The sequence below is a fragment of the Streptomyces ureilyticus genome (genome assembly GCF_011045025.1).
In the GTDB taxonomy this organism is placed as follows: Bacteria; Actinomycetota; Actinomycetes; order Streptomycetales; family Streptomycetaceae; genus Streptomyces; species Streptomyces ureilyticus.
The window spans coordinates 1-57,671 of sequence record NZ_JAAKZX010000036.1 but is presented as its reverse complement, the minus strand read 5'-3'; the positions used below and the strand labels follow the sequence as shown (position 1 = coordinate 57,671).

47 protein-coding genes and 3 pseudogenes (1 of these 50 running past the window's edge) are annotated in these 57,671 nt (G+C 69.5%); 23 read left to right on the top strand and 27 right to left on the bottom strand.

Features of this window, described 5'->3' with window-relative positions:
- From gltX to G6048_RS14410, 3 genes are all read right to left on the bottom strand, one after another.
- Positions 1-69 carry the 5' end (the start) of a glutamate--tRNA ligase gene (gltX, locus tag G6048_RS14420; protein ID WP_165339915.1) on the bottom strand. It extends 1,431 nt beyond the left edge of the window, so only the first 69 of its 1,500 coding nucleotides appear in the window; its start codon is at positions 67-69; its stop codon lies beyond the left edge, outside the window.
- Positions 62-850: a fumarylacetoacetate hydrolase family protein gene (locus G6048_RS14415; protein ID WP_165339914.1), complete on the bottom strand. Its 789-nt coding sequence runs from the start codon at positions 848-850 to the stop codon at positions 62-64. Before G6048_RS14415 ends, gltX begins: the two co-directional genes overlap by 8 nt.
- Before the next feature lie 130 nt (positions 851-980).
- Positions 981-1,175 (bottom strand): hypothetical protein, encoded by a 195-nt coding sequence (locus G6048_RS14410; RefSeq protein ID WP_165339913.1) that lies wholly within the window; start codon positions 1,173-1,175, stop codon positions 981-983.
- Positions 1,176-1,767: 592 nt separating this feature from the next.
- On the opposite strand from G6048_RS14410, the gene G6048_RS14405 reads away from it, so the two are divergent.
- The 8 genes from G6048_RS14405 to G6048_RS14370 all read left to right on the top strand — a co-directional run bounded on the left by G6048_RS14405 (position 1,768) and on the right by G6048_RS14370 (position 12,405).
- Positions 1,768-5,604, top strand: a complete 3,837-nt coding sequence (locus tag G6048_RS14405; RefSeq protein ID WP_165339912.1) for a sensor histidine kinase — start codon at positions 1,768-1,770, stop codon at positions 5,602-5,604.
- Positions 5,605-5,613: 9 nt separating this feature from the next.
- A complete protein-coding gene (locus tag G6048_RS14400) occupies positions 5,614-6,027 on the top strand; it encodes a roadblock/LC7 domain-containing protein (protein WP_033321189.1) in 414 nt (137 codons plus the stop codon).
- A gap of 104 nt (positions 6,028-6,131) precedes the next feature.
- Complete coding sequence (locus tag G6048_RS14395; RefSeq protein WP_165339911.1) at positions 6,132-6,530, top strand: DUF742 domain-containing protein; 399 nt, start codon at positions 6,132-6,134, stop codon at positions 6,528-6,530.
- Entirely contained in the window at positions 6,511-7,086 is a 576-nt protein-coding gene (locus tag G6048_RS14390) for a GTP-binding protein (protein WP_033321071.1), read from the top strand. The genes G6048_RS14395 and G6048_RS14390 overlap by 20 nt, the downstream gene beginning before the upstream one ends.
- Before the next feature lie 353 nt (positions 7,087-7,439).
- Entirely contained in the window at positions 7,440-10,724 is a 3,285-nt protein-coding gene (locus G6048_RS14385) for a sensor histidine kinase (protein WP_165339910.1), read from the top strand.
- A 10-nt stretch (positions 10,725-10,734) separates the two neighbouring features.
- Positions 10,735-11,148: a roadblock/LC7 domain-containing protein gene (locus G6048_RS14380; protein WP_033321188.1), complete on the top strand. Its 414-nt coding sequence runs from the start codon at positions 10,735-10,737 to the stop codon at positions 11,146-11,148.
- A 95-nt stretch (positions 11,149-11,243) separates the two neighbouring features.
- Positions 11,244-11,843, top strand: a complete 600-nt coding sequence (locus G6048_RS14375) for a DUF742 domain-containing protein (protein WP_165339909.1) — start codon at positions 11,244-11,246, stop codon at positions 11,841-11,843.
- The gene (locus G6048_RS14370) at positions 11,824-12,405 is read left to right on the top strand and encodes a GTP-binding protein (protein ID WP_026248371.1); all 582 of its coding nucleotides are present in this window, start codon (positions 11,824-11,826) and stop codon (positions 12,403-12,405) included. Before G6048_RS14375 ends, G6048_RS14370 begins: the two co-directional genes overlap by 20 nt.
- A gap of 133 nt (positions 12,406-12,538) precedes the next feature.
- On the opposite strand, the gene G6048_RS14365 is transcribed toward G6048_RS14370, so the two are convergent.
- The 7 genes from G6048_RS14365 to G6048_RS14335 form a co-directional block, all read right to left on the bottom strand.
- Entirely contained in the window at positions 12,539-12,727 is a 189-nt protein-coding gene (locus tag G6048_RS14365; RefSeq protein WP_165339908.1) for an acyl-CoA carboxylase subunit epsilon, read from the bottom strand.
- Positions 12,728-12,773: 46 nt separating this feature from the next.
- Positions 12,774-14,378: an acyl-CoA carboxylase subunit beta gene (locus tag G6048_RS14360; protein ID WP_165339907.1), complete on the bottom strand. Its 1,605-nt coding sequence runs from the start codon at positions 14,376-14,378 to the stop codon at positions 12,774-12,776.
- A 155-nt stretch (positions 14,379-14,533) separates the two neighbouring features.
- Positions 14,534-15,835 (bottom strand): ABC transporter substrate-binding protein, encoded by a 1,302-nt coding sequence (locus G6048_RS14355; protein WP_165339906.1) that lies wholly within the window; start codon positions 15,833-15,835, stop codon positions 14,534-14,536.
- Complete coding sequence (locus G6048_RS14350) at positions 15,832-16,911, bottom strand: hypothetical protein (RefSeq protein ID WP_328825939.1); 1,080 nt, start codon at positions 16,909-16,911, stop codon at positions 15,832-15,834. The genes G6048_RS14355 and G6048_RS14350 overlap by 4 nt, the downstream gene beginning before the upstream one ends.
- Positions 16,908-18,317: a vWA domain-containing protein gene (locus G6048_RS14345; protein ID WP_165339905.1), complete on the bottom strand. Its 1,410-nt coding sequence runs from the start codon at positions 18,315-18,317 to the stop codon at positions 16,908-16,910. Before G6048_RS14345 ends, G6048_RS14350 begins: the two co-directional genes overlap by 4 nt.
- Positions 18,318-18,403: 86 nt before the next feature.
- Positions 18,404-20,710, bottom strand: coding sequence for a tetratricopeptide repeat protein (locus G6048_RS14340; protein ID WP_165339904.1), 2,307 nt, complete (start codon positions 20,708-20,710; stop codon positions 18,404-18,406).
- Positions 20,707-22,110, bottom strand: coding sequence for a S1 family peptidase (locus G6048_RS14335; RefSeq protein WP_165339903.1), 1,404 nt, complete (start codon positions 22,108-22,110; stop codon positions 20,707-20,709). Before G6048_RS14335 ends, G6048_RS14340 begins: the two co-directional genes overlap by 4 nt.
- 358 nt (positions 22,111-22,468) lie before the next feature.
- On the opposite strand from G6048_RS14335, the gene G6048_RS14330 reads away from it, so the two are divergent.
- Both G6048_RS14330 and G6048_RS14325 read left to right on the top strand, forming a co-directional pair.
- Positions 22,469-23,068 (top strand): YceI family protein, encoded by a 600-nt coding sequence (locus G6048_RS14330; RefSeq protein WP_165339902.1) that lies wholly within the window; start codon positions 22,469-22,471, stop codon positions 23,066-23,068.
- Positions 23,069-23,263: 195 nt separating this feature from the next.
- The gene (locus tag G6048_RS14325) at positions 23,264-23,980 is read left to right on the top strand and encodes a hypothetical protein (protein WP_235989794.1); all 717 of its coding nucleotides are present in this window, start codon (positions 23,264-23,266) and stop codon (positions 23,978-23,980) included.
- On the opposite strand, the gene G6048_RS14320 is transcribed toward G6048_RS14325, so the two are convergent.
- The 5 genes from G6048_RS14320 to G6048_RS14300 all read right to left on the bottom strand — a co-directional run bounded on the left by G6048_RS14320 (position 23,977) and on the right by G6048_RS14300 (position 28,274).
- A complete protein-coding gene (locus G6048_RS14320; protein ID WP_165339901.1) occupies positions 23,977-24,597 on the bottom strand; it encodes a YdeI/OmpD-associated family protein in 621 nt (206 codons plus the stop codon). The two genes, G6048_RS14325 and G6048_RS14320, sit on opposite strands and share 4 nt — an antisense overlap.
- A gap of 59 nt (positions 24,598-24,656) precedes the next feature.
- On the bottom strand, positions 24,657-26,141 hold the full coding sequence (locus G6048_RS14315) for an AAA family ATPase (RefSeq protein ID WP_235989793.1): 1,485 nt from the start codon (positions 26,139-26,141) through the stop codon (positions 24,657-24,659).
- A 103-nt stretch (positions 26,142-26,244) separates the two neighbouring features.
- Positions 26,245-26,814: a maleylpyruvate isomerase N-terminal domain-containing protein gene (locus G6048_RS14310; protein ID WP_165339900.1), complete on the bottom strand. Its 570-nt coding sequence runs from the start codon at positions 26,812-26,814 to the stop codon at positions 26,245-26,247.
- Between the two features lie 88 nt (positions 26,815-26,902).
- The gene (locus G6048_RS14305) at positions 26,903-27,778 is read right to left on the bottom strand and encodes an aminoglycoside phosphotransferase family protein (RefSeq protein WP_165339899.1); all 876 of its coding nucleotides are present in this window, start codon (positions 27,776-27,778) and stop codon (positions 26,903-26,905) included.
- Between the two features lie 46 nt (positions 27,779-27,824).
- Entirely contained in the window at positions 27,825-28,274 is a 450-nt protein-coding gene (locus tag G6048_RS14300; protein WP_165339898.1) for an ATP-binding protein, read from the bottom strand.
- Positions 28,275-28,386: 112 nt separating this feature from the next.
- Here G6048_RS14300 and G6048_RS14295 point away from each other — a divergent pair, with 112 nt between their 5' ends.
- The 6 genes and pseudogenes from G6048_RS14295 (at position 28,387) to G6048_RS14270 (ending at position 33,549) form a co-directional block, all read left to right on the top strand.
- Entirely contained in the window at positions 28,387-29,205 is an 819-nt protein-coding gene (locus tag G6048_RS14295; RefSeq protein ID WP_165339897.1) for a helix-turn-helix domain-containing protein, read from the top strand.
- Positions 29,205-29,477: a DUF397 domain-containing protein gene (locus tag G6048_RS14290; RefSeq protein ID WP_165339896.1), complete on the top strand. Its 273-nt coding sequence runs from the start codon at positions 29,205-29,207 to the stop codon at positions 29,475-29,477. Before G6048_RS14295 ends, G6048_RS14290 begins: the two co-directional genes overlap by 1 nt.
- Positions 29,478-29,689: 212 nt before the next feature.
- On the top strand, positions 29,690-30,859 hold the full coding sequence (locus G6048_RS14285; RefSeq protein ID WP_165339918.1) for a Cmx/CmrA family chloramphenicol efflux MFS transporter: 1,170 nt from the start codon (positions 29,690-29,692) through the stop codon (positions 30,857-30,859).
- Between the two features lie 143 nt (positions 30,860-31,002).
- A complete protein-coding gene (locus G6048_RS14280; protein ID WP_165339895.1) occupies positions 31,003-32,172 on the top strand; it encodes an RNA-guided endonuclease InsQ/TnpB family protein in 1,170 nt (389 codons plus the stop codon).
- Positions 32,173-32,286: 114 nt separating this feature from the next.
- Positions 32,287-32,493, top strand: a pseudogene (locus tag G6048_RS14275) (alpha/beta hydrolase); the annotation flags it as partial.
- A gap of 273 nt (positions 32,494-32,766) precedes the next feature.
- On the top strand, positions 32,767-33,549 hold the full coding sequence (locus G6048_RS14270; protein ID WP_165339894.1) for a S1 family peptidase: 783 nt from the start codon (positions 32,767-32,769) through the stop codon (positions 33,547-33,549).
- 186 nt (positions 33,550-33,735) lie between these two features.
- Here G6048_RS14270 and G6048_RS14265 read toward each other — a convergent pair whose 3' ends face one another.
- From G6048_RS14265 to G6048_RS14240, 6 genes and pseudogenes are all read right to left on the bottom strand, one after another.
- Positions 33,736-35,064, bottom strand: coding sequence for a hypothetical protein (locus G6048_RS14265; RefSeq protein ID WP_165339893.1), 1,329 nt, complete (start codon positions 35,062-35,064; stop codon positions 33,736-33,738).
- Positions 35,065-35,155: 91 nt separating this feature from the next.
- Positions 35,156-37,198, bottom strand: a pseudogene (locus G6048_RS14260) (glycoside hydrolase family 3 protein); the annotation flags it as partial.
- 290 nt (positions 37,199-37,488) lie between these two features.
- A complete protein-coding gene (cimA, locus tag G6048_RS14255; RefSeq protein WP_165339891.1) occupies positions 37,489-39,114 on the bottom strand; it encodes a citramalate synthase in 1,626 nt (541 codons plus the stop codon).
- Between the two features lie 301 nt (positions 39,115-39,415).
- Positions 39,416-40,687, bottom strand: a complete 1,272-nt coding sequence (locus G6048_RS14250; protein WP_165339890.1) for a TolB family protein — start codon at positions 40,685-40,687, stop codon at positions 39,416-39,418.
- 232 nt (positions 40,688-40,919) lie between these two features.
- Positions 40,920-42,008, bottom strand: coding sequence for a branched-chain amino acid aminotransferase (locus G6048_RS14245; protein ID WP_165339889.1), 1,089 nt, complete (start codon positions 42,006-42,008; stop codon positions 40,920-40,922).
- Positions 42,009-42,249: 241 nt separating this feature from the next.
- Positions 42,250-43,290, bottom strand: coding sequence for a 3-isopropylmalate dehydrogenase (locus tag G6048_RS14240; protein ID WP_165339888.1), 1,041 nt, complete (start codon positions 43,288-43,290; stop codon positions 42,250-42,252).
- Positions 43,291-43,477: 187 nt separating this feature from the next.
- On the opposite strand from G6048_RS14240, the gene G6048_RS14235 reads away from it, so the two are divergent.
- The gene (locus tag G6048_RS14235) at positions 43,478-45,079 is read left to right on the top strand and encodes a purple acid phosphatase family protein (RefSeq protein WP_165339887.1); all 1,602 of its coding nucleotides are present in this window, start codon (positions 43,478-43,480) and stop codon (positions 45,077-45,079) included.
- A gap of 75 nt (positions 45,080-45,154) precedes the next feature.
- On the opposite strand, the gene G6048_RS50925 is transcribed toward G6048_RS14235, so the two are convergent.
- Both G6048_RS50925 and G6048_RS14230 read right to left on the bottom strand, forming a co-directional pair.
- Complete coding sequence (locus G6048_RS50925; RefSeq protein ID WP_268978767.1) at positions 45,155-45,283, bottom strand: hypothetical protein; 129 nt, start codon at positions 45,281-45,283, stop codon at positions 45,155-45,157.
- A gap of 256 nt (positions 45,284-45,539) precedes the next feature.
- Positions 45,540-45,662 (bottom strand): annotated as a pseudogene (locus tag G6048_RS14230) (GNAT family N-acetyltransferase); the annotation flags it as partial.
- An 86-nt stretch (positions 45,663-45,748) separates the two neighbouring features.
- Here G6048_RS14230 and G6048_RS14225 point away from each other — a divergent pair.
- Both G6048_RS14225 and G6048_RS14220 read left to right on the top strand, forming a co-directional pair.
- Positions 45,749-45,997 (top strand): type II toxin-antitoxin system Phd/YefM family antitoxin, encoded by a 249-nt coding sequence (locus G6048_RS14225; RefSeq protein ID WP_165339886.1) that lies wholly within the window; start codon positions 45,749-45,751, stop codon positions 45,995-45,997.
- 183 nt (positions 45,998-46,180) lie between these two features.
- Positions 46,181-48,097, top strand: a complete 1,917-nt coding sequence (locus G6048_RS14220; protein ID WP_165339885.1) for a glycoside hydrolase family 97 catalytic domain-containing protein — start codon at positions 46,181-46,183, stop codon at positions 48,095-48,097.
- Between the two features lie 80 nt (positions 48,098-48,177).
- Here G6048_RS14220 and pruA read toward each other — a convergent pair whose 3' ends face one another.
- Together pruA and G6048_RS14210 are read right to left on the bottom strand one after the other, a co-directional pair.
- Positions 48,178-49,809, bottom strand: coding sequence for an L-glutamate gamma-semialdehyde dehydrogenase (pruA, locus tag G6048_RS14215; RefSeq protein ID WP_165339884.1), 1,632 nt, complete (start codon positions 49,807-49,809; stop codon positions 48,178-48,180).
- Between the two features lie 31 nt (positions 49,810-49,840).
- On the bottom strand, positions 49,841-50,767 hold the full coding sequence (locus G6048_RS14210; RefSeq protein ID WP_165339883.1) for a proline dehydrogenase family protein: 927 nt from the start codon (positions 50,765-50,767) through the stop codon (positions 49,841-49,843).
- Positions 50,768-50,946: 179 nt separating this feature from the next.
- Here G6048_RS14210 and G6048_RS14205 point away from each other — a divergent pair, with 179 nt between their 5' ends.
- Positions 50,947-52,329, top strand: a complete 1,383-nt coding sequence (locus G6048_RS14205; RefSeq protein WP_165339882.1) for a PucR family transcriptional regulator — start codon at positions 50,947-50,949, stop codon at positions 52,327-52,329.
- Between the two features lie 18 nt (positions 52,330-52,347).
- Here G6048_RS14205 and G6048_RS14200 read toward each other — a convergent pair whose 3' ends face one another.
- Both G6048_RS14200 and G6048_RS14195 read right to left on the bottom strand, forming a co-directional pair.
- Positions 52,348-52,848 carry an SRPBCC family protein gene (locus tag G6048_RS14200; RefSeq protein WP_235989791.1) on the bottom strand — a complete coding sequence of 167 codons (501 nt, stop codon included), beginning with the start codon at positions 52,846-52,848 and terminating at the stop codon, positions 52,348-52,350.
- The gene (locus G6048_RS14195) at positions 52,845-53,228 is read right to left on the bottom strand and encodes a metalloregulator ArsR/SmtB family transcription factor (RefSeq protein ID WP_165339881.1); all 384 of its coding nucleotides are present in this window, start codon (positions 53,226-53,228) and stop codon (positions 52,845-52,847) included. The genes G6048_RS14200 and G6048_RS14195 overlap by 4 nt, the downstream gene beginning before the upstream one ends.
- A gap of 188 nt (positions 53,229-53,416) precedes the next feature.
- On the opposite strand from G6048_RS14195, the gene G6048_RS14190 reads away from it, so the two are divergent.
- The 3 genes from G6048_RS14190 to G6048_RS14180 form a co-directional block, all read left to right on the top strand.
- Entirely contained in the window at positions 53,417-54,907 is a 1,491-nt protein-coding gene (locus G6048_RS14190; RefSeq protein WP_165339880.1) for an ABC transporter substrate-binding protein, read from the top strand.
- Positions 54,904-56,772 carry an ABC transporter permease subunit gene (locus G6048_RS14185; RefSeq protein WP_328825925.1) on the top strand — a complete coding sequence of 623 codons (1,869 nt, stop codon included), beginning with the start codon at positions 54,904-54,906 and terminating at the stop codon, positions 56,770-56,772. The genes G6048_RS14190 and G6048_RS14185 overlap by 4 nt, the downstream gene beginning before the upstream one ends.
- A partial coding sequence (locus G6048_RS14180; protein ID WP_165339879.1) for an ABC transporter ATP-binding protein occupies positions 56,769-57,671 on the top strand: 903 nt, incomplete at its 3' end. The genes G6048_RS14185 and G6048_RS14180, both read left to right, overlap by 4 nt.

The window sequence follows — 57,671 nt, the reverse complement described above, 5'->3', positions numbered from 1 at the left end:
GACCAGGCCCACATGGGGGTTGCCGGTCGGCGAGGGACAGAAACGTACGCGGACGTTCGCGTTAGCCACGCTTGATCACCTTGTTGGTGAGAGTGCCGATGCCTTCGATGGTGACGGCGACCTCGTCGCCGACGTTGAGGGGGCCGACCCCTGCGGGGGTGCCCGTGAGGATCACGTCGCCGGGGAGCAGCGTCATGGCCTCCGTGATGTTCACGATCAGATCCTCGATGGGGTGGATCATCTCGCTCGTACGGCCCAGTTGGCGCTGCCCGCCGTTGACCGTGCACTGGATCGTCAGGTCGGAGGGGTCGAGATCCGTCTCCACCCAGGGGCCGAGCGGGCAGGAGGAGTCGAAGCCCTTGGCCCTAGCCCATTGCTTCTCGCGCTTCTGGACGTCGCGTGCGGTGACGTCGTTGGCACAGGTGTAGCCGAGGATGACGTCCTTGACGCGCTCGCGCGGGACCTCGCGGCACATGCGGCCGATGACCACGGCCAGCTCGGCCTCGTGGTGCAACTCCTGGGAGAAGGAGGGGTACGCGATCTCGTCGCCGGGGCCGATCACCGAGGTGGACGGCTTGAAGAAGGCGAACGGGGCGTCGGGCACCTCGTTGCCGAGTTCCTTCGCGTGCTCCGCGTAGTTGCGGCCGAAGGCCACGACCTTGTTCGGGAGCACCGGCGGGAGCAGCCTGACCTTGCTCAGCGGCAGCTTCGTACCGGAGAGTTCGAAGTCCGTGAAGGGGATGCCCTTGATGATGTCGAGGACGAGCCCGTCGGTCGATCCAGGAGGGCTCTCGCCCTCGACCGCGCCGAACGCGACGTTTCCGTCGATGGAGAACCTGGCGATGCGCACGGGAACCTTGCGCCCCTCTACTGAGCCGGCCGGAGTATGACGCTCCAGGCTAACGCGGGGAAGGGGTGTCACCTCACGCGATTACGCGAGGCCCGTCGGGCTCGTCCTCGACTCTGAGTCCTGCCGCGGCCTACTGCTCGGCGCCCGCGCCCACCGGGACGTCCACCAGGATGGTGCGGCGCGGGTTGGCGGTCTGGGCGGGGAGCTCGACGGCGTGCTCCTGCTGTTCCCGCCAGTCCGGTGTCTGCAGTTCGTCGGCGTCTTCGAGATGCGCCAGCGTGGTGCGTCGCGGATTGGCTATGTTCTGGAACATCAGCGTCTTCATGTGCGGTGTTTGACCCCGTCGTACGGGCGCCTGCGCGGCCAACGGCCGTCGCACAAGCGCGTGTTGTCGGATTTGCTGTACCTGTAAAGCCTCAGGCTAAACGTCCGGTTCCCGGGGAAAGTTGTGAAGACCCCATGATCGCCGTGTGAGTTTCCTCACGAACCGCCCGTCAAAACGGTCAATTCGCGCCGACCTTGCACGCTGACAAAGCGGGCATTTCCCACCTGAAGCCATCATTCCGCTGCTGATCATGGCGACTGGGACACGCCTCGCGCACGCGCGGATCGCCCGATTGTGCCCGTTATGCGGGGGATCACTTTCTACGACCCGTAACTCGCCCCTCACAAGGGGTCACGTTGGTCACAGCATGACCCATGGGCCTTGTTGGAGATCCGGCACTGTGCTGGAATTCCACGAACCGCCGCGGGATCGAACCGGCGCACAGGGGGCGCAACGCAGCGCCGCATGGCGGCGGGATAGGGGGAGCAGCGCCGGTCACCGAAGACCGACAAAAGGCGCATTGCGCCGGTACGACGCCGACACCGTCCCACCGTTCTGCGGAGGGGCGCCTGGTCCAGAGGTTGCGACGCTAGTGCAGGGACGTTTCAAGAGGGATGGCAGCGCTTCGGCGGAGCCGGAGCCGCACGGCGGGACCGACCGCGGTTCGTCGCCCCAGCACGCCCAGAGCCAAGGACCGGCACAGACCGGCGACACCGGTGATCGCGGCTCCCGCCCCGGCCCGGGAGGCCCGTCGGGCGGACCCGCGGCCTCGGCGCCCGCCGCCCCGGCGGCGAAGCCGAAGAGCCCGAGCGGCCCCGGCGCCCGAATAGCGCTGCGCAACTGGCGTATCTCCACGCGCCTGGTCTCGCTGCTCGCGCTCCCCGTGGTCGCCGCGACCTCGCTCGGTGCGCTGCGTATCAGCGACTCCATGGACGACATCCAGCAGCTCGACAACATGAGGCTGCTGACCGACATGACCAAGGAGGCGACCGAGCTCGCCGTCGCGCTCCAGGAGGAGCGCGACAAGTCGGCCGGACCGCTCTCGCACGGCGCGGACGGGTCCGAGCCCACGGTCAAGGGCCTGCGCGACAAGACGGACCGCGCGCGTGCCGCCTTCATGGAGGGCTCGCGCGAGATCGACGACGCGAGCAGCGACGAGACCCTCGACGGCGTCCGCGACAACGTCGTCTCCATCGTCTCCGAGCTGAGCAAGATCAAGAACATCCGCAACGTCGCCTACACGGACAACGAGAACTCCTCCCAGACGGTCGAGGCGTACCACCGGCTCATCGATCGGCTGCTGGGCCTTTCGCAGGACATGGCGCAGGCGACCAGCAACCCGGAGATGATCCAGCGCACGCGCGCCCTGGCGGCCTTCTCCTCCGCCAAGGAGTACGCGTCCATCCAGCGTGCCGTCATCGCCGCGGCGCTGCCCGCGACCGACAAGACGGTCGGCGAGCTCTCGGAGAACGACCGGCAGTACGCGGCCTCCGCGCTGGACAACCAGAAGTCCGAACTCTCCGGCTTCGCCAGCATCTACGACGGCAACGCGCAGGCCCTGATGAGGCCGATCGACGAGGGCAGCCCGACCATCGAGGAAGCCGACAACTACGCGCAGCGCGTGCTCGGCCGGGAGGACGGCCTGGAGCAGCGCGAGAAGCGCTCGTACCTGGACTGGATCGACGCCGACTCGGCCAAGATCCAGGAAATGTCCAAGATCGAGCTCACGCTTCTCAACCAGATGGAGCAGAAGGCCCGTGAGCTGCGCAACGACTCCGAGCAGGAAGCGATCATCTCCGGTGCGCTGATCCTGCTCGTGCTCGGTGTCTCGCTCGTCGGCGCCTTCGTTGTGGCCCGGTCCATGATCCGCTCGCTGCGCAGGCTCCAGGACACCGCGACCAAGGTCGCCCAGGACCGGCTGCCCGAGCTGGTCAAGCAGCTGTCCGAGTCCGACCCGCAGGACGTCGACACCTCCGTGCAGTCGGTCGGTGTGCACTCCAAGGACGAGATCGGCCAGGTGGCCGCGGCCTTCGACGACGTGCACCGCGAGGCCGTACGACTGGCCGCCGAGCAGGCCCTGCTGCGGGGCAACGTCAACGCGATGTTCACCAACCTCTCGCGGCGCTCCCAGGGCCTCATCCAGCGTCAGCTGTCGCTGATCTCCGAGCTGGAGTCCCGCGAGGCCGACCCGGACCAGCTGTCCTCGCTGTTCAAGCTCGACCACCTCGCGACCCGCATGCGCCGTAACGGTGAGAACCTCCTCGTTCTCGCCGGTGAAGAGCCCGGCCGCCGCTGGACCCGCCCGGTCCCGCTGGTCGACGTGCTCCGTGCCGCCGCCTCCGAGGTGGAGCAGTACGAGCGGATCGAGCTGTCCTCGGTCCCGGCGACCGAGGTCGCGGGCCGCGTGGTCAACGACCTTGTGCACCTGCTCGCCGAGCTGCTGGAGAACGCCACCTCGTTCTCCTCGCCGCAGACCAAGGTCAAGGTCACCGGTCACGCGCTGCCCGACGGCCGCGTACTGATCGAGATCCACGACACCGGTATCGGTCTCTCCCCCGAGGACCTCGCAGCGATCAACGAGCGGCTCGCCTCGCCGCCCACCGTGGACGTCTCGGTGTCGCGCCGCATGGGTCTGTTCGTGGTCGGCCGGCTTTCGCAGCGACACGGCATCCGCATTCAGCTGCGGCCGTCCGACTCCGGTGGTACGACCGCGCTGGTCATGCTCCCCGTCGATGTCGCCCAGGGCGGCAAGAAGGCACCGGGCAAGCCGGGCCAGGGCGCGGGTGCCGGCGGTCCGGCCGCCGCGCAGGCCGCTGCCGGTGTGGCGGCGGCTCGTCGTGGTGGTGCCGGTAGCGGTCCCGCGCTCGGCGGCGGTGCGGGTGCGCCGGGTGGCCCCGGGCGCCTGAACTCCGGGCCGCAGCGCGGGCAGGTCGGTGCGGGCTCGGGTCCGCGTCCCGCGCTGCCCGGCAGCGACTCGGGCGGCCGTCCGGGCGGGCCGGGCGGCTCGCGTGGACCGCAGCCGCCCATGCCGCCCGCGCCCCCGCAGGGCAGGCCGGCTCCGGCCGGTGCCGCGCCGGGTGCGCCGCAGGGTCTTCAGGCCGCCGGTACGGGTGCTCCGCAGGGCTTCGACGGTTTCGCCGACAGTGGCCGCCAGGAGGGGTTCGGCGGCCGTGGTCCCGTACCGCCGCAGCGGCGCCCCGAGGGCAACAACGCCGATCAGGGCCGTCATCCCGGGCAGCCGCAGCTGCCGCCGCCCGGTGGTCCTCGGGCCGAGCTGCCCGGGGGCAACCCCCAGCCGCGCGTGAGCAGTTGGAGCGACGAGCCGGGCCGGCGCGACTCGATGGACGCCCCGCGCGGCCACGAGGAGCCGGACGCGACCTCGCGCATGCCGCGCGTGGACGACCGTCAGGGTCCGGGCTCGACCGAGGAGATCCCCCGGATCGACGACCGTCAGGGTCCGAACTCCACGGGTGAGTACCCCCGGCCGGACTTCGACGCCCCGCGTCCCGGTTCCGGAGGCGGTCCCGCCGACTTCGACATCCCGCGTCCCGGCCAGGGCACCGGGCAGTTCGTGCGCCCGGATGTGTTCGGCCCGCCGAATCCTTCCGCCCGGCAGAACCCGTCCTCGACCGGCCAGTTCGCCAGGCCCGGCCAGGACGGCCGCCAGGACCAGCCCGCGAACGGGCGGACCCCGGCGTCCGGCTACAACGGTTCCGCCCCGGAGCGGGACGACCGCGGCGAGCGCCAGGGCGGTGGCGACACCGGCCAGTTCGAGCGCCCCGGAACCAACGGGACGAACGCGAACGGTACGAACGGCAACCGGCGCCCCCAGCGCCCGCAGCCGCGTCGGCGCCCCTCGCTCCCCCCGCAGCCGTCGCATGCCCCACGGGCGCAGGAGCCCGAGGGCCTGCCCCCGGCGTCGGGCCCCGGCGACGGACGTACACCGCTGTACGACACCCTGGAAACCAACTGGTTCCACCAGGCCCAGGAGGCCCAGGGGCAGGACCAGGGCCGGAGCAACGGCTCCCGGACCGAGTCGGCGTCCTCGGCGTCCGCCATGGACACCCCGCCGCCGCCCAACCGGGCTCCCGCGGCCCCGCAGCGCCCGGCGCCGGAGCCGGCTCCGGCCGTCACGTCGTCCTGGCGTGCCTCTCCCAATGATGAACTCGGCCGCCAGGCCGAGAAGGTGCGTCAGCCCACCGCGGGTGGCGTGACCGTCTCGGGCCTGCCGCGCCGGGTGCCCCGCGCGAACCTCGTCGCGGGCACGGCTCAGCAGCAACAGCACCAAAGCGGTCCGCAGGTCTCGCGTGCGCCCGATGACGTACGCGGCCGGCTGACCAATCTCCGTCGGGGCATCCAGCAGGGTCGCCAGGCCGGTTCGGGCCAGACCGGCAGCTTCCCCAGCCCCACTCACCAGCAGGAGCGTTAGTTGAGCCAGATGAGCCAGGCGGCACAGAATCTCAACTGGTTGATCACCAACTTCGTTGACAACACCCCCGGGGTGTCCCACACCGTCGTCGTCTCCGCCGACGGACTCCTTCTGGCGTTGTCGGAGGGCTTCCCGCGCGACCGCGCGGACCAGCTCGCTGCCGTCGCCTCCGGACTGACCTCGCTCACCGCCGGCGCCTCCCGGATCTTCGAGGGCGGCACGGTGGCGCAGACGGTGGTCGAGATGGAGCGCGGCTTCCTGTTCCTGATGTCCATTTCCGACGGCTCGTCGCTCGCGGTCCTGTCCCACCCGGACTGCGACATCGGTCTCGTCGGATACGAGATGGCCCTGCTCGTCGACCGTGCGGGCGCCGTATTGACGCCCGATCTGCGGGCCGAACTGCAAGGCAGCCTGTTGCACTAGTTCCCCCCACGCACAAGGCAAGACCCACCGTCAGGCCGCCTGCTCCCCCACCGGCCCTCATCGACGGCACGAATGACCGACTTGCTGTCCCGCCCGGAGGACTCATGACCCCGCCCACCGCCTCTCACGATCCGTACGCAGAGCCGTACGGGGACGAGGGCGACCAGCCGCTGGTACGTCCGTATGCGATGACCGGCGGCCGGACCCGGCCGCGCTACCAGCTCGCCATAGAGGCACTGATCAGCACCACGGCCGACCCGGCGCAGCTGATGGGGCTGCTCCCCGAGCACCAGCGCATCTGCCACCTCTGCCGTGAGGTGAAGTCTGTTGCCGAAGTCTCGGCACTCCTGTCCATGCCCCTGGGCGTGGCACGGATTCTCGTCGCGGACCTCGCTGAGGCCGGACTCGTCGCCATCCACCAGCCCGGTGGCGACGAGAACGCCGGCGGCCAGCCGGACGTGACACTGCTCGAAAGGGTGCTCAGTGGACTTCGCAAGCTCTGACGGAGGCCGGGCGACCACCTCCGCGAAGATCGTGGTGGCGGGTGGCTTCGGCGTGGGCAAGACCACGTTCGTCGGGGCCGTCTCGGAGATCAACCCGCTGCGTACCGAGGCCGTCATGACGTCCGCGTCCGCGGGCATCGACGACCTCACCCACACCGGAGACAAGACCACCACGACGGTGGCCATGGACTTCGGCCGTATCACCCTGGACCAGGACCTGATCCTGTACCTCTTCGGTACGCCCGGCCAGGACCGCTTCTGGTTCATGTGGGACGACCTGGTACGCGGCGCCATCGGCGCGGTCGTCCTGGTCGACACCCGCCGTCTCGCCGACTGCTTCCCGGCGGTCGACTACTTCGAGAACAGCGGACTGCCCTTCGTGATCGCCCTCAACGGCTTCGACGGGCACCAGCCGTACACCCCCGACGAAGTCAGGGAGGCCTTGCAGATCGGGCCAGATTCCCCCATCATCACGACGGACGCCCGGCACCGGGCTGATGCCAAGAGTGCGCTGATCACGCTGGTCGAGCACGCGCTCATGGCGCGTCTTCGGTAGCACCGAAATCAGCCATGCCATACGGCAGTTGTCGTAGAAGCCTTGGAGCCGGCTGTGTCCTTTGACACGGCCGGCCAGGCTGTTCATAACGTTTCGACAGAGAAATTGAGTGGCATCGACACGCGTCGCGGTCGCACGGTGCCGCTGTGCTCATATCAGCCCCGTCTTTTGGCGGGGCTCGCTCTTTATGACCGTTTTATCTGGGCCTTACGAAGCCCGGAATCCTCGGTTCCGAGTGTTTGGACGAGCACAGCCTGACGTGCTGGAATGCCTGAACTGCCCGGTAGGTAGCCCAGGGCTGGAAGACACACGCGGCACAACGTTGGTGCCGACGCCGAGAGGTTGTTGGTCGAGTGAGGCGAAGCAAGAACGGTCCCGAGCCGTCGGCGCGGGGCAACTTCACCCCGCCGCCGCGCGGAGCGGCACCCGCACCCGTGCCCCGGAAGACGGAGCCGACGGCGCCACCCGCGTCCAGCGGCAGCCGGCTGTCTCCGCGTAACTGGCGCGTACCGACCAGACTGAATGCCATCCTGCTCATACCCGTGCTGGTCGGCCTGGTCATGGGCGGCTTCAACGTGAAGAACTCGATCGACACCTGGAACGAGGCCCAGGACGCCGAGAAGATCGCGCAGATCGTGGCCTCCGCCTCGGAGTATGCGGCGGCCCTGCTGAACGAGCGCGACCTCTCCGCGGAGCCGCGCCTCAAGGAGAACCCGTCCGCCGAGGACGAGAAGATCGTCGACCAGGTCCGCGCCACCACCGACGAGAAGGCCGACGCCTTCCACGAGTCCGTCGAGGGCATGCCCTCCGGATATGGCCTGGAGCGCCGCCTCCGCCTCGTGGAGGAGGCCGAGCCGGCGCTCGCGAACATGCGCAAGAACGCGTACAAAACCTCGCAGGACCCGGTGAAGACCGAAGAAGACTACGTCGACATCGAGCACCTTCTGCTGGAGTTCACCAACGAGCTGGGTCTCGGCACCGGCAACATCACCAGCTACGGCCGCACCGTGTACGCGGTCGCGCTGGCCAAGGGCGCCGCCTCGCTGCAGCGCTCGATCGGTATGCACCTGCTCGTCAGGCCCAGCGAGGACGAGGCCACGTACAACCGGCAGCGCGTCGCGTTCACCTCCTACGCCTACCTCGAGGGCATCGCCGTCCAGGAGTACATCTCCGGCGGTACGGCGCAGGACGCCCAGAAGCTCAAAACGGTCATGGCGCAGAAGACCCAGGAGGGCCAGCAGCAGGTCGCCGAGGCCGAGCGGCAGGCCGAGGCCGCAGGCCGCGAGTTCGTGGCCCCGCCCGCGCTGGACAAGATGGTCCAGGGCGTCGCCGCCCAGAGCCCCGACGAACTGAGGACACAGGGCATCACCCCGGCGACCTGGATGGGCGCGTCCACCGCCAAGTTCGACGGCTACGACGAGATCGAGGCCGACCTCATCGACTCGGCCGTGGCCGACGCGGACCAGGTCGCCTCCGACGCCCAGCGCGACGCCATCATCAACGGCGCGATCGTCATCATCGCCCTGCTCGCCGCGTTCATCATCGCCTCGCTCATGGCCCGCCAGATGAGCCGCTCGATGCGCCAGCTGCGCAACGCGGCCTTCGGCGTCGCCGAGCAGCGCCTGCCGATGCTGGTCGACCAGCTCTCGCGCACCGATCCCGGCCGGGTCGACACCCGCGTCGCGCCCATCCCGATCACCTCCACGGACGAGATCGGCGAGGTCGCCCGCGCCTTCGACCAGGTCCACCGCGAGGCCGTCCGGCTGGCCGCCGAGCAGGCCCTGCTGCGGGGCAACATCAACGCGATCTTCACCAACCTGTCGCGCCGCAACCAGTCGCTGATCGAGGGCCAGCTGACCCTGATCACCGACCTGGAGAACAACGAGGCCGACCCGGACCAGCTGGAGAACCTCTTCAAGCTGGACCACCTGGCGACCCGTATGCGCCGCAACGGCGAGAACCTCCTGGTCCTCGCCGGCGAGGAGCCCGGCCGCCGCTGGGACCAGCCGGTCCCGCTGGTCGACGTGCTGCGCGCCGCCTCCTCCGAGGTGGAGCAGTACGAGCGCATCGAGCTGTCCGGCGTCCCGGAGGCCGAGATCCACGGCCGCGCCGTGACCGACCTCGTGCACCTGCTGGCCGAGCTCCTGGAGAACGCCACCACGTTCTCCTCGCCGCAGACCAAGGTCCGCGTCACCGCGACCCGGCTGCCCGACGGCCGCGTGATGATCGAGATCCACGACAAGGGCATCGGCCTCACCGCCGAGGACTTCGCGGACATCAACCACAAGCTGGCCAACCCGCCGACCGTGGACGCCGCGATCTCGCAGCGCATGGGCCTGTTCGTGGTCGGCCGGCTGTCCGACCGGCACGGCATCCGGGTCCAGCTGCGCCCCTCCGGCGAGCAGGCCGGTACGACCTCGCTCGTCATGCTGCCCGACGCGATCACCCATGGTGGCGGTGGCGATCAGAACCTCCAGGGCGACGAGTTCACCGTCTCGCAGATCATCCCGGAGCAGCAGCAGTCCTTCCAGGGCGAGAACTTCCAGGGTCCGCCCATGCGCACGGCCGCCGAGCTGGGCTTCGACGACAGCCGCTACGACAACGTCCCGGACGACATACGCGAGCTCGACCCCGTCGGCCGCTCGCTGATGCGTGAGGAGCGCCGAGCGGCCCTGGAGTCCCAGTCGCAGCAGCCGGAGCTCGAGGCCGGGTCCTTCCGCGAGGACTACGACCGGCAGCAGCCCGGGTACGACGAGGGCCGGACCGGCTACGACGGCAACCAGTCCGGCTACGAGCCCCAGCAGCCCGCCTACGACGAGGGCAGGCCCGCGTACGACGGCGCACCCGCCGCGTACACCGAGCAGCCCTCGTACGACCGGCAAACGGCGTACGAGGAGCAGCAGCAGCCGGCGTACGACGAGACGTACTTCCCGTCGAACCCGTCGAACGGCGGCTATCCGGAACCCTCCTATGCGGAGCCGGTCCAGGAGGAGCGGCCGCAGGCCCCCGGATCCTCGCAGGACAGGTTCTCGCCGTTCGAAGCCCAGTCCTACCAGGACGACTGGCCACAGCAGGACGAATACCGGAACGGGTATCAGTCCGAGTACGCTCCGGAAACGGAATCCTCGCAGGCCGCTGACGTGGCCGAGCAGGACCGCGTAGGCTTCGATCGTCCGGGACCGGCCCCCTCCGCCGCCCACGAGCTGACCGACGCCGGGCTTCCGCGCCGCGGATCCACCGACGCCGGGCTTCCCCGCCGCGGAACCACCGCGAGCGGCAGCGGCCAGCAGCGCGTGGGCCAGGAGCCGCCGGCCGGCGCGGACACCAGCGGCAGCAACGGCACCGGTGAATGGCGTACGGCCAACGACCAGCGGTGGCAGCGCGCCGAACAGCTGAAGCAGCCCAAGGCGGGCGGGGTCACCTCTTCCGGCCTGCCGCGGCGGGTACCCAAGGCCAACCTGGTCGAGGGCACCGCGGAATCGACCAACCAGGGCGGCCCACAGGTCTCCCGCGCCCCCGAGGACGTCCGGGGCAGGCTGAGCAACCTGCGCCGGGGCGTCCAGCGGGGACGTAACGCAGGCAGTGAAACGAACGGCCAGGGCTTCAGCCCTGATAGCACCTACAACCAGGAGCGTTAGTGTGAGCCCGATGAGCCAGGCGGCGCAGAACCTGAACTGGTTGATCACCAACTTCGTGGACAACACCCCCGGGGTGTCCCACACGGTGGTGGTCTCCGCCGACGGACTCCTTCTGGCGATGTCCGAAGGCTTTCCGCGCGACCGCGCCGACCAGCTGGCGGCCGTCGCGTCGGGTCTTACCTCGCTGACCGCGGGCGCGTCCCGCATCTTCGAGGGTGGCAGTGTGAATCAGACGGTTGTGGAGATGGAGCGAGGATTCCTCTTCATCATGTCCATTTCCGATGGTTCTTCGCTCGCGGTCCTTGCACATCCGGAAGCGGACATCGGTCTCGTTGGGTACGAGATGGCCCTTCTGGTGGACCGTGCCGGTACGGTGCTGACGCCTGATCTGCGTGCCGAGCTCCAGGGGAGCCTTCTCAACTAGCAGACAAGCGATACATTTTGGCGTCCCGTGGCCGTAAGGTTTCGGACACGGCTATCCAGAGTGATGGGTGCCCGGCACAGTCGGAGGAGGAGAAAGTGGCAACACCCCCAGGCGGTTCGTCTTCGGGCAACTGGTCTTACGGTCCTGGCCAGGGCCAGGGCCAGGGTGACGGTTCGCAGAACCCGAACCGGTACAACTTCCCCTCCACGCCCAGCCACCGGCAGCGCCAGCCGTACGCGCCCCAGAGCCCCCAGGGCCCTGGTCCCTCGCCGTACGACCAGCCGCCGGCGCCGCGCATCCAGCCCGTACAGCCGCAGCGCCGCTCCCCAGAGCCGTCCCCTGCCGGCGGGGCATCAAACCCTCTGGTGCGTCCGTACGCCATGACGGGCGGCCGCACCAGGCCGCGGTACCAGCTCGCCATCGAGGCGCTGGTGCACACCACCGCGCAGCCGCACCAGATGCAGGGCCAGCTGCCCGAGCATCAGCGGATCTGCAACCTCTGCCGGGAGATCAAGTCGGTGGCCGAGGTCTCGGCCCTGCTCACCATCCCTCTCGGCGTGGCCAGGATTCTCGTCGCCGACTTGGCGGAGGCGGGCCTGGTCGCCATCCATCAGCCCGGCGGCGACGAGAACGCCGGCGGCCAGCCAGACGTGACACTGCTCGAAAGGGTGCTCAGTGGACTTCGCAAGCTCTAGCGGCGGTCCTTCCCGCTCAACCACCTCGGCGAAGATCGTGGTGGCGGGTGGCTTCGGCGTGGGCAAGACCACGTTCGTCGGGGCCGTCTCGGAGATCAACCCGCTGCGTACCGAGGCCGTCATGACGTCCGCGTCCGCGGGCATCGACGACCTCACCCACACCGGAGACAAGACCACCACGACGGTGGCCATGGACTTCGGCCGTATCACCCTGGACCAGGACCTGATCCTGTACCTCTTCGGTACACCCGGCCAGGACCGCTTCTGGTTCATGTGGGACGACCTGGTACGCGGCGCCATCGGCGCGATCGTCCTGGTCGACACCCGCCGTCTCGCCGACTGCTTCCCGGCCGTCGACTACTTCGAGAACAGCGGACTGCCGTTCGTCATCGCCCTCAACGGCTTTGACGGCAATCAGCCGTACAACCCGGACGAGGTCCGTGAGGCGCTGCAGATCGGTCCCGACACTCCGATCATCACAACGGATGCGCGGCATCGGGCCGATGCGAAGTCGGCTTTGATCACGTTGGTTGAGCACGCGCTCATGGCTCGCCTGCGGTAGCGCCGGCCGCGGAGCACGAAAGGGCGCCCTCTCCGGTTGGAGAGGGCGCCCTTTTTGCGTGCGTGCGGCCACCTGGCTGCCCCTACGGGGAGTTGGCCGGGTGCGGCCCGTATGGTGGCTGGTCGCGTGGTTCCTAGCGCCAGCTGTGCGGAGCCCGGAAGCCGGGCTCGCGTTCAAGGCGGCGCCAGCCGGCCTTGGTGCGGCCTCGGTGGGCCGGGGTCGTGGGAGTGGCGGCGGCGCGGGCCAGGAGGATGGCCGTGATGGCGGCGACTTCCTCGGGCTCGGCGTGGCCCTTCTCGACTCGGATGTCAGGGGTGCTCATGGGCGTAAGTCTCCGTGAGTGAGGTTTCCGCAGGGGGACCGCAGAGTTACTGCGGCGGGTTTCCGTGCTTGCGGGACGGCAGATCGGCGTGCTTCGTGCGGAGCATCGCCAGCGAGCGGATCAGTACTTCGCGGGTCTCGGTGGGGTCGATCACGTCGTCCACCAGGCCGCGCTCGGCCGCGTAGTACGGGTGCATCAGCTCGGCCTTGTACTCCTTGACCATGCGGGCTCGCATGGCCTCGGGGTCCGCGGCCTCGGCGATCTGCCGGCGGAAGATCACATTGGCGGCACCTTCGGCTCCCATCACTGCGATCTCGTTGGTCGGCCAGGCGTAGGTGAGGTCCGCACCGATGGACTGGCTGTCCATCACGATGTAGGCGCCTCCGTACGCCTTCCGGAGGATCAGCGAGATCCGGGGCACGGTCGCGTTGCAGTACGCGTACAGCAGCTTCGCTCCGTGGCGGATGATCCCACCGTGCTCCTGGTCGACGCCGGGCAGAAAGCCGGGTACGTCCAGAAGAGTGACGATCGGGATGTTGAAGGCGTCGCACATCTGCACAAAGCGCGCGGCCTTTTCGCTGGCCTCGATGTCCAGGACACCGGCCAGGGACTGCGGTTGGTTGGCGACGATGCCGACCACCTGGCCGTCGAGGCGGGCCAGGGCGCAGATGATGTTGCGGGCCCAGCGCTCGTGAACCTCCAGGTAGTCGCCGTCGTCGACGAGTTCCTCGATGACCTTGGTCATGTCGTACGGCCGGTTGCCGTCCGCGGGGACGAGGTCAAGGAGGACGTCGGAGCGGCGGTCGGCGGGGTCCTCGGAGTCCGCGTGGGGCGGGTTCTCGCGGTTGTTCTGCGGCAGCATCGACAGGAGGTAGCGGACTTCGGCGAGGCAGGTCTCCTCGTCGTCGTACGCGAAGTGCGCGACACCGGAGGTCTCGGCGTGCACGTCCGCGCCGCCGAGGCCGTTCTGGGTGATCTCCTCGCCGGTGACCGCCTTGACGACGTCCGGCCCCGTGATGAACATCTGCGAGGTGTCGCGGACCATGAACACGAAGTCCGTGAGCGCGGGGCTGTAGGCGGCGCCGCCCGCGCACGGGCCGAGCATCACGCTGATCTGCGGGATGACACCGGACGCCTTGGTGTTGCGCTGGAAGATGCCGCCGTACCCGGCGAGCGCGCTGACGCCTTCCTGGATACGGGCGCCCGCGCCGTCGTTCAGCGACACCAGCGGCGCCCCTGCGGCGATGGCCATGTCCATGATCTTGTGGATCTTCGTGGCGTGGGCCTCGCCCAGCGCACCGCCGAAGATCCGGAAGTCATGGGCGTACACGAAGACCGTACGGCCCTCGACCGTGCCCCAGCCGGTGATCACACCGTCCGTGTAAGGCTTCTTGGCCTCCAGGCCGAAGCCCGTGGCCCGGTGCCGGCGCAGCTGCTCGACCTCGTTGAACGAGCCCTCGTCCAGCAGGAGTTCGATGCGCTCCCGGGAGGTCAGCTTGCCCTTGGCGTGCTGCGCCTCGGTCGCCTTGTCGCTGGGTCCGCGCAGGGCCTCCGCACGGATCGCGTGCAGTTCGGCCACGCGCCCGCGGGCGTCGGTGGGTTCTCCTGCGGCTTCTGGGGCGGAGGATCCGGCATCGTCCAAAACGGTCATGTAGCGACCTTACGAAGTCCACCATCGAAAGCGGGCCGTCGACTCCTCACAGTCTCCGGGTCGTTTTCCTGGTACCCCTGAACAGAACCTGGGTGGCATGCGGGTCAACCACCAGCTCAGGGGCGGTCTGGCTTGTTGGGGTTCTACAAAGGGGGCTACTGTGGCGTGCTGCACACGTCGGTGCGGGCGAACTCGTTCTTGGCCTGGGCACCCTGGGCACCCTGGACCTTCTGGACGTTCTCCAGGATGCCCTCGACGCTTCCCGGCCCTTTGCCCTCGCTGTAACGGGTGAGGGTCAGCAAGATCGCCTCGTAGAAGGCGCCGCGTACGGCGGGGGGCATTACGTCCGAGGCGTCCAGGCAGCGAGCGGTGTCTTCGGAGGTGAGCCGCTTGACGACTTCGCTCTCCAATCCACCCCTCCTGGAGCGGACCTTGTTGTTGGCGGAGAACACTCCGGCGTCGTCGGCCCAGGTTTGCTGGTGATTTTTGGAAGCGAGCTCTCTCAGCAGTTTCTTGGCCTGAGGCCTGCTGCTGAAGAGGGCGGCGAAGTCTCCGGTCACCTCGTGGGCCTTCACACCGTAAGGGCCGCGGGGCAGCAGGTCGGCCGAGTCCGTGAAGTCAACATCCTTGGCTCTCTCGTTGAAGTCGACATCCCTGGCGCTGTCCTCGGTATAGAAGAAGGGCGCGAAGGACCCCTGATGCTCCAGCGAGCATCCCTTTTGGCTGAACAGGAGTCCATTGCTGTCGTCGTCGGCCCCCCGGTGGTCGGCGATCAGCGCCCGCGCGGCCAACCCCTTGTTGCCTTGCGTGAGCAGGTCACCCCAGGCATTCCAGGCGTCCATCACCGGCTTGTCGGTCCATTTCAGCTCGCCTCGCACCCATTGCTCGTACACCTTGGGTCCGGAGTCCTGTAGCACCAGGTCCTCGATCCAGTCGCTGCCGGGCCAGCCGGAGGGGCCGTCGTCGCCCATGCCCATGCACCAACTCGTTGGCGGTGCGGGCGATTTGGGCGGTTCGGCGCCCTTGCGATGCCAGACGATGCTCTTCAGGTCGGCCCTCAGTGGCACCCAGTACACCGATTCCGTGCCTTTGCCGGAGGGCTGCCAGGGCGGGCCGTACTCGCTCTTCTTGTAGACCTTGTCGTCCAGCTTCTCGAGACGATCCTGATGGGCGTACTCGGCGAGTTCACCGAGTCCGGGCATGATCACGATGTCCGGAGGCTCGCCCGCCTGCACCTGCGAGAGCAGCACCTCGCGCTGCGCGGCGGTGCCTTCGTACTCGTATGGGATGTCGAGTTTATCGAGGAGCTTCTTGAACTCCGTTTCCTGGGGGCCGGTCCAGGTGCCGAGGATGGTGACCTCCTCCTCGCCTTCCGCCTGGCCCGGCGCGGCGAGTTCGCAGCCCGATGCCGTGAAGAGCAGGGCGCAGACAAGGAGTACGGTGCGGAACCTGGTCAACGGGCCCTCCAGTAGTCGGCGTTGAGCCTTCGTCCGATGCCGGTGGCGGGCAGGAGGAAGACGAGGATGCCGCCGCCGAGCGCGCCGTAGTACACCGAGTTCTGCCACTCGTGTGCGCTGAGTTCCTTGCGTACTTCCTGAGACGTTTTGGAGACCCTGGTCTGGGCGCCGTCGAGCCTCACGCGCGCGTCAGTGGTGTCCACCTTCGTTTCGCGCTCGGTCTGCTTCGCGACGGTTGTGATCGCGGTGAGCTTGTCTCGGGCGTTGTCCAGATGCCGCTGAGTGACGGTCATGGCGAGGAGTGGGACCACGGCGAGGGCGACGGTGAGTACGAGGGAGCTGAGTAGCCACGGGTTGTAGTCCCGGCCGCAGCGGTCGCGCAGTACCCACAGCGCGGACAGCAGTGTCAACGCGAGGACGAGCAGGGCAAGTTCGGCGACGACCCAGCCGGTGTACCCGAGTGCGCCCATCGTGGCGAGCCGCTCCGCGCGATCCATCTGCCCGTTCTGCAGCTTGTCCAGGCGCGGCACCAGGCCCACATCGCTGCGGATGAGCAGCGAGCCAGCCTCCCTGAACTTCTGGTCCTGTATGGGCCTGTCGTCGTGATAGTAGAGGGCGCCGTCTGTGATGGAGGTGCCGTACGAGTCGAGCAGGCCGTTGATCGTGCCGAGGTCGTCGCTGGTTCTCTCGGCGAGCCGGGACAGGCTCTGATCGGCCGCAGAGAGCTGCGACTGGTAGCTCTCCCCCGCGGCCGGCACGCCGTTGAGATTCTCCTTGACCCAGTTGGCCTCCCAGTCGGCGCGCAGCAGCGCGAGCCGGGTCGCAGCCACGTCCTGCACGGCGGGGGCGGCCTGTGACCGCAGGCCGTCGGCGCTCAGCGCCACTTCGCGGTACGAGACCAGCAGCGCGGTGACCGCGACGACCGCGGCGAGGGCCATCGCCAGGAGGTGGAACTCCAGGAGCCTGCGGGTCCGGTAGCGGCTGAGCCGTCTGCGGTACGCGGCTGACGGCCCCGTTCCTGTGCGAGGGCCGGCGCCGGCCGATGCGGCGGGACGCTTCGTCGCCTGGTCGCTCACAGGAGTTGCCCTCCGCACTTGATGCAGTAGCGGGCCTCACGACCCGCGCGGTGCTGACAGTCCCTGCAGCGCGGTCCGCCGCCTGTCCTGATCGGGGCCTTGATCAGCGGTCCGCCGGGCCGCGATCCGGCCCACAGGATCTTCTGGCCGAGCGTTTCGGTGTTCACCGTGGCATGCAGTCGGACCCGGCCCGCCTCGGCGTCGATGATGTCCGCGAACGCACGGATGTTCTCCAGCACACGATTGACGCCGAGCCGCGTGGCGAGACGCGCGGCCTCGCCCAAGTGCCGCTCGGCGAGCTCGCGTTGCAGCGGATCGAGGGCGCGGAGGCCGGTGCGCAGAGCGTGGTGCATGGCAGTGACGTCCTGCATGCTGCGGACGCTTGCGCCGCCTTCCGGGGCCACGACACAGGGGTTTCGCTCGTCGGCGCGATGCCAGCGGGCTATCACGGGCACGGACTGATCGCCGATGCTGACCACGGCGAACTGAAGGTCGGTCTCCAGCGGGTCGCCCTCGGCGTCGACGGCCAGGGTGAGCAGGTAGTCGCGGACACCGGACTCCCACTGGTACGTCGGGAACCGCCAGCGGTGCGGGCGTCCCGGCTCTCCCGGCTCGAACAGACCGCCGAGCCGGTGCGGCCGTGGCGCCTTCTCGCCGAGGGCGGCCTGGCGGACGGCGAGCCGGGCGGTCACCTCGATGGGCAGCTCGGGGCTGTGCACCCGGCGCAGCCGCCGGATCGCTCCCGTGATCGCGTTGCCCAGCCGCTCCTCCACGAACTCGGCGGTGCCGTGCAGGCGTTCGGCGATGGTCAGCAGCGGGTCGGGCGCCCAGTCGGTGCCGATGGCCAGCACATCGCAGGTGAACTGTCCTGCGCAGGCGTCGAGTTCCTCCTCCAGGCGGGTTTCGCCGGGGCCGCTGCTGCCGTCGGTGATCAGCAGCAGATGACGTACGGACAAGGGGCGGGCGGCGAGCAGGGCCCGTACCCGGGCCATCCAGACGGCGTACCCGGCCGGGCGCGGGCCGTCCCGGTGGAGGGCGAGGGCTTGGGCCGCGAAGGCGGCGCGGCGCTTGTCGTGCGTGCCGGCTATGGCCCACTCCTCGCCGCCGACCGGGTAGCACAGGTCCGGCTCGGGGCCGGAGCCGAGGACGGCGTAGGAGATGCCGTCCGGCAGGGCGCGCAGTGCCGCGGGCAGGGCGTGCCGCACGGTGTGGCGGCGCGGTTCGGCGACGTCGAGGGCGATGATCACGGCGAGTTCGACGGCCGGAAGTTCGGCGGGGACGCCAGTGTCGGCGATCTCGACGCGCAGATGGGCCTCGAGCTGGGCGCCGCGATGCGGGCGCAGATCGCGTTCGTGATCGACGGAGAGCCGAATGTCCAGATGTGGCGGCCGGGTGGGGCTGCTCATGTGTCCTCCAGCGCTCCTTCGGCTTGGTGCGCTTGTGTGTGCTTCGGCTGTGGCTGTCGCTGTGCCTGTGCGGGGTCGGGCCGGGGTCAGACGAGGGTCTGCGGTCGTATCGCGTGGGACAGGTCGACCAGGTGCTCGTGCGCGGCGGCCGAGTCCTGGTGACGTACGGCCAATTGCCGGTAGTGCTGCTCCAGTTGTTCGCGTACGTCGCGCTCCGCGGCCGACAGCGGGCGGCGCGGCCCGAGGCGGTCGCCGCGTGCGTACAGCGCGTCGAGCTTCCACTCGTACAGCTCGGTGCGCAGCCGCAACGCCTCGTCCTCGGAGAGCCGCAGCTCGGAGGCGCCCGGCGCCTGCTCGCCGGCGCGCTTCAGCTCGTCGAGGCCGGCGTCCACGTCGGCGGGGGCGGGCAGCGGGTGCGATCCGGCGGGCAGCCGTGCGGCCCGGACGCGCAGGGCGGCGATGGCGGCCACGGTGTGGTCGAGCGAGCCAACGGGGACCCGGCCGAGCACGTCCAGGGCGGCCGCGCGGTCGCCGGCGCGCAGCGCGATCCGGGCCAGGCCCAGGGCGGCGCCGCCGTGCGAGCGGTTTCGGGCGAGTACGGACTCGTACAGCTGCCGGGCGGTGGGCTCGGCGCCCCCGCCCACTCCCGCTCCTGCCCTGGCCGCCTCGCTGAGCGCTTCCAGGCAGTAGGCGAGCGCCAGTTTCGGCGCATACTCGCCGGGCAGGTCGAAGCGGACCTCGGTGAAGTGCTCCTGGGCCTCGGCGACTTGGCGCGGATCGTCGTACAGATCGGCGCGGCGCAGCGCGATCAGGCCGCGGTGCCACTGGAGCCGCCAGTCGCGTACGGCCCGGGGCCCGGGGATGGAGTCGGCGGTATCGAGTTCCTCCTGAGCGCGCTCCAGGTCGTCCCTGCCGTCCCGGCCCACCAGGACCCGTACGTTGTGCAGGCAGATCTCCACCGAGGTGGGTCTCTCGGTGTCCTGGCTCAGGAGTTTGCCGGGGTCGTAGCCACTGCTTATCTCGAACTGGCTGGTCTGCGGATCGCCCGGATAGCGCCGCGGAAGCGGAAGATAGCGGGCGATCTCGGTGGGTGTGGGCGCGCCGAGGTCCAGGGCGGGCGCGGTGGGCGGGCTGTGTCGGTCGCGGCGCGGGCGGGCCAGCCAGTGGTCGAGTCCGGGCACGGTGCCGAGCCGTGCGCCGAGGAGTTGGGCGGAGGGCCGGAAGTACGCGGAGGGCTCGGGCGGGTCGGTCTTGCCGCGCAGGGCCCGGATCTCGCGCAGCGCGCCGCGCAATTGGCCGGCCATCTCCTGTGCGTCGGCGAAGCGGCGGCCGGGATCCCTACGGGTGGCGCGCTCGACTACCCAGTGGAAGGAGGCGGCGCCGAGCCCCGGTACGTCGTCACCGACGGCATAGGTGGCCAGTTCGCGCAGGGTGACGCCGACGGTGTGCAGATCATGGGCGACGGTGAGGGTGGTGGTGTTCTCCGACTCGGGCGCCAGGTAGCCGGGGGTGACGTGGGCGGGCGGCTCGCTCTGGCCCTGCTCGCGCATCCCGCCGAGGTCGATGACCTTGACGCCGTCCTTGTGGTGCACGACGTTGGACGGCTTCAGGTCCCCGTACACGAACTGCTTCTCGCCCCCGGCGTGCAGATGGCCGAGCGCTTCGAGGATCTGACAGCCGTACGCCGCGACATCCTCGATGTCGAGCACGTACTCCCCTCGCCGGGTCTCCTCCATGACCGCTTGGAGGGTGCGGTCGCCTACGTCGTCCATGACGATGTAGCCGCCGGTGACCTTGCCGGACGTGTCGCGGTGGCTGACGAAGTCGCGGATCTGGACGATGCGGGGGTGGCGGATGGCGACGAGATTGCGGCGCTCGACGTCCGCGTGTTTGGGGCCGTCCTCCTCGTACCGGTTGAGCAGGCCCTTGACGGCGACCCAGTCGCGGAGGTTGTTGTCGCGGGCGAGATAGACCCAGCCCTGGCCGCCGTGCGCGATGGGCCCGATGATCTCGTACTTGTCGCCCAGCACAGCGCCCCGAGTCAGTTCGGGCCGGTACGAGTAGGGCGTGTCGCAGGCCGGGCAGTAGCCCTCTATCGGCACCGGGCCCTCGGTGTAGGGCGGGGCGAAGGTGATGCCGCACTCCGCTTTGGAGCAGGTCATCCGGATACGCAGCGGGGCCTCGGCGCTGATCAGGCGCTCCTCGGGGGCCCGCGGTTCGTGTTCGGGCAGGGCCAGCAGCTCCCGGGGGCCGAACTCCATGGGTTTCTCGGGGAGTTGAGGCAGGCCCTGGTCGTTCTCCGCGGCGCGACCGCACTCGGCGCAGTAGCCGGTGGGCAGGACGGCGCCGCCGCACGGGGCGCCGGTGAAGCGGCGGTGAGGGCAGGAGGTCATACCGGTCCTCCGTGGGAGCGGAGGTCCGCGCGCCTATAGAAGCTGAGGTCCGTGCGCAGCCTCTTGATCAGCTTGCGCAGCCGCTTCAGGCGCTCCTGCGGATCGCTGATGCCGTCGATCGCGCGGCGTTCGGTACGACGCAGATCGACCACCAAGGACTCCGAGCCCAGCGAGCCGCTGCTGACCACGCCGTCCTTGACCGCGTGGTCGACCTCGAATTTGTTCAGACGGGTGAGCAGCAGGTCCGCGTGCTCCTCGAGCGCGGGCGCCAGCAGTACGTCGCGGGCCGCCGTCCAGCCGGTGCCGCCCTCGGCACGGAAGACGATCAGCAGCCTGAAGCCCACCCTGCGCAGCCTGTCCAGAAGCTCTATCAACGGCCGGGGGTCGGGCTCCTGGTCCAGGCCGTCGACGGCGACAACGGGTGGTTGTGGCTTGAGCTTCTGGTCCATGCCGTCGACCGCGACGACGGGATGTTCAGGCTCGCGCAGCCTCACCGCGCCCGGACTGCGCCGGGTGCCGAGCAGCCAGTCCCAGTACGCCAGATACTCTCGTCCAGGCGTGTACGCGATGTAATCCAGGGCGCGGTCTGCCAGTGCGGGTCTGCTGGAGCGGCCGCCCTGGTAGCGCAGCTCGGCGCGGTTCAGCAAGAACCGCAGCGGGCGGGCCTTGCCGCTGTCCGGCGGCACGACGGTGATCTTCACCGGCTCCTCGTCGGGGCCCTCGAACCAGGTACCCAGCCGGTCCTCGAAGCCCTGGTTCCAGGCACCCGGACCGACCAACTCCTTGACCCTGGGCGACAGTTCGGCAATGCGCTCGACGGGGATGAGATACGAGAAGGCCAGCCGGTTGTCGTCGGGCAGCGGCATTCCCATGTCGCCACGCCAGCTGACGATCAGCCCGACCACCCGGGGAGAGTTCCGCTCGTCCGGCCTGGTGCACACGGCGGCGCCGCTGAAGCCCCGGCGGACGACCCCCCTGCGATGAACGGCGTCCACCTGCACCCACTCACCGCTCACCCCGCCGATCGTGCCGTGCAGGGCCATGCCGTCCTCGAACCCCTTCGCGTACCCCGTGGCGTACACCGGGAGTCCGGCCCACATCCGGGATTCCAGGGTGGCGGGGCGGGCCTGCGGGCGCGGGCTCTCCAGCCGGAGTAACGCGACGTCCTCGCCCTGTCCGTCGGCACCGGGCAGCCAGCCGCCCTCGGCGACTCGCGCCGCCACCGGCTCGATCTCCCGGTTCTCGGCGAACTCCACCCACATGACGTCGTCCGGGTCACGCACCACGTGCGCACACGTCATCACGATGTCCGGATCGATCAGCACGCCCGCACCACACACGGGACCGCTCGCGTCCCCGCGCCGCAGCCTCAACCGCCAGTCCGCCCGTAGCTCCCCCATGCCACATCAGCGTACGCGCGTCGCACGGCCTCTCCCTAGACCCGTGACCGGGATTGAGCCGGTCAACGAGCGGAAGCGGGGCGGGAGATGACCTGGTGAGGACCGGAACCGGCCGGTCCGGCGTCCGAGGTCAGCGACGGTTCAACGTGCCCCGAACGAGCGACCCCGCGACTCTCATGTCCGCGTGGGGCATGTCCACGTGGGGCCTGTCCGCAGGGGGCCTGTCCGCATGGGGCTCGAAATACTTCCTGATGCTTCCTGATGCTTCCTGAGACCCGGAATACATCCCTTGCGCACCTCGTTGAAGATTAAACCAGCCTCGGTACAGAGCCGCGGCTCGTCCCCCAAGGAGCCAGTCATGGGTCTCTTCAGCAACAAGGACACCGGCGTCACCGCCATCGCCCCCGCCGCCGACCTGTCCGCACTCACCGGCGACTACACCATCGACCCGTCCCACAGCACCATCGGCTTCGTCGCCCGGCACGCCATGGTCACCAACGTCAAGGGCAGCTTCGACGACTTCTCCGGCAGCCTGTACCTGGACGGCACCGACCCGTCCCGCTCGACCGCGACCATCGACGTCAAGATGGACAGCATCGCCACCGGCAACGCCGACCGTGACGGCCACCTCAAGAGCGCCGACTTCTTCAAGACGGACGAGTTCCCGACGATGACGTTCCGCTCCACCAAGGCGGAGTCCCTCGGCGGCGACGACTACCGCATCACCGGCGACCTCTCGATCCTCGGCACCACCAAGCAGCTCTCCATCGACCTGGAGTTCAACGGCTCCGCGAAGGACCCCTTCGGCAACGAGCGCGTCGGCTTCGAGGGCAAGGCGGAGATCCTGCGCTCCGAGTGGGGCCTCACGTGGAACGCGGCGCTGGAGACCGGCGGCGTGCTCATCTCGGACAAGATCAAGCTGAACTTCGACATCTCGGCGATCAAGAACGCCGGCTGATCCCTGGGGGGTCTGTCCCTGCTCACGTCCCGTCACGGCCCGCCGCTCTGGGCCGGCCTGCCGGGCGGAACTCCTGCGACCTTTTTGTGTGCGTAACGTGCAACAGCCGTACCCAATGCGGCTGTTGACGCACCATGAACCTTCCTGGCAACCCGGCATGGGGAGTCCAGGGAAGTCCAGTTCCAGGAGAAGCAGTTGAGCACGAAGACGGGACCGCAGCGCTACCCCTACGCCAGCCGGAAGCACTGGTACCAGGACGAGTACGGCGGCGACGCGATGGAGGTCAACACCGTAGTCCTGCACACCACGGAGGGCCGCACCCTGCCGGACTACGGCGGCGGAGCCTCGGCCCCGAACCTCACGGCGGTGCCGGACCTGGCAGCCAAGAAGCTGCGCTGGTACCAGCACTTCGACATCGAGACCTCGTCCCGCGCCCTGGTCAACGAGTCGGGCGGCGTGGAGACGAACGCGCTCAACGTCTGCCAGCTCGAACTCGTCGGCACCTGCGACCCGAGCACCCACGCCAAGTGGGAGGAGGCGGGCCAGTCACACATCTACTGGCCGAAGGCCCCCGACTGGGCCCTGCAAGGCGTCGCCCGCTTCCTGGCCTGGATGCACACCGAGCACGACGTACCCCTGTCCGGTCCGAAGAAGTGGCCCGCCTACCCGAAGTCGTACGGGAACGAGGGCGGGCAGCGGATGAGCGGCGGGGAGTGGAACGACTTCAAAGGGGTCTGCGGGCACATGCATGTCCCCGAGAACGACCACGGGGACCCCGGAGCGATCGACTTCTCCCAGCTCATCAAGTACGCGAAGGAGGCGCCGGACACCAAGGATGACGGGCAGGACGAAGGCTGGACAGCGCGCTTGACCGGGGCTTTTCGGCGTTGGACGGGGGCTGGTCGGCCTTAGGGTCTGTCCGGCCCCGGCCCCGGCCGCCCTGGACCCGGGCCACCCTGACGCCCGGCTGATCCCAGCTCGGTGATCGCCTTCTCCAGCCGAGCAGCCCTGACCTCCGGAGTCCTGGCCCTCAACAGCCCCAGCATGACCTGGTATTGCCCGGTCCTGCCGAGCCGCTCGAAGGCATCCTTCGCGCGGGGATCGCGTTCCAGCGCGGCGGCCAGATCGTCCGGAACCGTGGCGTTCCGCTGCGACTCGTACGCGGCCGCCCAGCGCCCGTCCGCCTTGGCCGCCGCCACCTCCGCGAGCCCACGGGGCCGCATACGCCCGGCCGCTGTGAGTGCCTCGACCTTGCGCACGTTCACCATGGACCACTCGCTGCGCGGCCGGCGCGGAGTGTACTTCTGTAGAAAGTACGTCTCGTCATGGCGCCGACGCTGACCGTCGATCCACCCATGACAGAGGACCACATCGAGGGCCTCCGCCGCAGTGACGGTCGTCCGGCCGGAGCCCTTCTTGGCGACCTTCAGCCAGATGCCGCGCTCAAGCCCGGCATGAGCGCTGAGCCAGGCGTCCAGCTGTTCCGCGCTGCCGAAAACCTTGATCTCCAGGCCGTCGAGAGTGTCCATGAGTGGCAATGTATGGCGGCAGTAGGACAACTTCCGTCCTATAGGCGCGACATCGGCGACTACTCCCCTCCATACAAGCGCTGCAGATCCACCAGGACCACCTCACCCTTGGTCTCAGCGGCTCGCAGGTCATCCGTGAAGCCCGCACCGCTGTAACAGGTGAGCCTCACGGCTGACGTGTCGATTCCGCGCCCCGCGAGCAGGGACTCGACGTGACGCAAGCGGTCGAGATGTCCGACGCCCATGACCTGGTCCCACTTGGCCTCGCCGAGTGAGAGCAGTACTCCGTTGTCCTGGCCCACGGCGCCGCGTACCACCACGTCGATCTCGTGACTCGTCTGCGCCGCCGGATCGGGGACCGTGCCGTACGAGACATCGATCGGCATGCCGCCGAAGGTCTCCGGTGCGGCAAAGTGGGCGACCCATTCGCGGCAGATCTGTTCGAAGTGCGGGCCGACGACGGCCGAGAGGAAGCGGGCTCGGGAGGTCTCCCAGACCTGTTCCGCCAAGCCCCGGTCCAGCAGCGGGAGCTTCGGTCGTGAGATGGCGTGGTCGAAGGCGATCAGCGGCTCGCCCACCCGGTAGACGCTGCGGTTCTTGCGGAAGGCGTCCACTTCGCGGCGTACGAGTCCGCAGTCCTGGAGGACCGTGAGGGGGTGGGTGATGTCGCTGGTGGGGCGCTCCAGGCAGCCGGCGATACCGCCCGCCGTGGCGTTACCCGAGGCGAGCGCCGCCAGTACGGAGTGGTAGAGGGCCCGGTCCCGCAGATCCGATTCGTCGGCCAGGAGGTAGCGGGCCTCGCGGTACAGCGGGGAACGGGGCGACAGGGCCGTACGGCAGACCCAGGCGTCGAAGTCATCCAGGTCGGCGGGGACGTCGTCGCGTACGAACTCCCTCCGATAGGCGGGGGTTCCGCCCACGACGCTGTGCACGAGAAGCGCGAGACGGTGATCGTCGATGCCCCAGAAGGCCGCGGCCTGGCGGAAGTCCAGCGGCTGGACGATGAGTTCGAGCCCGGCCCGGCCCCGGAGGGGCGACGTACCGCTGAGCAGCTTGCCCATGAAGGCGAGGGAACTGCCGCAGAGGAGGAGTCGGGCGCGGGACTGGAGCCGCTCCGGGCGTCGAGGGCCGTACGCGACCTGCACGATGGAGGGCAGCGAGGGCGTTGCCCTGGCGAGGTACGGGAACTCGTCGATGACGACGGGAAGGGGCCGTTCCTTGCCCAGTGCGAGCAGCGCGTCGATGGCCTGCTCCCAGCGGTCGAAGCGCATGGGGGCGATGCTGCCGGTGTACTGGCCGAGTTCCTCCCCGAAGCGGCGGAGCGACTCGGCCTCAGTGGCCTCGTAGGCGCAGAAGTAGAAACCTCCGGCGGCCCTGGCGAGCGAGTCGAGCAGGAACGACTTGCCCTGTCGTCGCCGCCCGGAGACCACGGCCATGGTCGCCTCCGGGCCTTCGTCGACAGCGAAGGCGGTCAGCTCGCTCCATTCCCGGTCGCGGTCGAACATGTCGGGGGGTTTGGGCAGGTTGCGGGTGGGCCGGCGCATAGTCGTCTCCTGCGGGACTAAGGGAAGTACGTTTCCCGGAAATACACTTCCCTAACGACGGCCAGCAGAGTCCGTCACCCTTCCTCGTGCGGGGGCAGCTCGATCAGTCCGATCGTGCTGCTTCCCACCTCCATGAGGTTTGGCGAGGGAGGCCGTCGAGTTCTCCGCGGCCGGTGCACCAGAGGAGTACCTGGATGGGGTCTCCGGGCGGGGCGGCGGGGAAGAGCCGGCTGAGTACTGCTGCACTCAGCGGTGCTGGTGGCAGCCAGTCCACGGACAGTCCCTGCGTGATGTCGTAGGTGTGCAGCAGGGTTTCGGCGACGCCCATCGCCGCGAACCCTTCGGGGTCGCACGGGCCCCAGTGCCAGGCTCTCAGGGTCGGGTTGGCTGTGGCCAGGGCGCTGCTGAGCAGTCCGCCGCAGGCGGTGACGGCCTGGAGCACTTCGGCCGGCGAGGCAGTGGAGCGGACATTCAGGTCGATGGGAAGGTAGGCGTCGGCGGGCTGTGCTGCCAGCTGCCCTGCGTAGGCCAGCAGGTCGTGGCCAATGTGGGCTGCTGTTTGCCAGCAGGTCCATTCGAGCGGCCCCGCCGGCACCGTCCAGTCCTCGGCGGTATGGGGGCCGAGCACCCGCAGCATCTCTGCCACGGCGGCGTCGACGTCCTGATGGTCCATGCAGAGCTCCTCGCGGTCCGTGTGGTGGGAGTGGGATGTGCCGATTGTCGATCCGGCGAACCTACGCGGTCACAGCACTGGGCGTGCGTCAGTCAACGACCGGGTCCTCGAGTACCCGGATGAGCACCTGGCTCTGGAAGCCCTCTGGGTCGGGGCTGGACAGGCCGGCCATGGTCACCAGTGCCTTCCATAGGGCCCAGCCGCGGGCTCGGCGCCAGGTGTCGTCGGGGAGGCCGGTGGCCTCGCGGAAGACCTTGCGCTCATCGCCCTCGAAGTACGTCCAGGCCATGATGAGGTCGCAGGCAGGGTCGCCTACGCCGGACGTGCCGAAGTCGATGACGGCGGACAGGGCGCCGTCGGTGGCAAGCAGGTTGCCGACGGCGACGTCGCCGTGGAACCACGTCGGTGGCAGGGGCCAGGCCGAGGTCAGCGCGCTCGCCCAGACCGCCTCGCAGGCAGCTACGTCGACGACTCCCTTGAGCATTTCGAGGGCGGTCTCGACCTGATCTCCGTAGGCGCTGGGGTGGCAGCCGCGGAAGTAGGAGTGGACCCCGGCGGCCGGGCCCTGCCGGGCAGGGGCTTGGCGTAGAGCGGTCAGGAAGCCGCCGAGGTCGCGGGCCAGCCGGGTTCGGTCGATGTCCGTCGACGCCTCGACCGTGTTTCCCGGCAACCAGCGCCGTACCGACCAGGGAAACGGGTAGGCCGCCGCCGGGCGGCCTACGGCGACCGGTTCCGGTACGGGCAGCGGCAGGTGCCCGGCCAGGACGGGCAGACACCGGTCCTCCTTCTCGACGGCAGCCACGTACCCTTCCGCGCTTGGTAGGCGTACGGCCAGCTGCTCGCCGAGCCGGAAGGTCCGGTTGTCCCAGCCCTGGCGTGACACTGGCTCGACCGGAAGGTCACTCCACTCGGGAAACTGGTCCGAGACCAAGGTGCGCACGAGTTCCTCGGTGATGTCGATCACCGGTCCAGTCTGCGTGCCCTGCCGCCACCGGGGCACGTGCTTTTCGTCAAGGTCCGGCTGTGGGGCGGCCGTTGGACGCGGGGACGTCGTTCTTGCGTACCGCGAACTCGCACCACACCACCTTGCCGGGGTCCCGCTCCCCAACCCCCCACTTGTCCGCGAGTGCGGCAACGAGCAGGAGGCCTCGGCCGTCCTCCGCCTCGGTGTCCGGGTCCGGGGGCCGGACCTCGCCCGGTCCGCTGTCGTGGACTTCGATGCGTACGACTCCAGCGGTGTCCAAGGCCAGTTGGAGGCGGAAGCCGCGGCCGGGTGGTACGCCGTGCAGGACGGCGTTGGTGGCGAGTTCGCTCACGCAGAGCAGTACGTCGTCGCTGCGCTCGGCCGTGCCCCAGTCGGTCAGGGCCTCGCGTGTGAACTCGCGGGCCAGGCGTGCCGATCGGCGGTCGCGGCGGTAGAACGCCTCGCGGGCGTGGAGGAGTTGGGGTTGTGCGTCCATACGGCGACTGTCACAGGGGGTCACTACAGTTATGCAGTGAGTGAATCCGTAGTTCCGATTGCTACGGGGGCGCTACGAGGAGTTCGGCGGTCGACGGGGGAAAGGGACGTTCATGCCCGTGGCGAAGAAGCCCAAGAAGGTCGGTTCGTGGCAGGCGGTCGGTGCGGTGCTGGCGCACTGCCGGAAGCAGGCCCGCCTCACACAGGAGCAGCTCGCCGAGTTGGCGAACCTGCATGTGGACACGGTGGCGTCGATCGAGCAGGGGAGGTTGGCGCTGCAACCCGACCGGGCGGAGCAGTTCGATGAACTGCTGGGGACGGGTGGGGTGTTGGCGGTACTGGTGGCCAAGCTTCCGGTGCGGGAGCGGATCGTTCAATTCGCGCAGGGGCTGGTGGATCACGAGCAGGAGGCGGTCTGCATCCTCTCGTACCAGACCCAGATGGTGCCGGGGCTGCTCCAAACCAAGGAATACTGCCTCGCCGCCTTCGACTCCCGCTACCCCGCACTCGGCAGCGAGACGGCCGAGCAGTGGGTGAACGCCCGAATGGAACGGCAGTTGATCTGGCAGAGGGATCGACCACCGGTGGGCCACTTCGTCCTGGAGGAGAGCATCCTGCGGCGGCAGGTCGGCGGTCCGGAAGTAATGCGGGAGCAGATCCGCCAAATCCTGGAGTACACCGAACCCATCCACATGAGCGTGCAGATCATGCCCATGGATCGGATGCCGCACGCCGGGCTCGCGGGCCCCATGACTCTCCTGGAAACACCCGAACACGAGCGCCTGGTCTACCTGGAAGTGCAGCGTGCCAGCTTCCTCGTAGAGGATCCCGACGAGGTCAGCGATTATCACCTCAAGTATGGAATGCTGCGGTCACAGGCCCTCTCCACCACCGAGAGCATCCGCCTCTTGAAGGAACTGCTAGGAGACTGATGAACGCCGCAGCACGACCGCGCAAGATCTCGGACGATCTGGCGTGGTTCAAGTCGAGCTACAGCAGCAACGAAGGCGGCGACTGCCTCGAAGTCGCCTACGCCTGGCGCAAGTCCAGCTACAGCAGCGACGAGGGCGGCAACTGCGTCGAGGTCGCCACCCACCCCTCCGCCGTCCACATCCGCGACTCCAAGAACCCCACCGGCCCCGTTCTCACCGTCGCCCCCGCGTCCTGGGCCGCGTTCGTGAGCGGCGGACCCGGCGTTAATTGAGTGGACCGGGGGCAGCGGGCGTAACTAATCTGCCCCTCATGTCCAGTCCTGAGGCGTCAAGACTCCGGCCACCGGCTCTCCGGTGGCTGTTTGGGATGTTGGACTGAAGCTTCGCGATCAGCGGTCAAAGATCGACGATCCACGTCACCCCTCACCGTCGCCGGAACGCCGTGCCGTCGGCCGTGTTCGTTTTCGGGTGTGCGGAGTTTTTCATGCCGTTTGGGCTGTATCTGTTGGGGCTTGCTGTCTTCGCTCAGGGGACTTCTGAGTTCATGTTGTCCGGGCTGGTGCCGGACATCGCGCGGGATCTGGGCGTGTCCGTTCCGGCTGCCGGATCGCTGACCTCGGCGTTCGCTGTCGGGATGATCGTGGGGGCGCCGTTGATGGCCGTCGTGAGTCGGCGGTGGTCTCGGCGTGGGTCGTTGCTGGGGTTTCTGGGGACCTTTCTGGTTGCCCATGTGGTGGGGGCAGTCACCAGTGACTTCGGCGTGCTGCTGGTCACCCGAGTCGTGGGGGCCTTGGCCAACGCCGGGTTTCTTGCCGTCGCTGTCGTGACGGCCATCGGGATGGTCGACGCGAAGGAAAAGGGGCGGGCCACGTCCGTGCTGCTCAGTGGCGTGCCCGTCGCGTGTGTGGCGGGGGTTCCCGGTGGGGCTTTGCTGGGGCAGATGTGGGGATGGCGGTCGGCCTTCTGGGCCGTGGTCGTTCTGTCCGTACCGGCTCTGTTCGCGATTCTGCGGTCCGTGCCGGGTGGGGTTCCCGACGTCGCGCGTGTCGGTGTGCGCCAGGAAGTACGGGCGTTGCGCGGGCCTCGGCTTCAACTGGCGCTGCTTCTAGGTGCGTTGGTGAACGGGGCGACCTTCTGCACGTTCACCTATCTCGCACCGGTGGTCACCTCGGTCACCGGGCTCGGGGCCGCTTGGGTGCCCGTCGTGTTGGCGCTGTTCGGGCTGGGGTCGTTTGTGGGGGTGAGCGTCGGGGGGCGGATCGCCGATGGCCGGCCCGTGCCGCTCCTTGTGGTCGGTGGGGTGGCGCTGCTGGTCGGATGGGGTGTCTTCGCGCTGACAGCGGGGAATCCGGTGGCCGCGGTCTTGCTCGCCTTCGTTCAGGGCGCGCTCTCGTTCGCCGTCGGGTCCACGCTGATCACTCAGGCGCTGTACGCGGCGGCTGACGCGCCGACCCTGGCGGGCGGCTTCACCACGGCGGCGTTCAATGTCGGTGCCGCGGTGGGTCCGTGGGTCGGTGGGGTCGTGATCGGGGCGGGGTTCGGCTATCGGTCGCCGCTGTGGGTGAGTGCCGGACTCGTGGGTTTGGCCCTCGCCGTGGGAGCGACCGGCCGCCGGAGTCGGGGCGTTGCGACTCCGGCGTTGCCGCCCATGTGACCAACGTCGTCGAACAGTGCGCCGCCCGTCGGCCGCCCGATGGAGCAGTGGCATGCGAACAACCGTCCCGCGGGTCGCTGGTGGTGGTGACCTGTGAGCGAACGGCAGTCGTGTGTGTGGTTGTCGCACTACAGTTCGGGATTGTGAAGCTGGTGGTGCAGGTGAAGCTGCTGCCGACGCCCGAGCAGGCGTCGGCACTTGAGGCGACCCTGCACACCTGTAACGAGGCGGCCAACCGGCTGTCCGCCCAGGCGTACGAGCACCAGGTGACCTCCCGGGCCCGGCTGCAGGCGATGGCCTACGGCGAGCTGAAGGCGCGGGGTCTGTCCGCGCAGCCCGCCCTGCACGTGCTGCGCAAGGTCGCCGACGCCTACACCACGCTGAAGGCGAACCTGAAGGCCGGGAACCTCGGCAAGCCCGGCTCGAAGCGGCACACCAAGGCCACCGGCAAACCGATCACCTTCCGCAAGGACGCGGCCCAGCCCTACGACGACCGCTGCCTGTCCTGGCAGATACCCGAGCGCACGGTGTCGATCTGGACCACGACCGGCCGCATGAAGAACCTCGCCTTCACCGGCCAGGACGACCAGCTCGCCGTCCTGGCCGCACACCGCAAGGGCGAGTCGGACCTGCTGCGCCGAGACGGCCAGTGGTATCTGATCGCGACCTGCGACATTCCCGAGGCCAGGGCGAACACCCACCCGGCGGGGTTCCTCGGCGTGGACCTGGGGATCGTGAACATCGCCTCCACCTCCACCGGCACACGCCACTGCGGACGACGCATGAACCGGCGCCGCGAGGCGGACCGCAAACTGCGCTCCAAGCTGCAGAAGAAGAACACCAAGTCCGCCAAGCGGCGGGCGAGGAAGCACGCGGGCAAGGAAGCACGCCGGGCCCGGGACATCAACCACAAGATCAGCAAGAGCATCGTGGCGGAGGCTGAACGCACCGCACAAGGGATCGCCCTGGAAGACCTCACGGGCATCCGCGAGCGGGCACGGCTACGCAAGCCCCAACGCGTCACGCTGCACTCCTGGTCCTTCCGCCAGCTCGGCACCTTCATCGCCTACAAGGCCCAGCGCGCCGGCGTCCCGCTGGTGCACGTCAACCCGGCGAACACCAGCCGGGAATGCTCCCGGTGCCACCACGTCGACAAACGCAACCGGCCCTCTCAGGCCGTCTTCACTTGCAGGTCCTGCGGCTTCGTTGAGCACGCCGACCTGAACGCGTCCCACAACATCGCCGATCGCGGCTGGATGGCGTGGGTCCGCGGGGCCGAATCACAGGCCCCTGCTCTCACCCTCATCGCGTGAGAGCTGGACGCAGCCGGGCCTCATCACCGCCAGTGATGACCCGAGCAGCAAGCCCGGGACGTCAGCCCCGGGTAGTGGACTTACGTGTTGTTCGACGCAGCGGGCACCACCGAGTACGGGTGCGTCGCCGACGACGCGAGCATGCCGCTCGCCATGCAGGACCGGCTGATCCGCGAGGGCAACGAGCTGACGCCGGACAACCCGTACGACGTCCGCACTCTCGAGGGCAGTCACCTGAAGTGGCTGGTCGACCCGGCGCCGGCGGCCCGAGTCCTGGGCGAACTCGCCACGCTCACCACGCGTCCTGGGCCGCCTTCGTGAGCGGTAGGCCCGGCGATAGTTGAGCGGTCGGCGGGGGCGTGCGATCGAACGGGGCGCCCCCGCCCGGGATTCGGACACGCGTGGCCGGAATTCGTGCCTTGTGGTGGCGTGCACCGCGTTCTCATAATCCTCCAACAGAAATCCCCAGCTCATGCCGTTGAAGGTGCGATCGTCTGTTACTTCTTTGGCATGTGCCTGACATCCACGGATGTCATTCGACCCCCAACATCAACTCTCAACATCAGTGCCCAACCCCCCACGGAAGGCATCACGTTGAAGAAGCTCCTCAAGGCGTTCAAGAGATGTGCCGTTCTCGGCGCCGCAGCCCTCGCGATCGTCAGCCTGCAGCCCGTCAGCGCCAGCGCCGCCACCCCGCCCGTCGTGGGCGGAACCCGCGCCGCGCAGGGCGAGTTCCCGTTCATGGTGCGGCTCTCCATGGGCTGTGGTGGTGCGCTCTACACCCAGCAGATCGTGCTCACCGCCGCGCACTGCGTGAACGGCTCCGGCAACAACACCAGCATCACGGCCACCGCCGGCGTCGTGGACCTGCAGAGCACGAGCGGCCGGGTCCAGGTCCGCTCCACCAAGGTCCTCCAAGCCCCGGGCTACAACGGCACCGGCAAGGACTGGGCGCTCATCAAGCTCGCCCAGCCCATCAACCTGCCGACGCTGAAGATCGCCACCAACAGCCAGTACAACACCGGTGACTTCACCGTCGCCGGCTGGGGCGCGGCCACCCAGGGCGGGGGCCAGCAGCGGTACATGCTCAAGGCGACCGTGCCGTTCATCGACGACGCCACGTGTGAGGGGTACGGCGGTCTCTACAACGGCCTCGTGCCGGGCGAAGAGCTCTGCGCCGGCTTCGAGGAGGGCGGCGTCGACACCTGCCAGGGTGACTCCGGTGGGCCGATGTTCCGCAAGGACACCGCCGGTGACTGGATCCAGGTCGGCATAGTCAGCTGGGGCGACGGCTGCGCCCAGCCGAACGCTCCGGGCGTCTACACGGAGGTCTCCGCGTTCGCCTCGGCGATCGCTTCGGCGGCGGCTTCTCTCTGACGTGAGTCAGCCTCGTACGAGCGAACGCCCGGCGTAAGCCTCGTACTGCCGACATTCGCCTCGTACGACCGAAGGGGCCGGCTTAGGCCTCGTACGGCCGACACTCGCCTCGTACGGACGCATGCGGGTCCGGCGCTCTCCGCGCCGGACCCGTTTCCCTTGCCCCTTACGGGATTACGGGACGCCTCAGAAGCCGCCCCCGAAGTCACCCCCACCAAAGCCACCGTCGCCGAACCCGCCTCCGAAGTCACCGGAGGAGAAGTCCGCGCCGGAGACGTCGCCGCCCTCGTAGCCGCCGCCTCCGAAGTCGCCGTAGCCGGAGCCGTAGGTGGCCGCGTAGGACGGGCTGGCCATCATCGAGCCGAGCAATGTGCCGATGAGGAGGCCGGGGAGGATGCCGCCGCCGAAGTAGCCGCCGGCCCAGGGGCCGTAGGCCGGGCCCGCCTCCCAGTAGGGGCGGCGGCCGGTGTCGGTGTCGACCTCGCGGACGGCGGGGTCGCGGCCTTCGGCCAGGCGGGTGCGGTCGGCGGCGCAGACCGGGACGTCGCGGGGTGTGCCACCGTCGGGAGTCCAGGTCGTGTCGACGACCGACGGGCCGTGGCGCGGGTCGAAGAAGCAGGGGGAGCGGCGCGGGGGCGGCGGGCGGCCCTCGCGGCGTGCGCCGAGCACGGCGAGCGAGAAGCGGCCGTCCTCCAGGGCCTGGGTGACCGCGCGCACTTCCTCGGGGCGCTGGGCCGAGGCCATGAACGACTTCGCCTCTTCGTACGCGTCGAGGGCGCGCTCGTAGTCGGCGCGCATCGCGTCGTCCGCGCCCTTCTCGGCGGGGTGGAAGTCCAGCCGGTCGAGCTCCTCGCCGAACGCGGTGATGTCCTCGTCGACGACCACGCGGAGCTTCTCGAGCGCGGCCTGCCGCTCCTCTTCCTTCATGCGGCGGTTGCGGCGTACGAGCGTGTAGGCGCCCGCACCACCGGCCGCGAGGACGACGCCGGTTCCGATCAGTACGCCGGTCGGGTCAGCGCTGCCGCCGTCGGTCCAGCTGCTGGGGGCGGAGCCGCCGACGTTGGCGAGGGCGCGGTCGGTGAAGTTGTCGAGCTGGGTCTCGGTGTCCTGGCCCCGGACACTGGTGACGAGGTTCTGCACGCCGTTCTCCGGCAGGACGACGGAGTCGGCCCTCGCGTTGAACTCGTCACCGAGCCGGATCGCGTACAGGCCCGTGACACCGGTCGCCGTGCGCAGGTTCTGGAAAAGGTCCTGCTTCGGGAAGTCGGCCGGGAGCACCGCGACGAAGACCGGCTTGTCGGCGTCCTCGATCTCCCTGGCCAGGGCGTCGGCGTCGGTCTTCGACAGTTGCCCGGACATGGACGGGTCGACGTACACGGGGCTCTCCTTCAGAGCCTCCGCGACCGTCGACACGTCCGTGGCGGCATGGGCGCGCGTAGCCCCGACGGAGAGCACCGCCAAGGCCGCGAACGCGATCACCAGTACGGTCAGTCCACGGTTCAGTGCGGCCTTCATACCTTCGAAGCTACTCCTGTGCGGCGCAAAGTGGAGTGGACGGTGCACGCCGGGCGCACGCACCGTCCCCCTGTGTCACGCCGCCGCGCCGTCACGCGGCCCGGTACGCCGCCGTCAGCTTCGCCACCGCCTGCCCGTACCGCCCGGTCAGCAGCAGCCGGTCGGCCTCAGCGAACGGCTTCGCGACCGTCTGCGTGATCCCGGAGCCGATCTTCTGCTGCACGAGCAGCCGCGCCTTGGTGACGATCGCGCGGCCCGCCTTCTCGGACCCGGTCCGCTCGGCCACGGCCGCCGCGACGGCGAGGCCCTTCAGGGTCGCGGCACCGCCGCCGGGCGCCTTCTTCAGCGTCGTCAGGCCCCATCCGTACGGGAACTGCGGGTCGTACGCCGCGTCCCCGACGTTGATCGGCAGCTGTGCCTCCGACTTCGGCCAGGTGACGGGCAGCTGCCCGGTGAAGTCCCGCTTCCCGTAGAGCACGTCGACGACGCCGTCGCCCTCCGTGCCCGGCAGCCAGGACGCGACCAGCGCGTCGATGTCGCCGAGCCGGTCGCCGATGAGCTGCGTACGGCCGGAGACGATCAGAACCGCGCACTTCATGGCGCCGCACACCTTGTCCACGGCGGCCTGGTCGGCGGCGCTGAGCACCATGTCGTGGCCGTTGCCGACATCGCCCATGCCCTCGGCGTACGGGGTCTCGCCGACGACGACCACTCCGACGTCATGGCCGGAGGTGGGGGCGGCGGCCTCCTTGGAGTACGTGATCGTGGAGCCCGGAGCGGCCTTCCGCATGCCCTCCAGGATCGTCGTCCCCTGCGTGATGTCACCGGACGAGCCCTGCCAGCTGATGGTCCAGCCGCCGGACTGGTCGCCGATGTCGTCGGCGTTGGACCCGGCGACGTACACCTTCTGCGACTTCTTCAGCGGCAGCACGCCACCCGCGTTCTTCAGCAGCACCTGCGACTTGGCCGCCGCCTCACGCGCCACGGCCCGGTGTCCGGGCGAGCCGATCTTCGATGCCCCGCTGGTGTCGGCGTACGGATTCTCGAAGAGCCCGAGCTTGAACTTCTGCGTCAGGATGCGCGAGACGGCGTCGTCGATCCGCTTCTCGCTGACGCGGCCCGCCTTCGCCTCGTCCAGCAGCGTCTGGTGGAAGTCCTTGTAGGCGTTCGGGACCATGATCATGTCGAGGCCCGCATTGACGGACGTGCGGACGTCGCTCGCGTAGTCCCCGGGGAGCTGGTTGATCGCCTCCCAGTCGCTGATCACGAAGCCGTCGAAGCCCATACGGTCCTTGAGGACGCCGTTGATCATGTCCGCGCGGGCGTGCATCTTCACCGCGCCCTTGCCGTCGCCGACGATGTCGAGCGAGGAGAACGACGGCATGACCGTGCCGACACCGCGGTCCACGGCATCCTGGTACGGGGACAGGTGGACGGCCTCCAGTTCCTTCCTGGTGACCTTGGTGACGCCCTGGTCGATGGTGTACGTGCCGGTCGTGGACGAGCCGTATTCCGTGCCGCCGTCTCCGACGAAGTGCTTGGCGCTGGCGAGGACCTTGTCGTTCCGCTTCAGGTCCTTGCCGCTGGGCGCTCCTTGGAGGCCCTGGATGACCGTCGCCATGGACTCGACCAGGCCCGGGTCCTCGCCGAAGGACTCGTACGCCCTGCCCCAACGGTCGTCGCGGGTCACGCACAGACACGGCGCGAAGTCCCACGGGATGCCGGTGGCGCGTGTCTCGGCCGCGGTCACCTTGGCCGCCTCATACGCGAGTTGGGGTTCCCGCGACGAGCCGAGGCCAATGTTGTGCGGCATGATCGTGGCGCCGGCGAGGTTGTTGTGGCCGTGTACGGCGTCGACGCCGTAGATCAGCGGGATCCCCAGTCTGGTGGACAGGGCGGTGCGCTGGAAAGAGTTGATCATCTCGGCCCAGGCCTCGGGGGTGTTCGGCGTGGGCGTGGAGCCGCCGCCCGAGAGGATCGAGCCGAGGCCGTACGTGGCGATGTCGCTCTGGTCGGTGACGGCGCCGCGTTCGGCCTGGGTCATCTGGCCGACCTTCTCCTCCAGGGTCATCCGGGGGAGGAGGTCCGCGACGCGCTTCTCGATCGGCAGCTTGGCGTTGAGATAGGGGGCGTCTTTGCTGACCCGCGGCGGCGCCTCGTCGTCGGCGGCCGCCGACGAGGCTAACGGCAGCAGGCCCGCGAGGAGCGAGGCGGAGACGAGCAGGGCGGCTCTGCGCATGACTTTCCCTTCGGCCGGGCATCGGGACGCGGGGTGGTCAACTCTCGTACTGGCTTAGTCATTTGGGCAGCAGAACGAGAGTCAAGTGGTGTCCCAGAAACCCGTCAAGAGGTCATGCGGAACCGCTCCCACGCAGGCTCCTCCCACCCACGCTCACGCCCGAGCCCGTTCCGCCTCCTCGCGCGTCACTGCGCGGGCTCGACCCCCGCCCGCAGCAGCCCGTACGTGTACGCGTCCTCCAGGGCCTGCCACGACGCGGCGATCACGTTGTCCGCCACGCCCACCGTCGACCACTCCCCCGCGCCGTCCGACGTGGAGATGAGGACCCGCGTCGTGGAGGACGTGCCGTGCTTGCCCTCCAGGATGCGGACCTTGTAGTCGACCAGGTCCAGCTTGGCCAGCTGGGGGTAGATCTTCTCCAGGGCCACGCGCAGGGTCTTGTCCAGCGCGTTCACCGGACCGTTCCCCTCCGCCGTGGCGACGATGCGCTCGCCCTTGGCGAAGAGCTTGACCGTGGCCTCGTTGGCGTGGCTGCCGTCGGGGCGGTCCTCGACGATGGCCCGCCAGGACTCCACCTCGAAGTACTTACGGACCTTGCCCTCCACCTCCGCCCGCAGCAGCAGCTCGAAGGAGGCGTCGGCGGCCTCGTACGTGTAGCCCTGGAGTTCGCGCTCCTTGACCCGCTCCACGACCCGGCCCACCAGCTCACGGTCGTCGCCCAGGTCGATGCCCAGTTCCTTGCCCTTGAGCTCGATCGACGCCCGGCCCGCCATGTCGGAGACCAGCATCCGCATGGTGTTGCCGACCTGCTCGGGGTCGATGTGCTGGTACAGATCCGGGTCGACCTTGATCGCCGAGGCGTGCAGTCCCGCCTTGTGCGCGAAGGCCGAGACCCCTACGTACGGCTCATGCGTGGACGGCGTGAGGTTCACGACCTCGGCGATGGCGTGCGAGATGCGCGTCATCTCGGACAGCGCGCCCTCGGGGAGGACCTTTTTGCCGTACTTCAGCTCCAGCGCGGCCACGACCGGGAACAGGTTGGAGTTGCCGACGCGCTCCCCGTACCCGTTCGCCGTGCACTGGACGTGTGTCGCGCCCGCGTCCACCGCGGCCAGGGTGTTGGCGACCGCGCACCCCGTGTCGTCCTGGGCGTGGATGCCGAGCCGGGCGCCCGTGTCGGCCAGGACCGTGGCGACCACGGCCTGGACCTGGGCCGGCAGCATGCCGCCGTTGGTGTCGCAGAGCACGACCACGTCGGCGCCCGCTTCCGAGGCCGCCCGTACGACCGCCTTCGCGTACGCGGGGTTCGCGCGGTAGCCGTCGAAGAAGTGCTCGCAGTCGACGAACACCCGGCGGCCCTGGGAGCGGAGGTACGCCACCGTGTCGCGGACCATCTCCAGGTTCTCGTCGAGCGTCGTGCGCAGGGCCAGCTCGACATGCCGGTCATGGGACTTGGCGACCAGGCAGATGACCGGAGCGCCGGACTCGAGAAGCGCGTTGACCTGGGCGTCCTCGGCGGCCTTGCCGCCCGCGCGGCGGGTGGCGCCGAACGCCACGAGCTGGGCGTGCTTGAAGTTGATCTCCTGCCGGGCGCGGGCGAAGAACTCGGTGTCGCGCGGGTTGGCGCCCGGCCAGCCGCCCTCGATGAAGCCCACCCCGAAGTCGTCCAGGTGCCGTGCGATGGCCAGCTTGTCCGCGACGGTGAGGTTGATGCCCTCGCGCTGCGCACCGTCGCGCAGCGTCGTGTCGAAGACGTGGAAGTCGTCGTCGACGTGGGAGGGGCCCTGATTCTCGTCGGTTGCGTCTGTCATCACTGCTGGCTCCTGTGTGGGATGCGGTCTACCGGAATGACCGGCTCCACCGTCCTCATCATCCCTCGCGCTCCGACCCCGGCTGCGGTTGGGCCGGGAAACAGAAAAACCCCTCGCGGGTGCGAGAGGTCTGCGCGCGGGTCGAGGACGACGGTGTCCGCCCGTACCTGGTCGTACGAGGCGGTCACTGCGGACCGGCGCGCCTGCTGCCAATAATCGTGGCGAACGAGAGCACGGGGGCAGTCTGGCACAGACCGCCCCCGTGCTCACCGGGTGTCTCAGTATGCGAACGTCACGTCACTCAGCGCAGGCGGCGGACGAAGCCGTCGGTCGCCCCGTTCGTGTCGCCCGGGACCAGCTCGGCCGAGGTCGAGACCAGGGCCAGAAGCTTGCCGTTCCCGCTGAACGCGTAGGGAGCGCCGTAGTCCTCCGTCACCTTCCCGCCCGAGAGGCTCTCGGTGGCGAGCTGGGTGGTCCCGGTGCGCAGATCGCGCACGAAGACGTTGTCGCCGTACTCGCCGTCCGAAACCGGCACCGAGTAGTCGTACGCCACGTACCGGCCGTCGGGGCTGAGGGAGACGGAGCTCAGGGCGCGCTCACCCTGCTCGGGGTGGTTGACCCGGCGGGTGGTGTCCGTCCTCAGGTCGCGCACGAAGACGTACGAGGTGGCCGGGGTGGTGTCGTCGGTCAGGCCCTCGTCGAGGCTGCTGAAGGCGATGGTGCGGCCGTCGTACGAGAGGTCCGTGCCGGTGACGGGATTGGACGAGGGATCGCCGGACGGGTTGACGTTGGCCTGCTCCTCCGTACCCGTGACGCGATCGTGGACCCGCAGTTCGCTGCGGCCCCCGCGCGGGTGGCGGATGTCGTACGCCACATAGCGGCCGCTGCCGCTGAGGCGGACGGAATAGACCGTCCACTCCGGGTTGTCGTGCGTACTGATCCGCTTGACCTCGCCCGTGCGGCGGTCGGCGACGTAGGCACCGAGGTGGTAACTCGTCTGACCGGCCTCCATCCGGGCGCGCGGAGCGTTGAAGGCGACGTACCGGCCGTCGTGCGAGATGCCGAAGCCGCCGTACGCGTTGGCGCTCCCGCCGTCGGGAGTGGTGCTCACCCGCTCCGTGCGGCCGGTACGGCGGTCATGGACGTACACGTCGGTCCCCCGGGCCTCGGACGGGCCGGGCCAGTCGACGAGGTTCGTCGACGAGGAGGCGAAGATGACGTACCGGCCGTTGCCGCTGATGTCCGTCCCTCCCACGTCGCCGTCGCCCTGGGTGCCGTCCGAGGCGACACTGACCCGCTCGACCGTCCCCGTCCGCAGGTCGCGCAGGAAACTGTCCGACGTGCCGTTCGTGTCGCCGGGCACCAGATTCGAACCCTCCGACGAGAACGCGGCGTAGCGGCCGTCGGCGCTCAGGCCCGGCGCCCCAGAGCCGCCGTTCGACTGCTCACCGGTGGCCGACACCGTGACCCGCTCCGTGGCGGGTGCGGGCGCGGACGACGCCGTAGTGGCGCTTAAAGCGATGGTGCTCAGTGCGATCGCCGCAACGGACACGGCACGCATGGCTCTGCTCATGAACTCCCCCGGTTTTCCCCGTTGGTCACTGTTTCCCCCGGCCCAGTGCCGGGGCCCACAGGGATACAAACGCATCAGCGGTACGGGGTCAATCAGACTGTTTGCGTACAACCTGGACGGGGCGTCAGGCGTCCGTGCGCGTCAGGTGTACGGAGTTGAGGGGGTATGAACGACCGGTCCCCGCCCTCCAGTTGAGGAGAGCGGGGACCAGCAAGGCTTCTCATGCAGACGGTCAGCCGAGGTTGTGCATCCAGCCGTGCTTGTCCTCGCTCACCCCGCGCTGGATGTCGAGCAGCGCCTCACGCAGCTTCAGCGTGACCTCGCCGGGCTGTCCGCCGCTCTGCTGCCACTCGCCCGCGTGGCACTTGACCGTGCCGACGGGCGTGATGACGGCGGCGGTGCCGCAGGCGAAGACCTCGGTGAGGCTGCCGTTCGCGGTGTCGTCGCGCCACTGGTCGATGGAGACGCGGGCCTCTTCGGACTGGTAACCGAGGTCGGCGGCGACCGAGAGCAGCGAGTCGCGGGTGACGCCCTCCAGGATGGAGCCGGTCAGCGTCGGGGTGACGATCTTGTCTCCGTACACGAAGTACAGGTTCATGCCGCCCAGTTCCTCGACCCACTTGTGCTCGACGGCGTCGAGGTAGCAGACCTGGTCGCAGCCCTTCGCGGCGGCCTCGGCCTGGGCGAGCAGGGACGCGGCGTAGTTGCCGCCGGTCTTGGCGTCACCCATGCCGCCGGGGACGGCGCGCACGCGGTCGTCGGAGGCCCAGATCGAGACGGGCTTCACGCCGCCCGGGAAGTAGGCGCCGGCCGGGGAGGCGATGACCATGAACAGGTACTCGTTCGCGGGCCTCACGCCCAGGCCGACCTCGGTGGCGATCATGAAGGGGCGCAGGTAGAGCGATTCCTCGCCGCCGTGTGCCGGCACCCATGCCTTGTCCTGCTGGACGAGCAGGTCGCAGGCCTCGATGAACGTCTCGACGGGCAGGTCGGGCATGGCGAGTCGGCGGGCGGACCGCTGGAAGCGCTCGGCGTTCTTCTCGGGACGGAAGGTGGCGACCGAACCGTCCGGCTGCCGGTAGGCCTTCAGCCCCTCGAAGATCTCCTGCGCGTAGTGCAGGACGTTGGTCGCGGGGTCGAGGGAGAGCGGCCCGTACGGCGTGAGCTGCCCGTCGTGCCAGCCGCGGCCCTCGGTCCACTTGACCGTCACCATGTGGTCGGTGAAGTGGCGGCCGAACCCGGGGTTGGCGAGGATCGCCTCCCGCTCCGCGTCGGAGAGCGGGTGCGCGGAGGGCTTGAGCTCGATCGTGGGCGTCGTCATGAGTGGTTGTCCTTCACCGGTTGTTTGTGACGGGCCGCGCTCACGCCCCACCGGCCGCAGGCCAGTGTTAGGACGTCCGAGCATTCCCTCAATCCGCGGCTCTACGTTCGATTATCGCGTGAGCGGAGCCGTGCAGGATATGGGTGTGAATGCGGCCCAGGGATGATGGTGACACCCGGCGGGGCATAGGAAAAGCCGCCGGGTGCGGAAGCGACCCGGCGGCTCGAGGAGATCCGGCGGGTCAGCCGGATACTCGGGCGGCGAGCGCGTCGCCGATTTCGTCGGTCGTACGGGTCGTGGTGCCGCGCTCCGCGAGGTCGGCGGAGACGGCGTCCTCGATGCGGGCGGCCTGGGTCTCGAAGCCGAGGTGACGCAGCAGGAGGGCGACGGACAGGATGGTGGCGGAGGGGTCGGCCTTGCCCTGGCCCGCGATGTCGGGCGCCGAGCCGTGCACCGGCTCGAACATCGACGGGAACTCGCCGGAGGGATTGATGTTCCCGCTCGCGGCGACGCCGATGCCGCCGGAAACGGCCGCGGCGAGGTCGGTGATGATGTCGCCGAAGAGGTTGTCGGTGACGATCACGTCGAAGCGCTCGGGCTGCGTGACGAGGTAGATCGTCGCCGCGTCCACGTGCATGTACTCGGTGGTGACGTCGGGGAACTCCTCGGCCACCTTGTTGAAGATGTTGGTCCACAGGTGACCCGCGAAGGCCAGCACGTTGTTCTTGTGGATCAGCGCCAGCTTCTTGCGCGGGCGGGCCTGAGCACGGGCGAAGGCGTCGCGGACGACGCGCTCGACACCGAAGGCCGTGTTGACGGAGACCTCGGTGGCGACCTCGTGCGGGGTGCCCTTGCGGATCGTGCCGCCGTTGCCGGTGTACGGACCCTCGGTGCCCTCGCGGACCACGATGAAGTCGATCTCGGGCTGGCCCGCGAGCGGGGTGGCGACGCCCGGCAGGAGCTTCGACGGACGCAGGTTGACGTGGTGGTCGAAGAGGAAGCGGAGCTTCAGCAGGAAGCCGCGCTCCAGGACGCCGGACGGCACGCTCGGGTCGCCGATCGCACCGAGCAGGATCGCGTCGTGCTTCTTGAGCGCGTCGACGTCCGCGTCGGTGAGGGTCTCTCCGGTGGCGTGGTAACGCTTGGCGCCGAAGTCGTACTCCTTGGTCTCCAGCTTCACATCCTGCGGAAGGACGGCGGAGAGCACCTTCAGGCCCTGGGCAACGACCTCTTGGCCGATGCCGTCACCGGGGATCACTGCGAGATTGAGGCTGCGAGACATGTCGGCACCCTACTCCCCCGTCCCACGGGATGACACGGTACGTCCGCGATACGGACACATGTACAGCCCATCCATAGCCCGCCTATAGCCCGTCCACGGCCCGTCGGGTGACGCCGCATCGGCCCGTCAGCCTCCGTTCACCCGGAAGTCAGGCCTGTGTTGGGGCTCGCTGGGAAGTTTTCCCACCATGACTGTTCCACCCGGCGGGTCACCGCCCGAGCACCCCGTCCCGAACGTCGGCATCCCCGAGCAGCTGGCCCGCCGTATGAGCATGGCCGAGCAGCATGAGTACCTGCGGGCGAGACTGTCACGGCGGGCCCTGGTGACCGCGGGCGCCTTCGCGGGCGCGGGACTCCTGTCCGGCTGTACGGGCGACGACTCGGCGAGCCCCGCGCGGACGACGTCCGCACCGGTGACGCATCCCGCCACCGGTCGCGTCCCCGGCTCCGCGGTCGCGCCCTTCGGCCGCCATCTCGCCTTCGGCGCCGACCCGAAGACGCAGATGCGGATCTCCTGGCAGGTGCCCTTCGCCGTCAAGAAGCCCTATGTACGGGTGGGTTCGAAGCCCTGGGACCTGAGCCGCAGGATCGACGCCGAGGTCCGGGACCTGCGCACCCCGTCCCTGTCGAAGAAGCTGCCCGCGGTCGAGCAATACTACCTGCACGCCGCCCTCGACGGCCTCAAGCCCGGCACGAGGTACTACTACGGCGTCGGCCACGAGGGCTTCGACCCGACGTCGGCCGAACGCCTGTCGACGATCGGCTCGTTCCGTACGGCGCCCGCGCGCCCCGAGCAGTTCGTGTTCACGGCCTTCGGCGACCAGGGCGTCAGCTACGACGCGCTCGCCAGCGACCAGGTGATCCTCGGCCAGAACCCGTCCTTCCACCTCCACGCGGGCGACATCTGCTACGCGGACACGACGGGCCACGGCAAGGACTCGGACACGTACGACGCCCGCGTCTGGGACCAGTTCCTCGCGCAGACCGAGTCGGTCGCGAAGTCCGTGCCCTGGATGGTGACGACCGGCAACCACGACATGGAGGCCTGGTACTCCCCCGACGGCTACGGCGGCCAGGCGGCCCGCTGGTCACTCCCGGACAACGGCTTCGATCCGAAGAGGTCGCCGGGCGTCTATTCGTTCACGTACGGCAACGTCGGCATCGTGGCGCTGGACGCGAACGACGTCTCGTACGAGATTCCCGCCAACCTCGGCTACTCGGACGGGAAGCAGAGCGAGTGGCTGGACAAGCGGCTCGGGGAGCTGCGCAAGTCCGTTGATTTCATTGTGGTGTTCTTCCACCACTGCATGTACTCGACGGCGACGCACGCCTCGGACGGCGGCCTGCGCGACGCCTGGCTGCCGCTGTTCACCAAACACCAGGTGGACCTGGTCATCAATGGGCACAACCACGTCTACGAACGGACCGACGCGATCAAGGGCGGCGAGGTCGGCAAGCGCGTGCCCGTGGGCGCCTCGACCGATCCGACGCGTGACGGGACCGTGTACGTCACCGCGGGCGGCGCCGGCAAGGACCTGTACGGCTTCCCGGACGGGGTGAAGGACAGCTACGAGCGAAAGGTGAACGACCGGGAGTCGGTCGACAGCTTCCACTGGACCAAGGGGAAGTCGGAGCGCCCCGAGACCGTGGAGTGGTCCCGGGTCCGCTACACCGGCTTCTCGTTCCTCGCGATCGAGGCGGAGACCGGCTCGGCCGCGAAGCTCAAGGTGTCGGCGCTCGCACAGAACGGCGGGCGCGTCGACTACTTCGAGGTGCGGCGCGGCAGTTGAGGCCCGCGCCGCACCACTTACGGGTTGCGGCTCCCGGAAGCTGAGGGCTCAGCGGCCCATCGAAGACACGAGGGCTCAGTGGCCCGTCGCGCCGCCGTTGTCCCTGCGGTCGAGGGCGCGCTGGAGTGCGGCGGCGGCGTTCTTACGGTCGGACTCGCTCGTACGGGAAACGTGACGGACTCGGCGGGCGGTCGTCTCGGCCATGGAAATCGACTCCTTATGGCGGCACGGAGTGCGGAAGGGGTTACGAGACGCCGGGTGGGGCGGGGAGCGGTGCCGCAGGGATTGCCTGCCTAGGGCTCCGGCTCACGACCGCCATTCGCTTGATCGAGCGAGACGTTCGGCTTCTACAAAGTTAAGCGAGGACGGAGCGTCTGTCTCCACAATTACTTGGGCTTCCTACTATCTGAGACGGCGGATTGGATCACACCCCGCTGACCTGCGACGACGACCGATCCGCTCAGAGCACGTCGCCGTCGCGCCAGTCGAAGACGAGTTCGTACGCGGGGTCGAGCGCACCGGCGGGGGCAGGGCGGAGGAAGAGCCAGACCTCTTCGCCCGGGAGGCGCACGATTCCGTCCGGGCTGTCCGGGCGGAAGGCGTGGATCGTCCCGAGATCGGCCGCGTGAGCAGTACGCAGTCGGGCGGTCATCGCGTCACTCTGATTCCATGAAGACGATGACGGCAACCGATGCCTCCCGGAACTTCACTTCCGTACTCGACCGTGCGGAGCACGGCGAGACCATCGTGATCACAAGAGGCGGCCGCAGGCTCGCCATTCTGGCACCCGCACCCGCACCCGTCGGCAACGGCGCAGCACTGAGGGAGTTCCTCGCCGCGCACCGCGTGGACGACGACTACGCCGAGGATGTGCTGTCCGGACGCGGGGGCACGACGGATGAACTGGGCACGGCGTGACCCGACTCCGCGGCCTTCGACGACTTGCCGGGGGTCCACGCATCAACCCGTTAAGGGAGCCGGTTCACTCGCACTGAACCCCCATCAGCAATCCGATGTCTGATGCTGTCAGACTCCTTGACACCCTCCCCGAGCCCCTTCACGCTCACAGTCATCCGATGTCTGTGACAGGAGGGGTTCCACATGGCGGTCCAAGTCCGGGCCCGCACCATCGTGTTGACGCTCTGCTCCGCACTGCTCGCCACGGCCACGGCGGCGCTTCCCGCTCGCGCCGAGGCGCCCGAAGACTCCGCGGCCCCCGCGTCATGGGAGGTCCGCGGCCCGCACGGCTCCCCCACCGCCGTGGTGGCTCTCGACGACGGCCGGCCGACGCTCACCGTGAGACGCGCCGGCCGTACGGTCCTCGAGCCGTCCCCGCTCGGCCTCGTCACCGAACAGGCGGACTTCTCCAAGGACTTGACCTTCGCCGGCCGCAGCGACCGCACGGTCAACGAGCGCTACACCATCCCGACCGGCAAGTCCCACCAGCGCGTTGCCCGGATGACCGAGTCCCGCTTCCGGTTCCGTACGGCCGACGGTGCCCGCATCGACCTGCTGACGCGGGTCGCCCGGGACGGCGTCGCCTACCGCTACGTTCTGCCGGGCGAGCACGGCGACGTCGTACGCGAGGCCTCCGCCTTCACCTTCTCCGCCAACGCCGAAGCCGTCATCAACCGCTACCGCGCGGACAACGAACTCCCCTTCGTCCGCTACGAGTCGGCAGCCGCCGCACCTGAAGGCACGTACTCCATGCAGGGCCTCTTCAAGACGGACGGCGGCTACGCCCTGATCGCGGAGTCCGACCTGACCGGCGACTACGCGGGCGCCCAGCTCACCCACTCGGCCAACTCGCCGACGTACGGCGTGAGTCTGTGGAACAACGAGCCGGTCCAGACGGACGGCCCGCTCACCACGCCCTGGCGTGCGGTCGTCACCGGCGACCTGGCGACCGTCACGGAGTCGACGTTCACGGACGACCTCGCGCCCAAGCCCCGTATCCGCGACACCTCTTGGATCAAGCCCGGCCCGGCGCTGTGGACCTGGCTCGCGGGCGGCAAGGAGGCGGGGCAGAGCCTGGAGGCCCAGAAGAAGTACGTCGACTACGCGGCCGAGCGCGGCTGGCCGTACGAAGTCGTCGACGCGGGCTGGTACTACAAGCCCGGCGAGTGGGATGTCATCGACCCCGACTGGCAGACGAACAACTGGATGCCCGAGCTCGTGCGCTACGGCAAGGAACGCGGCGTCGAGATCCAGGTCTGGCTCCACTACACCCTGCTCACCGACCCCGCCGAGCGCGAGAAGTGGCTCTCCACACTGGAGAAGTGGGGCGTCAAGGGCGTGAAGATCGACTTCATGGACTCGGAGTCGCAGGAGCGGATGCGCTGGTACGACGACGCGCTGGAGGACACCGCCAAGCACCACCTCATGGTCAACTTCCATGGCTCCACGATCCCCAAGGGCATGCAGCGCACCTGGCCGCACGTCATGACCCTGGAGGGCGTCGGCGGCGAGGAGAAGCGCAACAACACGGCGGCGCAGCTGGCCGCGCTGCCCTTCACCCGCAACGTCATCGGCTCCATGGACTTCACTCCGGGCGCCTTCCACCGCCCGTACCGTCCCAACGTCAATTCGGACGCGGGTGAGCTGGGCCTGAGCGTGCTCTACGAGTCCGGCATCCAGAACCTCGCCGGCACCCCGGAGTCGTACGACGCCCGCCCCGAGGCCCGCCGCTACCTGGAGCAGCTTCCCACCGGCTGGGAGGACACCCGCCTGCTCACCGGCGACCCGGCCCGTTCCGCGGTGCTCGCACGGAAAGCGCCGGACGGCCGCTGGTTCATCGGCGGTACGTTCGCGGGCGCGGCCCAGAACGTGGACGTACCTCTGCGTCTCGGCGCGGGCAAGTGGCTCGTGGAGACCGTGACCGACGGCCCGTCGGGCCTGGTCCGGGAGCCGCGCGTCGTCCGTGGCGGCGACACGATCACCGTCCCGGTCGTGGCGGACGGCGGTTTCGCGGCCCTCGCCTGCCGCTGGTCACCGGGCCGCACGACCTGCGACCGCTAAACCCAATCGCCCGATCACCGATACGACACCGCCCCCGCTCCGAAGTCCCGGAGCGGGGGCGGCTGTTGGGCCGTGAGGGTTCAGCCCATGTGCGGGTACGTGTAGTCCGTCGGCGGGACCAGGGTCTCCTTGACGGCCCTGGTGAGGGTCCAGCGCTGGAGGTTCTGGGGGGCGCCGGCCTTGTCGCAGGTGCCGGAGTTGCGGCCGCCGCCGAAGGGCTGCTGGCCGACGACGGCGCCGGTGGACTTGTCGTTGATGTAGAAGTTGCCGGCCGCGTAGCGGAGCTTCTCCGCCGTGTACGCCGCCGCCGCGCGGTCGTTCGAGATGACGGCGCCCGTGAGCGCGTAGTCGGACACCGACTCCATCTGGGTCAGCATGTCCTCGTACTTCTCGTCGTCGTAGACGTGCACCGCGAGGAACGGGCCGAAGTACTCCGTCGTGAAGACCTCGTTGGCCGCATCCGAGCACTCGACGACGGTCGGGCGGACGAAGTAGCCCACCGAGTCGTCGTACGAACCGCCCGCGACGATCGTGCACTTCGGGTCCTCGGCGGCCCGGTCGATCGCCGCCTTGTTCTTCGCGAAGGCGCGCTCGTCGATGACGGCGCCGATGAAGTTCGAGAGGTCGGTGACGTCACCCATCTTGATGCCGTCGACCTCGGCCGCGAACTCCTCCTTGAAACCGGAGTTCCAGATCGACGCCGGGATGTACGCACGGGAGGTCGCCGAGCACTTCTGGCCCTGGTACTCGAAGGCGCCCCGGGTAAGCGCGGTCTTCAGCACGGCGCGGTCCGCGGAGGGGTGCGCGACGAGGAAGTCCTTGCCGCCCGTCTCGCCGACCAGACGCGGGTACGTGCGGTACTTGTCGACGTTGCCGCCGACCGTCTTCCACAGGTGACGGAACGTCTTCGTCGAGCCCGTGAAGTGGATGCCCGCGAGATCGCGGTGGTTCAGGGCGACCTCGGAGACGGCCAGACCGTCGCCCGTCACCAGGTTGATGACGCCCTTGGGCAGGCCCGCCTCCTCCAGCACCCGCATCAGCAGAACGGCCGCGTGGGTCTGCGTCGGGGACGGCTTCCACACGACGACGTTGCCCATGAGGGCGGGCGCGGTCGGCAGGTTGCCCGCGATCGCCGTGAAGTTGAACGGCGTGATCGCGTAGACGAAGCCCTCCAGCGGGCGGTGGTCGAGGCGGTTCCAGACGCCGGTCGCGTTGGCCACGGGCTGCTCGGCGAGCAGGTCACGGGCGTACTTGACGTTGAAGCGCCAGAAGTCGATCAGTTCGCAGGGGGTGTCGATCTCGGCCTGCTGCGCGGTCTTCGACTGGCCGAGCATCGTGGAGGCGGCCAGCGTCTCGCGCCAGGTCGTGGACAGCAGCTCGGCGGCGCGCAGGATGATCGCGGCGCGGTCGTCGAAGGACATCGCGCGCCAGGCGGGGGCGGCGGCCAGGGCCGCGTCGATCGCGTCCTGCGCGTCCTGCTGCGTCGCGTTGCGGAAGGTGCCGAGCACGGCCTTGTGGTTGTGCGGCTGCACGACCTGGAACGGCTCGCCGCCGCCCAGCCGCTTCTCGCCACCGATGGTGCAGGGCAGGTCGATCGGGCTCTCGGCCAGCTCCTTGAGCTTGGCCTCGAGCCGGGCACGCTCGGGAGAGCCGGGGGCGTAGCCGTGCACCGGCTCGTTGACGGGGGTGGGGACCTGGGTCACAGCGTCCATGTTTTCCGTACTCCTTAACTGAGCGGTGGGGTCAGCCCTTGGTGAGGATCGAGCGCGCGAAGAAGCGCAGGTTGGCAGGCTTCTCCGCAAGACGGCGCATGAAATAGCCGTACCAGTCCGTGCCGTATGCCGTGTAGACGCGTACGCGGTGGCCCTCGGCGGCGAGCCGGGTCTGCTCCTCGCCGCGGATGCCGTACAGCATCTGGAACTCGTAGTCTTCGAGTTTGCGTCCCACGCGCCGGGCCAGCTCCTGGGTGATGGCGATCAGGCGTGGGTCGTGGGACCCGATCATCGGGTAGCCCTCGCCCTCCATCAGGATCTTCAGGATGCGGACGTACGCCTTGTCGATCTCGGTCTTCTTCTGGAACGCGACCGACGCGGGCTCCTTGTACGCCCCTTTCACGATACGTACGCGGCTGCCGTTCGCGGCGAGACGGCGGGCGTCGGCTTCGGTGCGGTACAGGTAGGCCTGGATCACGCAGCCGGTCTGCGGGAAGTCCTTCCGCAGCTCCTCGTGGATGGCGAACATCGAGTCGAGGGTGGTGTGGTCCTCCGCGTCCAGCGTGACGGTGGTGCCGATGCGGGCGGCGGCCTCGACGACGGGACGGACGTTGGCGAGCGCCAGCTCATGGCCACCCGGAAGCGCCTGCCCGAAGAGGGACAGCTTGACCGACATCTCGGCCCGCTCGCCCAGGCCGAGTCCTTCGAGGTGGTCGATCAGCTTCAGGTACGCGTCGCGCGCCGCCGTGGACTGTCCGGGCGTGGTGATGTCCTCGCCGACCACGTCCAGGCTGACCTCAAGGCCACGGTCGGCGAGGTGCTTGACGACCGGTACCACGTCGTCGACCGCCTCACCGGCGATGAACCGCTCGACGACCGGCTTCGTCACCGGGGCCGCCGACACCAGTCGGCGCATCTTGTCGCTGCGCGAGGCGGCGAGAATCACGGGTCCCAACACGGGGCAACCTCCACAACAGCGACCAGCAGGGGGCCGTAACCGAACGTTCGCGGGTGAACGGTGCGGCGACGGCGCGGAGAACCACCGTGAAACTTAAGGATCCCTCCGATCGTGGGCCATCGACAGACGTCACGCATCCGTGCCCTGGATCTCAGACATCTGTATGAAGAGCGCGGGAAATGCGGGAGAATGCCCGAGTGAACGAGACGAAAGGCGAGTACCAGGAACTGGTCGACGAGATCTCGGAGCTCCTCGGCGCCCCCGCGACGCTGGAGAACCGGGACTTCGAGCTGATCGCCTTCGGCGCGTACGACAGCGACAGCGAGATCGACGAGTCCGCCCTCGATCCCGTGCGGACCCGCTCGATCCTCACCCGCCGCTCCACCACGGCGGTCCGCACCTGGTTCGAGAGCTTCGGCATCGCCCGTGCCACCGGCCCGGTCCGTATCCCCCCGACGCCCGAGGCCGGGGTGTACCGGGGGCGGATCTGCCTTCCGGTACGTCATCGGGGTCTCGTCCTCGGTTACGTGTGGCTGCTCGCCGACGAGCCGGGCCCCGGCGAGGAGCAGCTCGACGCGGCCATGGAGGTGACGGCCCGGATCGGCGACCTCCTCGCGGACGAGGCCCAGGCGGGCGCGGATCTGACCCGCGAACTGCGCGCGGTCCTGACCGCCGAGCGCGGATGGCCGCGGGACATGGCGGTGGCGGAACTCCGTACGGCACTCGGCGTGCGCGGCGAGGGACTGCACACGGTGGTCTGCGTGGCTCCCTGGCCGTCCGCCGACCCGGACGACGCGCCGTCGGTCCGTACGATCCCGGGGGCGACGGCCCTGTGCACGGTCCCGTGGGGCACCACCGGCCAGAGCCTGGCGCTGCTGGTGCGGCTGCGCTCGTCGACGGTGCTGACTCCGGCGACTTCGGCGGCTGCGCGGCTGCTGAGGGAGGCGGAGGGAATGCGAGGGGCCTCCGGCCCGGGAACGCGGGGTGCAGCCGGCCAGGCGACAGGAGCACTGGGAGCGACCGGCCAGGCGGCAGGAACGCGGGGAGCCTACGCCGACCCAGCGGCGGGAACACGAGGGAACTCCGGTCCGGCGGAGGGAACCCGCAGGGCCCCAGGCGGCCCGGCGGCCGGGACACGGGAGGCATCGGGCGGCCCTGCGGCCGGAATCGCAGCCCCCCGCGGCGGCCTGGCCGAGCTGGGCGCCGCCTGGCACGAGGCCGCGGCCGCCGCCGGTGCGGCGCTGGCCGAGCGCGGGCTCGGCCCGATTGCCGAGTGGGCTGCCATCGGCCCGTACCGCCTGCTGACGGCGCTGCCCGCGGAAGCGGCCCACGACCCCGTCGTACGCCCCCTGCTGGACCCGGCCCACCGCGAACTGGCCCGCACCGCCGAGGCGTTCCTCGACTGCGCGGGCCAGGCGGGCCGTACGGCGGCCCACCTGGGCATCCACCGCCAGACCCTCTACTACCGCCTCTCCCGCGTCGAACAGCTCACCGGCCTGGACCTGGACGACGGCGAGGACCGCCTCCTGCTGCACATGACGCTCAAGGCGCACCGCCTCTGAGCCCGACGGGCGGCGGCCTCAGGCCAAGGCCTCGAAGTAGGCCTTCTGGGCGGGGTAGTAGTCCTCGAAGTCGGGGCGGGGCCCGTCCGTGCGGGCGGCGGTGAGCATGTCCAGGTAGTACTCCCAGCCGGGGCCGGTCGAGCCGAGGTCCTCCGTGGAGGTGAGGTGGTGGACCAGGCGGAGCTCGGTGGTGCCGCCGGTCTCGGCCAGGAGCAGTTCAAGCGACCAGACGCCGGCCTCGTCCTCGGTGGTGACGGCGAGCCGGTGCGGCGGTTCGCAGGCCTCGATGCGCATCGGCATCCAGGGTGCCGACTCCTCGAAGGCCATCTGTGCCTCGATGGTGCGGCCCGGCCCCGCCTCGCCGCGCCACGGCCCGAACCATCGGGCCGTCCGCTCCGGCTCGGTGACACTCGCCCACACGTCGTCGACCGGGGCGCGATAGGTGCGGGTGAGGATCAGGTCGTATCCCGTCGGGGTGGTGACGAGCCGCCCGGTGGGTTCAGGGGTCATGCCAGTCATGCCGTGTCCTCCTTGGAGTGGTGCGCGGTGTCGGCGGGCGCCACCCGGCCGCGGTCCCGGCGCGTGCGGTGCACTTCGGTGTCGAGGGCCGCGAGGCGCGTGGCCCAGACCGGGTGCCGGTCGTCGAACTGGCCGAGCCACGCGGCCAGTCCGCCCAGCCGGGAGCGGACGAGCGAGTAACGCCGGTGCCGTCCGACCTGCTCGTCCCGCACCAGGCCGCTCTCCCGCAGCACCCGCAGATGACGGCTCACCGCGGGCCGGCTGATGGTGAACCGCGCGGCGATCTCGCCGGCCGTCAGCGGAGTGTGGCGCAGCATGACCAGGATCTCCCGGCGCACCGGATCGGCGACGGCGTCGGCCACTTCGGTCAGTTCGTCCACACCCAGAAGCGTAACTGACAGGTTACGCGTTGGGCCAGAGGACGACCAGGGGCCGGTCAGAGATCAACCACAGATCAGCCAGTGGTTGAGAATCGGACCTGGTTACTGAAAACGATTGTCATCATGCTACGGTCATGCATACGTCCCCTTGACCACCCCTTTTGACCACCCCTTTACCGGAGGGTCCCGTGCGTCTACCCGCCCGCCTTCTCCCCGTCTCCGCGGTCGCCGCCGCTTCCGCCCTGCTCACCGGCTGCTTCTCGGGAGCGGCTTCGGACAGCTCCACCGAGGGCGGGGAGAAGCGCGTACGCGTCGCGCACATGCTGCCGCCGCGCTCCGGGCTCTCACCGCTGTCCGACGACGCGTTCAAGCTGTCGCGCTGGTCGACCGCCGAGACGCTCATCAAGCTCGACGCGGAGGGCGACGCCCAGCCCGTGCTCTCCACCAAATGGCAGCAGAATGGCAAGACTTGGACCTTCGAGATACGTGACGGCGTGACCTTCCACGACGGTACGAAACTCACCGCCGAGGCCGTCGTACAGTCACTCACCGAGGCCGCCGGCGCCTCCCCCAAGCCCCGCATCCTCGACGGCGTGGACCTGACCGTGAAGGCCGAGGGCGAATCGGTCGCCGTCACCACCGCCACCGAGGACCCGCTCGTCCCGCAGCGGCTGAGCTCGCCGCAGCTGTCGATCCTGTCGGCGAAGGCGTACAAGGGGAAGACGGTCAACCCCGTCGGCGCGGGCACCGGTCCCTTCGAGCTGAAGAAGGTGAACGGCACGTCCTCCGCGTCCCTCGACCGCTACGACGACTACTGGGGCGGCAAGGCCAAGTCCCCCGGAATCGACGTGAAGTTCGTTCCGGACGGCACCGCCCGCGCCGCCGCCCTGCGCAGCGGAGAGGCTGACGTCGTCGAGGCGGTACCGGTCTCGCAGGCCTCGCTGCTCGAAGAGGACCAGATCACCGAGGTGCCGATGCCGCGCACCAACACGCTGTACCTGAACACGTCCGAAGGTCCCTTCAAGGACGCAGCGTTGAGGGCCGCCGCCCGCGAGGCCATCGACGCCGAGTCGATCGTCAAGGGTGTGTACGAGGACCGCGCCGATGTCGCGAAGGGCCTGCTCGGGCCCGCTCTCCCGTGGGCCGCCGACCTGCGTACGCCGGTCAAGCGCGCCAAGGCCGGTGACCCGGCCGGCAAGACCATCACCATCGGTACGTTCACCGACCGCGCCGAACTCCCCGAGGTGGCCCAGACGCTGCAACAGCAGCTCCAGAAGGCCGGGTTCAAGGTCAAGCTGGACGTCCGCGAGTACGCGAACATCGAATCCGACGCGCTGGCGGGCAAGTTCGACGCCTTCATCCTGTCCCGGGCGACCGTGCTCGACTCCGGCGACCCGGCCGCCTACCTGTACAGCGACTTCGGGTCCAAGGGTTCCTTCAACATCTCCCAGCTGTCGGAGAAGACGGTCGACGCGAGCCTGAACAAGGCCTCCGCGATGAAGTCCGGTGACCCGCGCCGCAAGGCCGTCATCGAGGCGGAGGCCGCGGTGCTCGCCACCGACGGCGCCATCCCGATGCTGCACGAGCGGGTCATCCAGGGCGACGCGGCGGGCGTCGTGGACGTCGCGCACGACCCGCGTGAGCGCGAGCTGATCACGAAGGACACGTACGTCAAGTGACACTCGTGGCACGCCTGTTGAAGGCGGCGGTGTGGACACCGGGCAGCCGGGCCGGAATCACCCGGCTCGGCTGCCTCGTGGCCGTCCTCGCCACCGTCGGACTGCTCCCCTGGCTCTCCGGCCGCGACCCCGCGCTCACCGTGCTGCGCGCCCGGTCCGCCGAGCAGGAGGCGACCCCGGAGGCGCTGGACGCGATCCGCGCGGACCTCGGCCTGGACGCGGGACCCCTTTCCCTGCTGGGCCATTGGGCCTCCGGACTGCTGCGCGGCGACCTCGGCACCTCGTGGGTGTCGGGCACCGACGTAATGCCGTCGGTCGTCGCCGGGCTCCAGGTGTCGCTGTCCCTGATGGGCGCGGCCCTCGTCCTCGCGCTGCTGGTCGCCTGCGCCCTGGTCGCGCCCGTGCTCATACGCGCCCGGGGGTCGGCAGGCGCGTTCGCCGCGATGATCGTCGCGCTGCCCGAGTTCCTGCTCGCCACGCTCGCGTTGCTGGTGGGCGGGGTGTGGCTGGGCTGGCTGCCGACCTCCGGCTGGGTCGGCCCGCAGTACATGGTGCTGCCCGCCCTCGCACTGGGCATCCCCGCGGGCGGCCTGCTCGGCCGCCTGGTCGCCGACGCGCTGCCCGCCGTGCTCGAGGAGCGGTGGGTCGAACTGTGGCGGGGCGCCGGAGTCCGTCAGGCACGCACCTCGGCCGCCGCGCTGCGTCGCGTACTGCCGCCACTGGTACCGCAGTTCGGCATGGTCGCCGTCGGTCTCACGGGCGGGGCGGTCGCCGTGGAGGTCGTGTTCGCGGTGCCGGGCATCGGGCGTACGGCACTGGGGGCGGCCAAGTCGCAGGACCTGCCGCTGCTCCAGGGCTCGGTCCTCGCACTGCTCACGCTGGGCCTGGTCGCGGGTGCGCTGGCGGCCCTCGTACGGCGCCGGCTGCTGGGCCCGGCGCTACGGGACGCGGGGCTGACGCTGCCCGCGGCCCGCCCGGTCCGCGCGCACCCGGCCATCCCGGTGGCACTCGGAGTCGTCCTGCTGACCTGCATCGGCTGGGGGCTGCTGCGCGACCCGTACGCCGTGGACACGACCGCCCGCCTCCAGGCCCCGTCCTGGGCGTACCCGCTCGGCACGGACGGGCTCGGCCGCGACGTGCTGGCCCGGCTCGGGCACGGGGCGGCGTCGACGGTCGGTACGGCCGCCGCGGTCTGCCTCGTCGGCCTGATCCTGGCGCTCGCCCTGGGCTTCGTGCCGTCCGTGGCGTCCGGCGCCGCGGACATCGCCAACGCGCTGCCGCCGGTCATCGCCGGCATCCTGGTCGCCGCGGTCTCGGGGCCCGGTACGGGAGGCGCGGCGTTCGCGGTGGCCGTGATCTCCTGGCCAGCGCTGTCGGCGCACGCGGCGGCACTGGTCCAGGAGGTACGCGCCTCGACATTCCTGCACGCCCAACGGGCCATCGGCGCCACCCCGTGGTGGATCCTCACGCGTCACGTCCTGCCCTCCGTGGCGGCCCCGGTCAGCCGCCACGCGCTGCTGCGCCTGCCGGGCATCGCCCTGGCGCTCGCCTCCCTCGGCTTCCTGGGCCTGGGCGCCCAGCCGCCCGCTCCCGAGTGGGGCCTGCTGCTGGACGAGTCCCGCGCATACGTGGAACGGGCCCCGTGGGCGGCGCTGGCTCCGGCGGTCGCGCTGGCGATGATGGCGGGGCTGGCGGTGTCGCTGGCGGCTTATGCGGAAGGGGGCGCGGCTCGGGCCGGTTCGGCTTCGGTTTCGGGGCGCGGCCGGTTCGCTGTCGCCCTGGCCTCGCTCCGTTCCTCCAAGGAGCCGCCCGTGGAGTCACCCAACGAGTCGTCCAAGGTGTCTCTCAAGGAGCCCGCCCGATGAGCACACTGAACACACCGAGCACTCCGAGCACTGAAGTCCTCCTCTCCGTACGGGACTTGCGCATCTCCTTCGGCGCTGTCGAAGCGGTACGGGGCCTCTCCCTCGACGTACACCAGGGGGAAGTCCTCGCCGTGGTGGGCGAGTCGGGCGCGGGCAAGTCGCTGACGGCGCGGGCGCTGCTGGGCATGCCGCCGCGCGGTGCGACGGTCACGGGGAGCGTACGCCTGGGCGCGGACGAACTCGTCGACGCGCCCCGCTCCGTACGCTCCGCCCTCTGGGGCCGCCGCGTCGCGCTCGTCCCCCAGGACGCGCTCTCGTCCCTCTCCCCCGTACACCAGGTGGCGGACCAACTCGCCGCCGCCGTACGGTCCGTGGACGGTGTCTCCCGCAAGGAGGCGCGGGCCCGTGCGGTGGCCGCGCTGGAAGAGGTCGGCATCGCACCGGACAAGGCGCGGGCGTACCCGCACGAGTTCTCCGGCGGCATGCGGCAGCGCGCGGTCATCGCCATGGCGATGCTCCACCAGCCGGACCTGGTCATCGCCGACGAACCGACGACGGCACAGGACCCGGAAACCCAGAAGCAGGTCCTGGACTTGCTGGCCCGCCGCACCGGTGACGCGGGCGCCGCCCTGGTCCTGGTGACGCACGACCTCGCGGCGGTACGGGACCACGCCGACCGGATGCTGGTGATGTACGCGGGGCGGTTGGTGGAGGCGGGGCCGGTGGAGGAGGTGTTCGCGGGGCCGAGGGCTCCTTATACGGCGGGGCTGCTGGCGTCGGTGCCGGTGGACGAGGAGGCGCCCTTTCAGGGGCGCGGGGCTGTGACAGATGCGGCTCCGCCGCGATGGGGGTCCCCCCGCGCGAGCTCGATTCGAGCGTGGGGGGACCCCCATCGCGGC

Coding starts and splice junctions, on each gene's coding strand:
- pruA (WP_165339884.1), bottom strand. CDS start 49,809: ATGGACGCTGTGACCCAGGTCCCCACCCCCGTCAACGAGCCGGTGCAC.
- G6048_RS14295 (WP_165339897.1), top strand. CDS start 28,387: ATGCCCGTGGCGAAGAAGCCCAAGAAGGTCGGTTCGTGGCAGGCGGTC.
- G6048_RS14330 (WP_165339902.1), top strand. CDS start 22,469: ATGGGTCTCTTCAGCAACAAGGACACCGGCGTCACCGCCATCGCCCCC.
- G6048_RS14265 (WP_165339893.1), bottom strand. CDS start 35,064: ATGAAGGCCGCACTGAACCGTGGACTGACCGTACTGGTGATCGCGTTC.
- G6048_RS14250 (WP_165339890.1), bottom strand. CDS start 40,687: ATGAGCAGAGCCATGCGTGCCGTGTCCGTTGCGGCGATCGCACTGAGC.
- G6048_RS14290 (WP_165339896.1), top strand. CDS start 29,205: ATGAACGCCGCAGCACGACCGCGCAAGATCTCGGACGATCTGGCGTGG.
- G6048_RS14395 (WP_165339911.1), top strand. CDS start 6,132: ATGACCCCGCCCACCGCCTCTCACGATCCGTACGCAGAGCCGTACGGG.
- G6048_RS14340 (WP_165339904.1), bottom strand. CDS start 20,710: ATGACCTCCTGCCCTCACCGCCGCTTCACCGGCGCCCCGTGCGGCGGC.
- G6048_RS14285 (WP_165339918.1), top strand. CDS start 29,690: ATGCCGTTTGGGCTGTATCTGTTGGGGCTTGCTGTCTTCGCTCAGGGG.
- G6048_RS14400 (WP_033321189.1), top strand. CDS start 5,614: ATGAGCCAGGCGGCACAGAATCTCAACTGGTTGATCACCAACTTCGTT.
- cimA (WP_165339891.1), bottom strand. CDS start 39,114: ATGACAGACGCAACCGACGAGAATCAGGGCCCCTCCCACGTCGACGAC.
- G6048_RS14360 (WP_165339907.1), bottom strand. CDS start 14,378: ATGACCGTTTTGGACGATGCCGGATCCTCCGCCCCAGAAGCCGCAGGA.
- G6048_RS14220 (WP_165339885.1), top strand. CDS start 46,181: ATGGCGGTCCAAGTCCGGGCCCGCACCATCGTGTTGACGCTCTGCTCC.
- G6048_RS14200 (WP_235989791.1), bottom strand. CDS start 52,848: ATGACTGGCATGACCCCTGAACCCACCGGGCGGCTCGTCACCACCCCG.
- G6048_RS14365 (WP_165339908.1), bottom strand. CDS start 12,727: ATGAGCACCCCTGACATCCGAGTCGAGAAGGGCCACGCCGAGCCCGAG.
- G6048_RS14320 (WP_165339901.1), bottom strand. CDS start 24,597: ATGGACACTCTCGACGGCCTGGAGATCAAGGTTTTCGGCAGCGCGGAA.
- G6048_RS14380 (WP_033321188.1), top strand. CDS start 10,735: ATGAGCCAGGCGGCGCAGAACCTGAACTGGTTGATCACCAACTTCGTG.
- G6048_RS14410 (WP_165339913.1), bottom strand. CDS start 1,175: ATGAAGACGCTGATGTTCCAGAACATAGCCAATCCGCGACGCACCACG.
- G6048_RS50925 (WP_268978767.1), bottom strand. CDS start 45,283: ATGGCCGAGACGACCGCCCGCCGAGTCCGTCACGTTTCCCGTACGAGC.
- G6048_RS14205 (WP_165339882.1), top strand. CDS start 50,947: ATGCGGGAGAATGCCCGAGTGAACGAGACGAAAGGCGAGTACCAGGAA.
- G6048_RS14245 (WP_165339889.1), bottom strand. CDS start 42,008: ATGACGACGCCCACGATCGAGCTCAAGCCCTCCGCGCACCCGCTCTCC.
- G6048_RS14300 (WP_165339898.1), bottom strand. CDS start 28,274: ATGGACGCACAACCCCAACTCCTCCACGCCCGCGAGGCGTTCTACCGC.
- G6048_RS14315 (WP_235989793.1), bottom strand. CDS start 26,141: ATGCGCCGGCCCACCCGCAACCTGCCCAAACCCCCCGACATGTTCGAC.
- G6048_RS14335 (WP_165339903.1), bottom strand. CDS start 22,110: ATGGGGGAGCTACGGGCGGACTGGCGGTTGAGGCTGCGGCGCGGGGAC.
- G6048_RS14240 (WP_165339888.1), bottom strand. CDS start 43,290: ATGTCTCGCAGCCTCAATCTCGCAGTGATCCCCGGTGACGGCATCGGC.
- G6048_RS14235 (WP_165339887.1), top strand. CDS start 43,478: ATGACTGTTCCACCCGGCGGGTCACCGCCCGAGCACCCCGTCCCGAAC.
- G6048_RS14345 (WP_165339905.1), bottom strand. CDS start 18,317: ATGAGCAGCCCCACCCGGCCGCCACATCTGGACATTCGGCTCTCCGTC.
- G6048_RS14225 (WP_165339886.1), top strand. CDS start 45,749: ATGAAGACGATGACGGCAACCGATGCCTCCCGGAACTTCACTTCCGTA.
- G6048_RS14310 (WP_165339900.1), bottom strand. CDS start 26,814: ATGGACCATCAGGACGTCGACGCCGCCGTGGCAGAGATGCTGCGGGTG.